Origin of the sequence: Natronorubrum amylolyticum, from assembly GCF_052040145.1 — an archaeon.
Classification (GTDB): domain Archaea; phylum Halobacteriota; class Halobacteria; order Halobacteriales; family Natrialbaceae; genus Natronorubrum.
In genome coordinates this window covers 1-56,475 of record NZ_JBPPFW010000006.1, presented here as the reverse complement: position 1 = coordinate 56,475, position 56,475 = coordinate 1, and the positions used below count along the sequence as shown (strand labels likewise).

Sequence of the window (56,475 nt, the reverse complement as noted above, 5' to 3'; positions counted from 1 at the left end):
AGGCGGTAGGTTTCCATCGCCGGACGTCGCGTTCTCGGCACTGCGGGATAGCGATTCGACGTCCGTTCACCGGAGTCGGAGCGCGACCTTACACCAACTGGTACGCGCCGAGTCGCGTTCCGTCGAGCAGATACGCCTCACCGTCGGCGAGCCCTGCGGGCAAAAACGGCGAGAGGAACGACTGATTCGCCAGGTTCACCCACGTCCCGCCGACGAGGTCGTTGAACGCCGGCACCACGACGACTCGTGGCGGCGTTACGTCTGAATCAGCGAGCCACGGGAGTCCCTCGTACTCGGTGCGGTCTCGAAACGGCGTCGGATCGAGTCGCCCCCGGAGCCACGCCCGTTCGACGCGACTCCCGCCGACCTCGTCCTCGAGGCGAACGCAGGGGTGTTCGTGGCCCAGACAGAGCACGTCACACTCGAGCGCGGCCGGCGCGGGCCAGGTGTGGCCGTGACAGACGCCGAGGGCTCGATCCCCGAGCGCAATCCCGTTCCCGGGGACGACCGTCACGGTGTCGGTGTCGAACTCGAGTGCGGCCGCCTCGCCTGGGGTTTCGGGGGTCAGCCAGCTCTCGATCCCGCCGTCGTGGTTGCCCTTGACGACCGTGACGGCGAGCGTCGGCGGAAACGCCTCGAACAGCACCTCGAGTTCGCCGCGTTCGGCCCCGCCCGGGTCGCCGATGGAGTGCATAAGGTCCCCGAGGACGACGAGTCGATCGGGATCGGAGTCCTCGAGTACGTCGAGCAGTCGCTCGCGGCGCTCGGGGGCCTTGCTCGGCACGTCGACGCCGCGTTCGTACCGCAGGCCGGCCTCGTAGCCCGCGTGGTAGTCGGCGACGAGCAGCGCGCGTTCGGTTCCGACGGTGGCGATTGCAGCCGGTTCGTCGGGAACTGGTTCGACGCGCGCCGCGGCCGGTCGACGGGACTCCTCGGACATCGTGGGCTCGAGGCGTTAGATCGGCTTCAGCGTCTCGTCGTTCGGTTCGTAACACTGGCCGCCCATCAGCGCGTCCTGGATGGCGTCTTCGACCTCGTCTTCGGACGCGCCGGTCTCGTCGGCGACCGTCTCGACGACCGTCGATCGGTCGGCACCGTCGCCGCCGTCGAGATCCGCCATCGTATCGACGACGTAGTCCTCCAGATCCACGTCCTCGGCTGGCTCCTCGTCCGCGTCGCTTTCGGATTCGGCGTCCGATTCGGACGGTGCCGTATCGTCGGTCGCATCGATGTCGTCGGCTTCGACGTCGGTCTCGTCGTCCGCCTCGGAGTCGCCGTCGTCAGTCGCCGCAGCATCGGATTCCGATTCGGTCTCGAGGCCGGACGCCGGCGGTTCACCGAGGTCGTCATCGGGCTCGGCCCCGGTGTCAGCGGAGTCGGCGTCACCGACGGATTCGGCGTCAGCAGCATCCTCGAGTTCGTCGTCGGGTTCGGGAACGTCGATTCCCGCCTCGCCGGGCTCTTCGACCTCGCTTCCGGTCGTAAACTCGGCGCCGAACTCCTCCTCTAGCTGTTCGCGCTCCTCGTCGTCCATCTCGTACATGCCCGAGTCACCCGCGTCGAAGTCGCCGAGGTCGTCCTCGGCTCCCTCGTCCGCCTCCACGACGTCGGTCCCAGCGGAATCGTCGGTGTCGACGGTCTCGTCGACGTCGGACGACTCGTCGAACGACGGGGTCTGCTCGTCGGTCTCGTCGACAATGTCGGCCGCCGTCGCCTCGCTGGTCGCCGTCGTCTCGTCGGTATCAGCTGCTGCCGCCGAGTCGCCGGTATCCGTATCCGTCTCCGTATCGGCGGCCGACTCGGACTCGAGGGCGCTATCAGCCGCCTCGTCAGCCGCCGCGGACGCCGCGTCGGAGGCAGCGTCGGGCTCGCTCCCGGTCGCCGTTCCGGCCGCCGATCCGGCATCGATCGATTCGGAGCCGGTGCCCGCGCTTCCGTCCGTCTCGGCATCGCCGACGCCAGCTGTTGCCGCGGCCGGTTCCGCCGGCTGTGCTTCTGCGTCGGATTCGGCCTCGATGGCCGATTCGAGGCTCGAGAGATCGACGTCAGCGTGCGCCGCGAGCGACGAAAACGTCGCGTCGGCGTCGGACGAGTCGCCCGGCTGGAGCGACAGCGGCGTCACCTGATCGCGCTCGCCGGCGACGACCTCGACCGCCTCGAGAGCGCAGTCACGCAGGGCCTCGAGATACGCTGGGGTGGTCCCGTAGTGATCCAGCGCGAGCGGGATGCCGGCGGCGAGGCCGGATTCGACGCCGGCTTCGCGGAGTGCGTCGGCCAACGCATCGCCGCTCGCGTCGCTCTCGGCTGCGGTGGCGTACGTGCCGATGCGGTCGACGGTCTGTTCGGCCGCGCTAACGACCCAGCGGTCGCGGGTATCGGCGTCGACCGTCGCGATGCTCTCCGGCCGGATCGAGGTGTAGACCTGCTCCGAGTCGTCGGGCTGGAACGTCCGGGCCTTGCCCGTCACCGCGACGAACGCGGGCGGCTCGAGCTGTTCTAAGGTCGCCAACGCGTCGGGCTGATACTGGCCGGCGTAGACGACGAAGGCGCCCGTCGGATCGACCACGCGGGCGCGAACCATCTCCTCGTTGACCGACGTGATCTCCGTCAGGGTACCGACGGCGAAGAGCCGGTTGAGTCGCGCGCCGGTCGGCGAGATGACGTAGTTGGGGGCTCGTTCCTCATCGCTCTCGGCGTAGGAGAACGAGGCGTCGTCGTACTCAGCCGCGAACAGCCGGTAGGCAATCTCTCGAGTGGGAATCTCCTCGCCGTTCTCGTCCGTTGCGCTCATGCATCCACCTCCGTGAGGAAGGCACTCGCACGGGCTTCCGGATCGTCACCGCTCTCCTCGAAGTCCTCGGCGTCGAGGTTCGCGCCGTACTCGTCGACCGAGAGGTGTCCGCGCACGCGGTACTCGCGACCCACGATACGCTCTCGGATCGTGTCCGCGACGACCTCCTGGTCCATGGCCTCGCGGGCCTGTTCGAGGGCGTCCTCGAGCGTCCCGTCGTAGACCTGTTGGGTCAGTTCGTCGTCGAGGACGACTGTGACGGCTCCGGTGCCGTCGTCGAGGATCGCCTTCACGCGAAGGTCGTCGACGCCGTCGACGCTGCCGTGGGTTCGGCACTGGCCCTTCTGAATGACGCGGTAGCACTCGGGACAGCGCTGGATCAGTCCCGAGCCGTCGCGGACGGCGATGACGTTACCGTTGACTTCGACGTCGTAGATGCCGCCCGTGTGGACGGCTTCGCCGACGTCCATCGTCGTCGCGTCGGCGCCGACGTCGATCTCGCGGTCGATCGCGGAGACGGTCGAGAACTCCGAGACGTTGACTTCGGGGACGCCGCGGAACTCCTGGACGAACGCGTTCTCGATGCGAATCGTCCCGCCGTCTTCGATCGCGGGGACCGGATCCCAGTTCGTAAAGGGGAGTCGGCCGCTCTCGTCGCCGAAGACGCCGCTCAGAATTTCGGTCTCGCCGTCACGGCCGTCGATCGTCCGGCGCTCGCAGTCGACGACCGTCACTTCGACGGTGACCGCGCGGTCGCCCGTCTGCAGGTCGGCGAGTTGGGCCTCACCGCCGATCTCGTAGTCGACATCGAACGACTCGTCCTCGAACGACAGCGACGTGCTCTCGCCGAGGTTGAGTTCCGGTTCGCCGTCCCACTCGCGGACGCCCGCGTTGCCCGCCGTAATCGTATCGCCCGGGGAGAGTCCGAAGTCCTCCCAGGAGGTGTAGTCGATCACGCCGGTCTCGTCGGCGAGTCGGCCCTCGACGATTTCGAGGTCGTCGCCCTGATACCGAATCGACCGTTTACCGGCCGTCAGCACGACGCCGGTGACGGTGACGTTGCCGTCCTCCGGTGTGATGTCGCCGATATCCTTGCTCGAGGGAGCCCCACCGCCGCCGCTCGAGCCGTCGCCGTACTTCCGGCGAAGGCTCTGTTTGGCTTCGTCGATGGGGACGCTGTACTCCACGAGGTTCTGCAGGTCCGCTTTGACCTCCTCTTTGTCGACACCGAGGTCGGAGGCAAGATCCTCGGCATGATTGTCGAGTTCCATCACCGGATATTCGCGCGGGGGTGTAAAAAGCGTTCCCGCACCGGGGCGAAAGTGAAAGAAACGAAACCGGACGAGACGAAATGAAACGAAACAGATTGGGACAGTAGCGGGCAGTCATCGATCGACCAACAGTAGGTTCATTTCGGTGGCAATGAACGTAATCGTATGGAGCGTGTTGGCGCAGCAGTCGGTGGATTGGCGTTCGTCGTCGCGATCTTCGGCGGAATCGTCGTCATCAGGATACTCACCCGAGCGCTGTACGTCGCGATCTGGTTCGCCGAAACCGTCGCGACGCTCGCGTTCGCCCTGCTGATCGGCTACGTCGTCTACCGAATCCTGCTGGGCTCGAGCGACGACCCCCGACGGATCGATTGATGGGGTGACAGCCGACACGAACGCTTTTGACGCTCACTGTGAATATCGGACTCACTGTGGTTTCGATCGTCGAAGTCGTCGCGATTGCGGGGCTTGCAGGTGCGGCGACCGGACTCGGTGCGCTACCGATCGTCGTCACCGAGCGCATCAGCCACCGCTTTTACGACGCCGCGCTCGGGCTCGCCGCCGGGATCATGTTCGGCGCGGCCGTCTTCGCGCTCGTCGTCCCGGGACTCGAGTTCGGCTCGCTGTGGGAGGTCGTCGTCGGAATACTCCTCGGCGGCGTGTTTTTGCTCGCCGCGAACCGACTCATCCCGCACGTCCACCTGCTGATCGCGGACGAAGGAGACCGGACCTATCCGCCGACCGCGCAGGCAGAGGAGACGATCAAGGCCGACGAGGTGACGTTGGAAGCCGGTGGCGAGACCGACGATAACGGAGACGATGACAGTGAGGACGCCGACGAGAACCGCCGTCGAGCGCTGCTGGTCGGCAGCGCGATCACCATCCACAACGTCCCGGAGGGGCTGGCGATCGGCATCGCGTTCGCGGGCGGGCTCGAGGGCGTCGGCATCGCGCTCGCCATCGCCATCGCGATCCAGAACGTCCCCGACGGCTTCGCGATGGCCGTCCCGGCGAGTCGAACCGGCCTCTCGAACGCCAAGACGATCCTGTACACGACTCTCTCCGGGGCCGTTCCCGAACCGATCGCGGCGGCGCTCGGATTCGCGCTCGTCGCCCTCGTCACCGGACTCTTCCCCCTCGCCGCGGGGTTCGCCGCCGGGACGATGATCGCCGTTATCTTCCGGGAGATGATCCCGGCCAGCCACGGTCACGGCTACGCCGACGCCGCCACGCTCACGTTCGTCGTCGGCTTCGTCGTGATGGTGATCGTCGACGTTGGACTTGCTGTCTGAGAGGGGTGCGTTCTTGCCCCTCCCCGGCCAATCGACGGTATGGGATTTCACACGTTCCCGGTCGAACGGGCTGACGCCCTCGACGATCCGTCGCGCTATCGCTTCTGTTCGCGAGAGGAACTGCTCGAGTTGCTCGATCCAGAGCCGGACGCCACCGTCGCCGACCTGGGTTCGGGGACCGGATTCTACGCGAAAGACGTCGCCCCGTTCGTCGGGACGCTCCACGCCGTCGACGTGCAAGCAGCAATGCACGATCTGTTTCGGGAACACGGCGTGCCCGCGAACGTCGACCTGGTGACCGCGAACGTTACCTCGCTCCCGTTCGACGAGGACGAACTCGACGGCGCGTTCTCGGTGAACACCCACCACGAGTACGCCGACGAGGAGGCCTTCGCGGAGCTCGCTCGAGCGCTCCGCCCGGGGGGTCGCCTGGTCACGGTCGATTGGTCCGCCGACGGATCGGGTGACGACGGTCCGCCGCTGGACGAACGGTTCGGCTCCGATGCGGTCGTCGCACAGTTCGAGGAGGCAGGGTTCTCGATCGACGCCGTTCGCGATCGCCCCGAAACGTTCGCCGTCGTCGCGCGTCGGTGAGCGGGACTGACGACGAACGAGACCATCGCTGAGTTTCCAGAACCGAACCGGCACACGAGCGGTTCGAAATTCGATCGAGCGGTGTGCCTCTCGAACGTTCGCACGAGGAGTCCGGGGTGTCGGTGACCCGGTTCCAGGACGCGTTTTCCCGGTCTCGTTGTCGGCTCGATTCATCCACTCTCCCACACCCGAAACGCCAGAGTTTGCGTCCATGAGAGTGCCAGCTTGCAGGTTATGCAAACGGAGAAGAGAGGTCAGGACGCAACATGAAAGCCGACAACTCACAGAGCCGACGACGAATTCTCAAGCTGACCGGCGTCGCGGTCCTGCCAGCGGTGCTGGCTGGCTGTGGCGGCGACGAGGGACCCGGTGACGAGGACGAAGAGGAGCCCGCGAACGGGGAGGAAGAGGAACCCGCCAACGGTGAGGAAGAGGAAGAAAACGGCGACGAAGAAGACAACGGTAACGGGGACGCGATCGAGCCCGGCGAGATCGAACTCGGCGGCGAAACGTCGGCCTGGCAGGGCGTCGCACCCGACGAGATCGCCGACGAAGAGAATCCGACGCTCACCCTGCAGGAGGGCGAATCCTACGAAATCACGTGGGAGAACCTAGACGGCGTCGGTCACAACATCGAAATCCGGGACGACAACGACGAAGTCGTCGACGACTACGAGACCGACATCGTCGACGAGGAGGGAGAGACACAGACCCTCGAAATCGACGAGGTCACCGACGAGATGGCCCAGTACGTCTGTGAACCCCACGCCGGAACGATGGTCGGCGACATCGAAGTCGCGTAATCGAACGCAGTCGATCGCGGTTGCGTAGCGAGCACGTTTTCGAGCCGGACGTCCAATCGAGCAAAGCGCGTTTTCCAGCCGAACGGCAGTCCCGTGCCTGCGACGCCTCAGTATCTTCTTTAGGGTCGGCCACACAGCAGGTGTATGCACGTCGTCGTCAACGCAGCGATGAGCGCGGACGGCAAACTCTCCTCGCGCCGTCGCGAGCAGCTCGCGATCAGCGGCGAGGAGGATTTCGCTCGCGTCGATCGACTCCGGGCCGACAGCGACGCCGTCGTCGTCGGTGTCGGCACCGTTCTCGCGGACGATCCCAGTCTCACTGTCAAAGACGAGACGCTCTGTGAACGGCGACTCGAGCGCGGCGAGTCGGCCCAGCCCGCCCGGGTGGTCGTCGACTCGAGGGCGCGAACGCCGGCCGATGCCGCCGTCCTCGACGCGCGGGCGGCGACGTACGTCTGTCTGAGCGAGGCCGCACCGATCGATTCGCGGATGGATCTCGCCGATCACGCCGAGCTCGTGACCGCGGGCGAAAATCGAGTCGACCTCCTGCGCGCGTTCGCGACGCTGCAGGAACAGGGACTCGACCGACTCATGGTCGAGGGCGGCGGCGAACTCATCTTTTCGCTGTTCGAGGCCGGTTTGGTCGACGAGCTCAGCGTCTACGTCGGCGGGAAGATCATCGGCGGCCGCGACGCGCCGACGCTGGCCGACGGCGACGGGTTCGTCGATGAGTTCCCGCTGTTGAGCCTCGAGAGCGTGAAGCGAATCGACGACGGGGCGTTGTTGCGGTGGACGGTGGATAGCTGACCGTTCGCAAGACCCCAACCCAGTACCACGGGTCCGGAAAGATCACCGAAACAGAGGGGGTCCCGGGGTCGTCCAGAAAAACCGGTCGAAGGTGAGGAGGGAAAAACGCGTAGACATAGTTAATCACTAAATCCCACACTACTCACCGCTTTAGATCCGTTCGTTCAGCCAATTCCGGACGCACCCGGGCCCAGTGGTATACCAGTTTAGTCTTTTCTGGACGTACCCGGGTCTTTCGGACATCGTGGTATATGATAGCCACGAAAATCAATGCATACCGGATCGCAGGACGGCTGTGCAATCGGTGTGTAAACCGTTTCAGTTGTTATCACAGTACTCGTCAACTACCCCCGTTTCACGTGGCTCGTCGAGGAGATTCGAGTGCAGATCGAGGCGTAGGGGGTCCACCCGGGGACGTCCAGAAAAGCGGTCGAGAAGGATATGGACAGAAGTCGTGAATAATGCAGGTATAGAAAAGTTCAAAAGAGATTTAGTAGCCCCTTATTTGCGAGAGACACAAAACGACCCGGATACATCGTTCCCTGCTGGTTTTCGATTCTGATCGGTTCCACCACTTCGATAAACTGACCTTCGAACGGTACGTTCTGTCCCATCCTACAGAACCTACCCTCGATATGTCCGATTAATTCCGGACGCCCCCGGGTGGGGGTGTGGTGAGAGTAGTTCAGTCCTCGCTCTGTCGTTCTTTCTGGACATACCCGGGTTTTCCAGACATTACAGTTATATGAGAGAGGTTCGACAGCCCCATTATGGGAGAGTACTTTCAGGACCGATCGACTATCTTTGAACACGAACGTGTCCTTAAAGAGAGCTACACGCCGAACGAACTTCCAGAACGAGAGCAACAGCTTAAGCGGCTCGGATTAGAAGTTCTCTCTCCCGTTCTCAACGACGCTCCGCCACACAATGCGTTCCTATACGGGAAACCGGGACAGGGGAAAACGGCGGCTGCGCGGTTCCTACTCGAGAAACTCGAGACGGAAGTAGAGGGTCGTGGAGTGCAGTTGACGACGCTCTTCCAGACGTGCAAGGGACATCACTCGTCGTATCAGGTTGCGTGTGATCTCGTAGAGAAGTTGAGCGGTGAGAATCCGAACGGACACCCGAAGCGAAAGGTGTTTGATGAGTTGTATGTAGCGCTGCAGGAAATCGGTGGTATCGTCGTAGTCGTACTCGACGAAGTAGATAACATCGGCAAGAAGGATATGCTTCTGTACGAGTTACCACGAGCGCGAGATAACGGTCACATCGAAGACATGGACGTCAGTGTGATCGGAATCAGTAACGACATGACGTTTTACGACGAACTGGACCCACGGGCGAAAGATTCACTCTGTGAGGTAGAGATCCATTTCCCGCCGTACGATGCGAACCAACTGCGGAGTATTCTCGAGCGCCGATCGGAGAAAGCATTCGTCGACGGGGTAGTTACAGACGAAGCGATAGCGTTGTGTGCAGCACTGGCTGCTCAAGACTTGGGATCAGCGCGGCAGGCGATCCGGTATCTGTACAAAGCGGGGGAGTTCGCAGCAATCGATGACGACGAATCGGTTACCGAAGACCACGTGCGGGAGGCAGAAGAGTACGTCGAACGAACGAACGTGGCCCAAAGCATCCGTGACCTAACGATCCAAGATCAACTGACACTGGTTTCGTTGACATCGCTGGCGGCAAACGGTGACACCGCAGCACCGACACCGGAGGTGTACTCGAGATATATGACGATCACAGAGCGAGTAGAGACGAACGCGATCGCGATGCGGCGAGTGCGGAGTCACCTGCACGAACTGGATATGATCGGGATCGTATCCGGGACGAAACGGAGCGGTGGATCTCGGGGCGGTCCAAAGTACTACTGGGAACTGAGTACGGATTTGGAGACGACGATCGATGTGCTGGCAGAGGACAATCGATTCGACGAGATCACGGACGTTATCGCTCGGTCTCAACGGTAGTTCTGGGCGTGCCGAATATTCTAGATCGACCCAGTAACCTGTCCACCACCCGCTGAACGAAGACGAATCGATACGCTCAGCCACCTCAGGAATCGAGTGATCTATAGTAGCCACTGAAAGTCAATGCGCACCCGATCGCAGAACGACGTTGCGATCGGTGTGTAGATCGTTTCAGTTGTTATAATAGTACGAGTGTGACCTTTGTTGCCTACGCGTGAGACAATCGTCCGAAACTCCGAGACTCGATAGTAGGCCGTCTTTGACCTCACCACACCCTTTCAACCAGCTACAGTCGACATCTGGAGGGGTGTCTTGTGCAAAATTACGCAAAACGCTGGTCGATGCTACCGTTCACTCCCCCTCACCGAAGACTACTCGAACTCCGGATCCCGTTTCTCGACAAACGCCTCCATCCCCTCGCGCTGATCCGGCGTACCGAACAGGCTCGCGAAGGCCCGTTTTTCGTACTCGAGCCCGCTCGTCTGTGATCCCTCGTGGCGCTGGTTGAGCGCCTGTTTGGCCGCGCGCATCGCGACGGCCGGCTTCGCCGCGATCCGCTCGGCTAACTCGTCGACGGTAGCCTCGAGGTCCTCGTCAGCTACGACTTCGCCGAAGATACCCGCCTCGGCGGCCGACTGGGCGTCGAGGCGTTCCCCGAGGAAGATCATCCGCCGCGCGGTCTCGTCGCCGACGAGTTCCGGCAGTCGCTGGGTGGCTCCCCAGCCGGGGATGATACCGAGGTCGATCTCCGTGTTGCCGATCACGGCCGACTCGCTCGCGACGCGCAGGTCGCACGCGATGGCCATCTCGCAGCCGCCGCCGAACGCGTAGCCGTTGACGGCGGCGATGGTCGGCGCGGGGAACGCCTCGAGCGCGTCCGCGACGTCGTGGCCGAGTTCGCCCCACGCCTGTCCCTCGGCGGTCGAGAGGTCCTTCATGTACTCGATATCCGCGCCGGCGATGAACGCGTCGTCGCCGGCACCCGTCAGGATCAGCGCGCGGGCGTCCTCGTCGGCCGCTTCCGCGAGCGCCTCGCTCATCGCCTCGAGCGTCGCCACGTTCAGCGCGTTGAGCGCCTCCGGACGGTCGACAGTTAGCGTTGCGACGTCTCCATCCCAATCGAGCTGGACAGTGTCCCAGGACATACCCCGGCGTTCATCGGCCCCCGTGAAATCCCTTGGCACCGCGGCAGCGAGTGCGGACGAAGCCGACGGTGATGAATGAAGCGTCGACCAAACGGCGTCGGTACCCGTCACACCTTTCCTCGAGCGACCCCTACAAACACTCATGGAACGCGCGACGTTCGGCGGCGGCTGTTTCTGGTGTGTCGAGGCGGCGATGGAACAACTCGAGGGCGTCGAGTCGGTCACCTCCGGCTACGCCGGCGGCGACACCGAGGATCCCACCTACCGCGAGGTCTGTTCCGGACGGACCGGCCACGCGGAGGTCGTTCAACTCGAGTACGATCCCGACCGGATCGCCTACGAGGACCTCCTCGAGGTGTTCTTTACGATCCACGACCCGACCCAGCTGAACCGGCAGGGGCCGGACGTCGGGAGTCAGTACCGGTCGGCCGTCTACGCCCACGACGACGAGCAACTCGAGACCGCCGAGGCGTTCGCCGAGGAGCTCGAGAACGAGGGGCTCTACGAGGACGTCGTCACCGAGATCGAGCCCCTCGAGACGTTTTACGAGGCCGAAGAGAAACACCAGAACTACTTCGAAAAGAACCCCAACGACGCCTACTGCACGATGCACGCGGCGCCGAAGATCGAGAAGGTCCGCGAGAAGTTCACCGACAGCGTCGAGAGCGAACAGCCGTCTCCCTGAGACGCGAGTCGACCGCGGGGTTTCGATCGTTCAGTTTTTGACCCGGAATCGAGAAATCGAACCGGCGTGTGGAACAGCCGCTATCGGCACTTTCGTCCGCTACTACCGCTCGTCCGAGAAGGCCATCCGGTAGTGCGCGCGGCAACGTCGTTTCGAAAGTCGATCCGGCAGTCATCGCATGAGGACGATCTCGATCCGAGTACCCGTGCGGTCCAGTCGGGACCCTCTCCGAGTACGACGACTGTGGATTCGTCCTCGAGTCCAACAGTGACGACGATCTCCCGAGCCAAGATTCGACCCGGACGTCCGGATTACGACCGACGCGACCGCGGCGACGGTTTCGACCAGAACCGACCACAAACCAGCCGAATACACATATAATAATTTGACGATAGAATATTTTTGGGGAGTTTTTATGAGTCTTTGACCACAAGTTAGCACCAATAGCAGATGTTGTCCGCACAATAACCTTTATTATTGGACGTGCAGTAACTGTAGATGAGGTGATGAAGATACGAACTCGACACACACCGACCGAAACCCGACCCTAACCATTGTGAATCTGTGACATTACCCCTGTGTGGTTCTGCGAAACCGACACAATGGAATACGTCAATCCCAGATCATCATGCCACGATCCTCGGCGTATGCTTTTCCGACGGCGATAAACGGCTACGAGTAGTCGCTTCCCACGTCGTCAATCCAGAGTACGTTCCAGACGGATAGCGACGGTTCTCGAGACCCGACACATCGATACCCCTCACTCGTGAGGTGAAAGGTACCTCCGTACGGAACCCTTTGCTCTCGTATGAACAGCCAGCCGGACGTCCTCGTCGTCGGCGGCGGCGCGACCGGGACGGGAATCGCGAGGGACCTCGCACTGCGCGGAGTGGACGTTACGCTCGTCGACCGAGACGGGCTCTCGGCCGGTGCAACGGGGCGGTCTCACGGGCTCCTCCATAGCGGCGCTCGCTACGCCGAGAGCGACGCCGAGGGAGCCCTCGAGTGTCTCGAGGAGAGCCGAGTCCTTAGAGAGATCTGCGGAGAATGCGTCCGAGAGACGCGTGGCCTGTTCGTCCAGTTGGCCGGGGACGATCCTGACTACTTCGAGGAGAAACGCGCGGCCTGTGAGGAGATCGGAATCCCGGTCGAGGTGGTGGACGGCGATACCGCTCGCGACGCGGTTCCCGGCCTCGCGGACGCGGTCGAACGCGCGATGTGGGTGCCCGACGGCGTCGTCGTTCCGTCGCGACTGGTCGCCGCGAACGCGGCGGACGCTCGAGACCACGGCGCACGAATCCTCCCCCACGCGCCGGTGACGTCGATGACCGTCGAAGACGGCCGAATCGCTGCGGTTTCGCTCGGCGGCGACGTCGCGGAGACCGTCGAACCGACGTACGTCGTGAACGCGACCGGCGCTCACGCCGGCAAACTGGCCGCCATGGCCGGCGTCGACGTCGAGATGCGGCCGACGCGAGGCGTCATGATTTCGGTCGGCTACGAGGGACTCGAGCCCGTACTCAACCGCTGTCGAGATCCCGCGGACGGCGATATTATCGTCCCCCATGACGGAGAGGTCGTCCTCGGAACGACGAGCGTGCCGGTCGACGACCCCGACGCGTACGAGACCGCCGACTGGGAGGTCGACGAGACGGTGTCGGAGTGTGCGACGATACTCCCCGACGTCGCCGACGCGGAACACGTCCGGACGTGGTGGGGCGTTCGGCCGCTGTACGAACCGGAAGAGGCCGCGCGAGGCGGACGTGGAATCTCCAGAGGATTCCACGTGCTCGACCACGCGTCCGACGGCCGCGTGGACAACTTCGCCAGCGTCGTCGGCGGAAAGCTCACGACGTACCGGCGGATGGCCGAGGTGACGGCCGATCGCGTCTGTGAGAGGCTCGGCGTGGACCGTGCGTGTACCACCGCAACGAACGAACTACCGGGCGCAGCAGAGTCGTCGACGCTGGACAGGTTCGTTCGCGAGTTCGACGGACAGGGACCGACGGACGCGGATCTGGTCGAGGGAACCGACACGAGGTGAGGACTACACTGGTGCGTCTCCGGCGAAACGGCTCGCTCCGGGGAAACCGAGGAAGTTCTCCATCTCGGTCGTCAGCCCGAGCCATCCGCCTGGCTCCGGTCCCTCGAGGACGAGCGGCTCGAGATCCACCCGCGCGGCGTACACCGCCGCCGAGAGCCCGGCGACACCGGAGCCGACGATCACCACGTCGCGGACGCCTCAATCGATTCCGAGTTCCCGCTCATTCGGTGTATCCCTCGATCAGATCTCGGAGCCGGTCCGCCGGCAGTGCGCCGGTGTATCGTTCAGCTTGTTCGCCGTTCGCGAACAGCGCGAGCGTCGGAACGCCGCGGACGCCGGAGGCGCCCGCGAGCTGCTGGTGTTCGTCGACGTCGACTTTCGCGATCACGGCGTCCGTCTCGGCCGCCAGCCCATCGAGGATGGGCTCGAGCATCTGGCACGGGCCACACCACGTCGCGAAGAAGTCCACGAGTACGACGTCGTGCTCGTCGACAATCTCGTCGAGATGACGCTTGCCGTCGATGTGGATTGGTTCGTCGATCGACTGTTCGGGTGAGCCGCCGTATGCATCAACTGTCATCACGTCCTCGTACAGCCCTCGAGTATTTAAGTTCTTTGTGAATATTGCACAATATTGGTTGGGAGAGATAGCCGTCGATGGTTCTCGAAAGTACTGGTCACGTAGCAGTCAGTAAACCAGATTGCGTCGACAGCGGCCGGTTTCGAGGAATACATCGAGATTTGACGCGGTATCGAAGCATACCCCATCTTCCGAACGAATGTTGGGACGAACGCAACACCACAGATGAGTCGAGTGAGGTGTGCGACAGACGTGTATGACTAACACACAACCGCGTGGGAACTCGATCGGGGTCGTGAAATCAGCACGGCTCTGGAGAGAGCCGGGGGCTATCCCTCGACGGGTGTGGGGGTGTCCTCGACGTGTTCGTACTTGTCCTCGAACTCCTGGATGAGCTGACCCATCTTCGCGTACCAGTCGTTGAGCATCCGCTGCATGTCGTTCGAGATCTGAGTGGGATCCGTCGGGTAGTAGACGTGGTAGTAGCCACCCTGATCGTAGTTAACCTGCTCTTTCTGGATGAAGCCGCTCTGGAGCAGGCGCTGGATCGATCGATAGGCGGTCGAGCGCTCGCGATCGACCCGCTCTGCGACTTCGTCGATCGTCAGCGGTTCATCGCTTTCGACCATCGCCCGGAAACACTCCTTGTCGAGCTGTTTGAGACCGTGAATACACTCCAACAGTCCCTCACACTCCATATCCTGCTGGAGTTGTTCTGCCATCGAGTTAGCCATTGTACTGTCCCGAGAGAGGAGCCGCGTCGGTATAAGGGTTGTGTGAATATTGCGCAATTACGCTGTATAAGCGTCTCAACGACCAGCGCTAGGGTTCTACGATTGCTTCGCGATCGAACAGCGAGCGTCGAAGCCAGCAGTCGGACTCGTCGACCCGACTCGAGCGAAAATTCCGAGTTCGACCCGAATACCGACTCACCGGCACGTACAGAACGTCTCAGAGATTTCGGCCAGCGACGTTAGACCCCCGGAATGGGAGCGAGCGTGATTCCGTACATCGCGACGAGCGTGATACCGACCGTTGCAACGATCACCGGCGGCCAGACTCGCGTACTCGAAACCGTTGGCGCGGCGCTTGCACCACCGAGGGACTTCACAGTCGCTTCGATCGCGAACAGGCTCGTCGTCGCCGCGGCGGAGAGCATACAGAACGGACAGATTTCACCGATCACGCCCAGCTGGAGGTAGACGAAGTACGCCGACGCGGCGAGTCCGCCCAGCGTGATCAGGAAGATCCCCCGCTCTAACAGTTCGTGTTTCGTCTCGAGCCAGAGCCCGCCCAGTACGAGCATCGTCACGTAGTAGCCCGCGCCGAGCAACGCAAGCGGGATCGGGCCGATATACGCCCAGGTGCTCGTGATAACGGCCATACTTCCCTCGGGTTCGATCCCGGACGGTAGCGGCAGCGCCCAGAAGTGAACCGCGGTGAGGAAGACGCTGGCTCCCCAGCCGATCACCGCGATTCCCAGGAACGCACCCAGGAGTTTGTTGACGTACTGCTGTGGACCGTGTGATTGCGACGTCGTCGACCCGGTAACGGTTTCAGTCATTACAGGTTGGCGTATGCGCCGCCTCAACTTAACAGTTTTGTATATGGGTTACAATATTGCACAAGTCCAATGAGGGGATTCTGGGGTGCGAAGAAGGCTTATCGATCAGGAAGGCGGGTTAATCGCACGTTCCGTAGATCATATTTCTCACTGGTAGTTCGAGTGTTACAGCAGGGAAGCGTTGTTGTTGTGGTTTTTCTACAATACTAGTGAGCGATCCGTACTGAGAACAGTCCGTAGGCCGCGCCGACCTGTCCGTTACCAAGGATCGAGTCGCTGTCCCGAATTTCCTCGACGGCCTCAGTCGTCGACATCGGGGGCTGCCGACGCGTTCGGTTCGTCCGCACCGACCGACTGCAGGACGTGATAAAGAATCATCGACGCGACGACGAACGACGAACCGACGAGCAAGAGTACGCTCAACAGGTCGAGGGAACCGGTCCCGAGCCAGTTAGCGAGTTCGCTGAGGGCGATCCCCGCGCTGGCGAACATCATCATCAGCCCGAAGTAGACGATCAACTCGTCCTCGTCGACAACCGTGGTCGCCGCCGAGCCGATGCGCGCCCCGAGCGCGCTCCCGACCAGCAACAGCGAGACGACCACGAGGTCGACGCCCCCCGACATCCCGTAGGTGAACGTGCCGAACGCGCCAGAGAAGAGTCCGGCGAACAGACTGGTCCCGACCGCGGCCGTCAGTGGCGTTCCGATGAGGTAGTAAATCGCCGGCATCCGGATGAATCCGCCGCCGACGCCGATCAGTCCCGAGATGAGACCGACGCTGCCGCCGGCGCCCACGATCGTCCACAGCGACGCCCGTCCGCCAGAAGTCAGCGTGATCATTGGCGGAACGGTGTACGACTGAATCCGCCGGGCGACCGGCGGAATCTCGTCGTCGGCGACGTCGTCCTCGCCCCCGTCGCCGTCGTCGAGCGAGTAGGCCCGATGCAGGAACAACAGCCCGATCCCCGCCAGCAAGACCACGTACGCGATGCCCGTGACGAGTTCGGCGATCCCCAGTTCCTCGAGACCGAACACGAGCATACTCCCGAGTTCGATCCCGATCGAGAGAACGACGAACAGCACGGCCCCGAGTTTGTAGTCGACCTGCCCGACGTCGTAGTGTTTCAACACCGCGATCACGGACGTGCCGAAGTAAAACGCCAGGCCGCTGCCGATCGCGACGGATGCAGGGTAATCGAGGATGAGCAGGGTCGGAGTGATCAGGAACGAACCGCCCATTCCGAAGAATCCGAACAGCACACCGACCATGAATCCGAAGCTCACGAACAGCACCACCAGCGCCGGATCGAGTCCCAGCACTTCCATCGATTACGCGCCCGTGATCGCTTCGATCAGTAGTGATGCGACTCGCTCGAGGAGCCCGTAGCCGACGTAGAGGGCGACCGCCTGTAGAAACACGACGCTGACGAGCAACGTTGCCTGTACCGGTGCGGAAAGCGCTGCGACATCGATCACGCGTATCGACCCCCGCTCGTGCCCAGTTGTGTGCAGTTCATGGATTACTACTTACGACCTACTAGCCGGAGTGTGCGTATAATGCTTTTGGGACTACTATACAATATTACTGAGAGGGATGTTACCCTTATCCCACGGGGATATTCTGATACGTTATTCAAATACAGCGGGCTGAACTGATCACTTCATCGCCGCTGGCACGGCGAAGGGCCGCGAGTAAATCCCCGCCAAGAGGAGTGATTGATCACCGCGACAGCAGCGACAAACTGGAGAGGGATCTCACGCGTGCCGTCTGTATTCGAGGTCGGATACTAGTTGAAGCGTGGTGGTCCACCCGTTGAGTAACGATAGGCGAATTCGACCGTCGTGGTGTTTTACCGTCCGAACTCGCCCCAATATTGAATATTCCAAACAATATTATACCGCGCGTCCCTACGCCAGGTATGAAAGCGGTCTGTGCGACAGATCTGTCGGCGGCGAGTGAGGCGACGATCGAGAGCGAAACGTGTCTCGACTGTCTGGGCCGGATTGGTGTCGACGAACTCCACCTGGTGACGGTAATCCCGTCGAACGTCCACGCGGGGATGCCGGGAATCGACTTCGAAACGCGACGCCGACGCGCGCTCGAGCGCTACCGACGCGTCATCGAGGACGCCGGGTTCGACGTCGAAACCCACGTCGTCCGCGGGACGCCACACCGTCGGATCAACGGGGTCGCAGAAACGGTCGGAGCGAGTTTGACGATCGTCGGCTCGCGCGGGAAGAGTCCGCTCGAGAACCGCGTCATCGGCTCGACGGCGCGAAATCTCGCTCGAACGACGGTCGTGCCGCTACTGGTCAACCGGATCGAACGCGAGACCGAGGAGCCATCCGTTCTCCGAGAACACCTGTTTCGGCGAGTGCTCTACGCGACCGATTTCTCCCGAAACGCCGATCAGGCCTTCGAAGCGTTCCAGTACCTCCGCCACGCTACCCAGGAGTCCACACTGGTCCACGTCGAGACACCGAAAGATCCCGGACTCGGGGAGGGGGAGGATTCCGAATCGCGACTGACAGAACTCGCTGGACGGCTCGAGGAGTGGGACATCGAGACCCGAACCGAAATCCGTCAAGGTGATCCCGCAGAGGAAATTCTCGCTGCCGAAGCGGCCCACGAACCGACGGCGATCCTCATCGGCTCGAGGGGCCACAGCCGGCTGCGCCGACTGCTTCTCGGCAGCGTCTCCGAGGACGTCGTGGCTCGAGCGAACGGAAACGTGCTGCTCGTACCGCCAGAACGGACGGCGTAATCGACGGCCGCCGAATCAGAGCAGTGTCGGCGCGTACGATCGGATCAGTCCGCACTCGTCGGCGCGGAGCCGGACGCGGCTCGACGGCTACGCCAGAAACCCTGGACGTACGCGCCGACGAACATGCCGACGAGCGCCCACAGGATAGTGACGTTACCGACGCCGAGACTCGCGTACGCCGCGCCGGGACAGATTCCCGAGAGTCCCCAGCCGACACCGAAGATGCCGCCGCCGATCAGAACGTTTCGGTCAAGCGACTTCAGCCGGCGTCCGTACGTTTCCCCGGAGAGTGGAGAACGGTCGCGCAACTGGGGTATCGACGCGAAAGCGAGACCGGAGACGATCGCCGCGCCGAACATCACGAACAACAGCCCGAAGTCCTCGAACTGGAGAAAGTTCAGCACGACCTCGGGGCGGGCCATATGACTGAAACCGAGACCGAAGCCGAAGAGCACACCGCCGACGAAGATCAGCGGCACGAACAGTGGGTGGCGATCTCGACTCACGTTACGGCGTCACCCCCAGTGCCTGTATCAGCTGGGCCGTGCCGATCGCGACCGCCAGAAACGTCACCACGCCGACGATCGACGTCTTCGAGGCCGAGCCGACGCCGCAGACACCGTGGCCCGACGTACAGCCTTTGCCGACTCGAGTGCCGATCCCGACGAGGATGCCTCCGAGAAGCAGCCGCCAGGGCTGAACGTCCGTCGTCCACGCCTCGCCCTGCCAGATGACGGCGTAGACCGCCGCTCCGAGAACGATTCCGAGCGTGAACACGACGCGCCAATCGCGCGACGCGCGGTACCGCTGAAATCGCGATCGGTCGGAGACGTACGTCAGCGTCGACTCGAGGAACGTGCTCGCACCGGCGGTGATGCCGGTGCCGAGGTAGATGACAGCTACGCCGAGGCCGACGAACAACCCCCCGATGGCGTACCGCGAGATACCCTCGGGAAAGAGCGACTCGTACAGCGTCGGATCGATAAGCTCAGTTGTCATTCGACTGGATACGGGGACGTTCAGTCATCGGCCAGCGAGTCCCGGCTGGCGGCGCAGTTGTTCGGGCCGAGTTCGAGTTCGAACGCCGCCTCGTCGTCCGTCTCCTGCTGGCCGAGGTTGATCCGGATGATCTCCTCGTAGTTGGCCGGTCGGGGCGGCATCTCCGAGAGGATCAGTTCGACGAACGCGTCTTCGTCCATCGTCAGCGCGGCCATCGTTTCTTCGAGCCGGCCGATGGGTGCCGTGTAGGACCCGTCTTCGGCTGGTTCGGCCGCGTCGCTGAAGTGGGAGCCGCCGACGAGCACGTCGTCGGGTAACGAGCGCACGCGTTCCTGGAGCGACTCGTAAAGTTGTCTGGCGGCCTCGGGGGCGCCGTCGTCTCCCTCCTCCAGATCGGGCCGGGCGACACTCTCGACGAAGAGACCGTCGCCGGTTGCGAGCAGCGCCCCGTCGATCAGGTACGACGTCATCCCGGAGGTGTGTCCGGGGGTAGAGATCGCCTCGACAGTGACGTCCCCGACCTGAAACTCGTCACCGTCCGCGGCCAGCGTCATCTCGTCAGCGTCGGTGACGCCGCGATCGACCGATGCCTCCGGAATGACGCCCTCGACACCTTCCTCGACGAGGGTGCGGACGCCCGAGATGTGGTCCGCGTGGATGTGCGTGTCGATGGCGTACTTTAGGTCGACGCCGAGTTCAGCGGCGTCCTGCCGAGTGTGCGAGGCAAGGCTCGAAGAACGGAGTTGTGCGGTGTCCTCGAGATAGCGGTCGGTAAAGGCCCGCAACGGGTCTATCACGGCCGCCTCGCCATCGTGGAAGACGAGGTAGCCGAGACAGCCCGAGGACGGACGCTGGTACTGGAGCAGCGTCCCCAAACCGTCGTAGCCCTCGACCTCGACGGCCTCGTAGATGCGCGCCCAGCCGTTCATCCCCTCCTCGAGGTGGTCGACGTCGTAGCCGCGTTCTGCGAGTCGCCCAGCGACGTATTCGCTGGCACCACCTTTTGCACAGAGAACGGTAATCTCGCGATCGTCGGGTATTTTCTGGAGAACGTGCGCGTCGATATCGTCCTCGAGGAACTCGAAGTAGGGAACGTTGATCGAATCGACGGATTCGCCGTCGATACGCCACGTCTCGTACTCCGATTCCATACGGACGTCGAGAATCGTGCGTTCCGCTCCTGCGTCGATTCGGTTCTTCAGCTCGGCCGGCGTCACGGCTTCAACCTCGACGTTCGGCGTTGGAAGGTCCATCTCGCTCATGTGGGATACTCCCCACTATCGGCCGCGGTCACATAAGGTTTTGTATGGTATTTCCACATTCACACAATATGGAAGGGAGGAGGAATTCACAGTCTGTCGGACAAAGCTCGTTTGAAGGAGTGATAGCCGCTCTTCAGCAATAAATGGCTACAGCGGATGTTCGTGTAGTGTGCAATAACCGATGTTCTTTTATAGCGCCACATAATATTGTGCGTTAGCTCCAATACAGAGCACACAAATAGATCATGAGTTCGGAATACACCGTTTCGGAGACGCTCGACGTGAAAGGACAGTCCTGCCCGATGCCCATTATCAAAACCAAGCAAGCTATCGACGGCCTCGAGGACGGTACGGTGTTGGAAGTCCTCTCGACCGATTCGGGAAGTATGAGCGACATGCAAGGCTGGGCGCAGGGGACCGAGGGCGTCGAGCTACTCGACCAGGTCGAGAACTACGAGCTGTACGTCCACTACGTGAAGAAAACGGCCTAACATGAGTACTGACGATCTCCCGTCGGCGGCCGAAAGCGCTGGGAGCGAGAGCGAGATCGACGTCGCAGAGCTACGGGCGCTCCGCGAGCGCGTCGAGGAACTCGAAGGGGCCCTGGCCGATCTCGAGACCAGCGAGGACCAGCAAAAGCTGACGATCATCGCCACACAGGGGAGTTTCGATATGGCGTATCCGCCGTTGATCCTTGCGAGCACGGCCGCCGCTTTCGGCTGGGACGTCGTCGTCTTCCACACGTTCTGGGGACTCGATATCCTCCACGAAGAGAAATCGAAGAACCTCAAGCTGAGCGCCGTCGGCAATCCCAACATGCCGCTGCCGAACGCGCTCGCCGCGCTCCCGGGGATGGACGCGATGGCCACCAAGATGATGCAGAAGAAAATCGACGAGAACGGGACGGCCACCATCGAGGAACTGATCGACCTTTCGTTGGAAACCGGCGTCGATCTACAGGCCTGTCAGATGACGATCGAGTTGATGGAGTACGCCGAAGACGACTTCTACGACGATGTGACGACAGGCGTGGGCGCAGCGACCGCGCTGCAGCACATGGCCGAATCCGATGTCCAACTCCTCGTGTAGACCGTTTGTATCAATGGTTCGTAACTAAACGGACGCTAACGCAACCCAATGGTTATTGGGCCAGCGCCCCTGTTATGCACAATGAACCTCCTGTCACTCGGGCCCCTGCAACTCGGCGATCCGATGCTGACCGCGGGAGTCGTCGTCCTCCTGCTCGTCGTCATCACCGTCTGGCAGATGGTCGAAATCGTCGACGCCTACGACAGGGGCGCACTGACCGTCTTCGGAGAGTACCGCAAACTGCTCGAACCGGGACTGAATATCGTCCCGCCGTTCGTCTCGCGGGTCTACACCTTCGACATGCGGACCCAGACGATCGACGTCCCGAGTCAGGAAGCGATCACGCGGGACAACTCCCCGGTGACGGCCGACGCCGTCATCTACATCCGGGTGATGGACGCCAAACGCGCGTTCCTCGAGGTCGAGAACTACGAGCGGGCGGTCTCGAATCTCGCTCAGACGACGCTGCGCGCCGTCATCGGTGACATGGAACTCGACGACACGCTCAGCCGCCGAGAGATGATCAACGAGCGGATCCGCCAGGAACTCGACGAGCCCACCGACGAGTGGGGGATCCGCGTCGAGAGCGTCGAGGTCCGCGAGGTGACGCCGTCCCAGGGCGTCAAGGGGGCGATGGAACAGCAGACCTCCGCGGAGCGCAAACGCCGCGCCATGATCCTCGAGGCCCAAGGTGAACGCCGCAGCGCCGTCGAGAAGGCCGAAGGGGCCAAACAGAGCGAGATCATCCGCGCACAGGGTGAAAAGCAGAGCCAGATTCTCGAAGCGCAGGGTGACTCGATCTCGACGGTCCTGCGCGCGAAATCCGCCGAATCGATGGGCGAACGCGCCATCATCGACAAGGGGATGCAAACGCTCGAGGAGATCGGCCAGAGCGAGTCGACGACGTTCGTCATGCCCCAAGAGCTCACCTCGATGGTCGGCCGCTACGGCAAACACCTCTCGGGAAGCGACGTCAGAACGGACGGAACCGACCTCGAGAGTCTCGATTTCGACGAGGAGACGCGCGAGCTAATCGGGCTCGACGACATCGCCGAGATCATCGGCGAGATCGAGCAGACCGAGATGGACGTCGAAGCGATGGAGGCGGAGGCCCAGGCGATCAAGGAAGGTCAAGACATCGGCGGCGAGACCGAGCCGTCCGCGACGGCGACCGAGATTGAACCCGACGTCGACTCCGGCGACGAGTCTCGCTCCGATCGCTAGCTGTCCGAAGCGGCGAGTCGAGAGCGGGACCAGCGATCGACTCAGAACGGAGATTGAGGAGGTAACTGGACGAAGGGATCGATCGAGATCGTTAGAATTTCTCCGTCGCGTTCGACCAGATGCCGAGCGACTGGTCGTTCGATCGGTCGACGTCGACGCGGAGTTCGCGATCCGAGTCGAGGCTGATCGCGATCCGGTCGAAGTTCGCTACGTACCGCGACTTGTGGTGGCGGCCCTGTCGCACGCCGACCGTCTCCTCGACGAGGTCGGCTTCGGTCAGCCGATCGAGTTTGCGGTAGGTCGTCGAGAGCGGCAACTCGGCCTCGTCCGCGATTTCCGGGACTGTCTTCGGCGCCTCGAGCAGCGAGATGATCTCCCGACAGTCAGCGTCGTCCAACACGCCGATGATGCGCTCGAGACCGGGCGTGTCGCCGGACGACGAGAACTCGAGTGGCATAACTGCGACCACGTTAGGAGCGAAGCCTAAAGACACGTTTGGTCGATACCGCCGCCCCCGTTTCGTCCGCCGTCGATCGCCCGACGTCGATCGCCCGATGTGCTTACCTACATATGCGCCCGGGCCGACGGACACCGTATGAGCGACGATCACCCGTCGGAGTCGACGGTCGAAAACACGCCGGGGCGGGGTCGGAGTCCCGAAGCCGAGACCATCGAGCCCGCCGCGCCCGAGGAGTTCGGTCTCGTCCAGATCTGGTGGGGCGACGGAAAGGGAAAGACGACGGCCACGCTCGGCATGGGAATGCGCGCCGCGGGCCACGGCTACCGCGTCCACATGCTCCAGTTCATGAAAGGCGGCGCCTCGAGCGTCGAGGCCGTCCGCGGCGAGTACAACGCGATGGCCGCACTCCCCGGAATCAGCTACGAGAACCTCGGCCACTACGGCTGGCATGGCATGGCCGACGGCAGCGACGAGGCCGATCACGCGGCCCAGGCCCAGGCCGGCCTCGAGCGCGCCCGCGAGTTGCTCGAGGCGGCGGGCGGGGTCGATCTGGGTTCGTCGATCGATCTCGACGGGCCCCCTGAAGACGGAGTCCACATGCTGATTCTGGACGAAGTGCTCTATGCCGCGGATCGGGGCTTGCTCAGCGAAAACGATATCTACGGCCTCATCGACGCGAAGCCGGCCGATCTCGAGCTTGTGCTCTCGGGGAGCCACGCCGAACCGACGTATCTCGAGGAGCGAGCCGACCTGATCACCAACGTTCGGAAGGTGAAACACCCGATCGACGACGGCCAGCGGGCGCGACGCGGCACGGAGTTCTGAGTGAGGGCTCACTCGAGGGCGTGCTCCACGGTCGTCTTCGCTCCCGATCTGTCGGGGAGGTATTTCCACAGTCTGGGACTGTCACCCGTCTTATATATGGCCAGTCGTCGAACCGGTAGCTATGCACCTACTCGTTCCGATGGACGACTCCGAACCGGCGCGCGCGGCGCTCGAACACGCCCTTGAGACGTTTCCCGACGCGACCATCACCGTGTTGCACGTCGTCGATCCGTCGATGGCGATGTACGGGGGCGACACGGCGTACAACGTCGAACGGGCCCTCGAAATCGAGGAGGAGAAAGCCGAGGCGCTGTTCGAGCGCGCGCGGGAGTTCGCTAGTGAGCACGACGTGACGATCACGACCGAAACCATCGGCGGACCGGCCGCTCGAGGCATCGTCGAGTTCGCCGACGAACACGACGTCGACGGGATCATCATCGGGAGCCACGGTCGGTCCGGCGTCTCGCGCGTCCTGCTAGGGAGCGTCGCCGAACGCGTTGTCCGCCGCGCAACGGCCCCGGTGACGGTCGTCAGATGATGCGAAGAGCGGGCAGTCGTCAGCTACGGAGTGAAGTGGGCTGTCGATGCGTCTACCCGCTGAATCGACAACCGTAATGTGTTCTGACAGCGAGAGATAGTATGGTTGTCGAAGGCCTTGGACTCGTACTCGCCGCCGGAATATTCACAGCCGTAGTCTGCGGGTTGGGTACTCTCCCGTTCTTTTTCGTCGACGATATCAGCGATCGGGTGACCGTCGTCCTGTGGGGGCTCGCGGGCGGCATCATGCTGTTCGCCTCGTTGTTCGGGTTCGTCGTCGAGGGGCTCGAGGAGGGCACGCTAACCCAGGTCGGAACCGGCCTCCTCGTCGGCGTCGGACTCGTGATCGTCGCCGATCGACTCATCTCCGACTACGAGTTCCAGCCGCGAGAGATCCCCGACGCTGACTTCCGAAAACTCGTCCTCATCGTCGGCATTCTGACCGTCCACAGCTTCCCGGAGGGGGTCGCTCTCGGGGTGGCGTTCGCCGATCTGGGCGTCGACGGCGACCTCGTCGTCGCGGGACTCGCGGTGCCGGCGCTGGCGGTCTTCATCACGGTGGCGATCTCGATCCAGAACATTCCGGAGGGGCTCGCCGTCGCGATCCCGCTGCATACGTACGGGCTCCCGAACTGGAAGATTTTCGGCTGGGCGGTCTTCTCGAGTATTCCACAGCCGATCGGCGCGGGAGTCGCGTTCGTGTTCGTCAGCGTCGCCCGCGAGTTTCTCCCCTTCGGCTTCGGTTTCGCCGCGGGGGCGATGATCTACCTCGTGCTCCACGACATCTTTCCAGAAGCACTGGATCACGGCGCGGAGCTTCGAGGCGGCGGTCGCCGAGAACTGGTCGTCGGAATCGTCCTCGGCGTCGCGATCATGCTCCCCGTCCTGCTGCTGACGGAGTAACGGCGTCTTCTGACGGGGAACGGCGTCAGTCGATGCGATGCAGTCCAGCGATTCGCTACCGGTCAACGCCCGCAACAGTCGTCGCCAGCACAATTATTATCGGGTACTGTGAACGATCACGCAGCCGATGGGTGTCATACAGGTCGACGGACTGGTGAAATCGTACGGGGATGTCGACGCAGTGGACGGACTGTCGTTCTCCGTCGAGCGGGGCGAGCTGTACGGCTTTCTCGGGCCGAACGGTGCCGGGAAGACGACTACGATCGGCGTCCTGACCGGTCAGCTCCGGCCGGATGCGGGAAGGGTGCAGGTCCTCGAGACCGATCCGACTGTCGAGCCGATCGAGACGCGACACCGGGTCGGGATCTTGCCCGAACAGGGATCGCCGCCGAGCTTTCTGACGCCGCGGGAGTTCCTCGACTTCGTCGGCGATGTCCGCGGGCTCGAGCCCGATCGAGTCGCGACGCAGACCGACGTCTGGGCCGACCGACTCGGCTTCGAGAGCAAGCTCGACACGCTTCATACGGACCTCTCGCGGGGTCAACAGCAGAAAGTGATGATCACACAGGCGTTCGTTCACGAACCCGACGTGGTCTTCATCGACGAGCCGCTGGCGAACCTCGATCCGCTGGTTCAAGAGCAGGTCAAGCGGTTCCTCGTCTCCTACGCCGCCGGTGACAACGCCGTCTTCGTCTCGACGCACAACATCGACGTCGCAGAAGAGATCTGTACCCGCGTCGGCATCGTCGCCGACGGGCAGATCGTGACGGAGCAATCGCTCGACGGCAGTGATGGCGGTGACGGTGGTGACGTCGCTGGCCGCGATGGCCGCGGCGACAGTATCGGCGACGACGAATCGCTGCTCGAGGTGTTCCTCGAGCGCGTCGAGGGCGCCGACGTGCGCGACGCGCCGTCCCTCGAGCGCCTGGAGGCTGAGCCGGAACAATGAGTACGGCCTCGCGCTCACCGCGATCGACGACGTGGCGTCTGTTCGCGCTCCTCCTCCGCGAGGAGTGGCGGCTGCACACGCAGCTGTTCGGCGGCTGGCGATTCGTACTCTTTCCGGTCGTCATCGCCGCCCTCACCGTCGGCGCGACGGTCGCGCTGCTCGAGACCGGAACCGCCGACGGAACGATCGTGACGGGGCTGCACGTCCTCGCACTCGGCTTCGGCCTCTACAGCGGAACGGCCGGCTTCGCCGGGTCGGACATGCTCGAGAACGTCTTCGGTCGACTCTCACTCGTTCTCTCGACGGCGACGACGCTGCCGTTGTCCCGACGCCGGTTGCTGGGCATCTTCCTCGTGAAAGACGCGCTGTTCTACGCGGTCGCGTTCGTGCTCCCGATGGCGCTCGCCAACGCGGTCCTCGTCGGGGAGGCGGCCGCCGCACCGGTTGCCATCGGCACGCTGTGGCTCTCGCTATCGCTGTCGTTCGCGGCCGGCATGGCGCTGACCGTCGCGATGATCGCGGTTCGGACGCGGGGTGTGCCGACGTGGGCAATCGCCGGAACGATCGTCGTCGTCGCGGGCGGATCGTGGCTGACGGGAACCGCTCGAGACGGCTGGACCCTGTTCGTGCCGATCGAGGGCTCGCTCGGCGGTGCGCTCGGGTTGGCCGCCGGGACGGTTCTCGTCGGCGTAGCATCGCTCGCGCTGTACGACCCGACCTACGGCCGACCCTCGCGGACTGCCGGCGACCGGTTCGCACGGCTCAGCGATTCGCTACCGCTGGGGGCGGACAACCGCAGCGCACTCGTCTCGAAGACGCTACTCGATCTGGCGCGCTCGTCGGGCGGCGTCGCGAAGCCGTTCGTCTCCGCGGCGATTTTGTTCGCGCTCGTGGCCGCCCTCGTCGGCGTCGTCGACTCGATCACCGGCATCGCGCCCGCGCCGGGGATCTTCTTCGGCGGCGTGCTCGGGCTGACCGCCTTCACCACGTACAACTGGCTGACGCAGTTCGACTCGCTCGAGGCCTACCTCACCTACCCCGTCTCGATCGAAGACGTCTTCCGCGCGAAACGGATCGCGTTCGTCCTCGTCGGCGCGCCGACGGTCGCGGTGCCGTACCTGGCGGCCGTGATCTGGTTCGAGGCGACGGTGCTGGATGCAGTCGTCGGCGCTCTCTTGCTCGCGGGCTACGCGCTGTACTACTACGGCCTGACCGTCTACATCGCCGGCTTCGATCCCAACGAGTTCCTCTTCGACGCCGTTCGGTTCACGATGTTCACCGTCGGTGTGGGGGTCGCGCTCGTGCCGACGCTCGTCGCCGGATTTGTCGTCGTGCCGCCGTCTGGGACCGTTGCGCTCGTACTCGGCGTTGCGGGGGTCGGGTTCGGTGTGGTCGGGGTGGTGCTCTCGAGTCGCGCCGGGCCGCGGTGGGAACGTCGATTTCGAACGGAGTGACGAAGCGAAGGAGGCGCTTTCCGAGTACGCGCTGAACCGACTCACCTCAATACGAGTACCGGCCAGAGGGGAGAGGGAGGAAACTTGTAATTAGTTTCTATTCAAAGATACAGTTTTGAGTTGCAAGAATCGTTTCGACACTCCCCTGAATGCAGATGGTTAGGACTGACTAGTCAGTTTGAGAGTTATTATGAAACTCATGAAATCGATTGATGGCACGATTCGATCCCTGTTATGCTGTTGCTGATACGCCCGTAATTCGCCCTGAGAGTCTGAGTTCTGACAGTGCTCCGGCGCTGATCCAGAGTCAGGCGAGTGGCTTTTGATACCAGTCGAACAGGCAGGAAAGAGTTGGCATAACTCACATGATGGTCGGTTTTATCCTTATACGCATTCGATCATCGTCTTATAGCCATCAAAAGTCCACATTCACCATCGATAATGTCTCGTTCCAGATACTATCGTGGAATTAATGATATTATTATATTTCATGAATAGCCCCTGAACGGTGCGACTGCGTTCTCGGCATAATATACAACTCAATATTGAAAACTAAGCTTCGTTTATTTCGTTGTTCAGCCCCCTACACAGACCGGTCTTGAGGCGACGGCCTCGAGGATTGTCGGGACAGTCCACCCACACTAGAGTGTGACAGCACATGTGAACACTACATCCGATTCGAACGAGTCACTTGTTCAGATCGGAGAGAATGTTTTTTGACGGCGCGCACTCAGCAGTGTACTGATGAGAGCGATTGTTACCGACGGGAGTAACACCGTCTGGGAGGAAACGCGTGATCGACCCAAACCGGCTGCCGGTGAAGCGCTCGTCCGTATTCGAGCCGTCGGTATCTGCGGGAGCGATATCGGACTGATTCACGGGGAGGGACCACCGTGGACGCGGTATCCGTTGGTCCCGGGTCACGAGGTGTGTGCGGAGGTCGTCGAACTCGGGTCGGGCGTCGACTCGCTCGAGGTCGGAGAGCGCGTCTCCCTCCACGGATTCATCTACTGTGGCGGCTGTACGCCGTGTCGAACGGGTCGGTACTACCAGTGTGACGAACTGAAAGAGATCGGGTTTACCATCGACGGCGGGTATTGCGAGTACGCGTCGTTCCCCGCCGAAACGCTTCGGCCGCTCGAGGACGATATCTCCGACGTCGAAGCGACGCAGATCGACTCTGCCGGCTGTACGCTACACGCCCTGAGCCGAGTCGAAACGACGTTCACCGATACGGCAGCCGTGTTAGGACCGGGATCGCTCGGACTGTTCGGGGTTCAACTCCTCCGCGCACAGGGCGTCGAAGACATCGTACTGACCGGGACGCGGGACGAGCGATTGCGGGTTGGTGAACGGTACGGTGCGACGGAGACGATACACGTTCACGACACCGACCCAGTCGAGGCGCTGCTCGAGTATACCGACGGTGAAGGCGTCGATCTCTGCGTCGAGACCGCCGGTGCTGGCGACGTCGTGAACACGTGTCTGAAAGCGACGAAGAAGCGCGGCTCCGTCGTCCTGACCGGCGTCTTCGACGGCAGTCGCGCGATCGATCCGAACGATATCGTCGCGAAGGAGCTCGAGGTCGTCGGCGGGGTCACTGCCGCACACGCCGTCGACGACGTCGCGGCGTTGTTCCGCCGCGGCGACCTGTCCGTCGACGGAATCGTCACGCACGAGTTCGATCTCGCCGAGTACGAATCCGCACTCGACACGGTGACGAACCGTGACGATGGTGTCATCAAAGCCGTGCTCCGGCCGTAGGTCGCGTCGTGAAATCGACTCCGGCGAACGCGGACGACAGTTCGAACTGTGAGCCCTCGACAGTTCTCGTCCCGTCCGCTCAGAAATAGCTCCGAATCCGCTCGAGGACGTACGTCGCTTCGTTATCAGTCAGACACATCGGATTGATCGTGAACGCGTTTCGATGGAGATCATCGGCGCCAACGTAGATACGCGGGCGCTCTTCGCGAAGACCACGGACGGCGTCGGTAGCTGTCGCATCGGCAATACTCTCGTCAACGGAGACGACGACCTCGGGCGCGACTGACGTTTTTTCTGCAGCGGTGAGCGTCGTTTCGATACCCGCGAGTTCAGCGAGGTCGGCCGCGATCGTCTCGGCGCGACCGCGCCACGCCGACGCGTTCGCGTCGTGATCCTCCTCGAGGAAGGACTCGAGCGCCGTGATCACGCCGACGAGTTCCTCCTTCCCGACTTTCATGCCGCGACCGATCCCCTGTCTGGGGACGCCGCCGAGTTCGTCGACATCGATCAGTTCCGCCGGTGGGGTCCAGACCGCTTCGGCCGCGTGCATGTCGAGGTGTTGCGCTGCGACCGATCGAACGAGATCCGCCCGCCCGGCGAGGATCCCCGTCGTCTGCGGTCCGCGGATCGCCTTTCCGCCGCTGAACGCGACGAGGTCGGCACCGGCATCGACGAACCGTTCGAAGTTGTCGACGGGCGGTACCTCCGCCGCGGCATCGACGATCACCGGGACGTCGTGTTCGTGTGCCACGTCGACGACATCCTCGAGCGGCGGCGTGGTGTACGACTTCTGTACGTAGCCGACGGCGGCAGTCTCGTCCGTAATCGCGCGTTCGATCTCCCAGGGTTCGGTGTTTACCGCCCCCGTGCCGAGATGCGCGTCGTTCGTTCCGACGTCGACGATCGTCGCACCGGCGACGCGGTACGCGTGATCGTATCCGGTCCGATGTGTGCGGGGAATCACGATTTCGTCCGCGAGTCCGTTGGTTTCCGGGAGGTGTGCCATCGCGTCGAGATCGGTGCCCGCGATCGTCGCGGCTGCAGACAGCGTGAGACACGCACTGGCGCCCGAGCAGACGTAGCCGGCTTCAGCACCCGTAACGTCCTGGATGAGCTCCGAGGCGCGTGTCTGCAGATCCGAGATCCGGGCGAAGCCGGCCGCGGCTTCGCGCATCGCCTCGGCCGCCTCCGGTCTGATTCGGCTGCCGCCGATCCGCGTTTTCGTCCCCGTCGCGTTGATCACAGTCGGTACGCCGATCTCGTCGTAGACCGAATCCGTCATGCCGGAACCGTACGGGTACCCGATAGATAAGAATAGGGGCGACGGGCGATCGACTGGCCAGCCGAGCGGACCGTCCGGATTTAATAGCGATGAGTGAATTGTGAACAGTATGCGTGTACTCGCGTTAGTGGCACATCCCGACGATGCCGACATCTTCTGTGGCGGAACGCTCGCCAAGCACGCCGACCGAGGCGATACCGTGACGATCGCCCACCTGACGGCCGGCGAGTACGGCGGCTTCGATACCACGGAAGCGGAAATCGCAGCCGTCCGACGAGCGGAAGCGACGCGGTCAGCCGAAGCGCTCGGCTGTGATTGTACGTTCCTCGGATTCGAAGACGGCCGCATCGAGAACACCCTCGAGAACCGACTCGAGATCGTCGATACGATCCGCGAGTACGAACCGGAGCTGATCGTCACGCACCACGACGACGATATGCATCCCGATCATCGCGAGACGTCGCTGCTCGTAACGGACGCGTACTACATGGCGTCGCTCCCGATGGTCGAGACGGAACACTCCGCTCACGACCCGGAGAACGTCTACTTCTTCGGAAAGGCAACTGCCGAGTTCGAACCGGACTTGTATATCGATACCACCGACTATCAGGAGCAAAAAGAGGACGCGATCAGCCACCACGAGTCGCAGGTCGAATTCCTCGAGGAACACGGCGGGATCGACGCCGAGTTCGACAATCTGATCGAGAGCGTTCGGGCGCAGGCACAGGTGCTCGGAACGAAAGCGGGCGTCGCGTTCGCCGAAGGGTTTCGCCGCCACCACGAGGTCGCCGAGGAAACCCTGCAGTAACGCGCGTGAACGCCACCGAAAGTTCGTCGAGTCGTCCGTAACTGGGCTGAGACGGCGGTCGATATTTTATTGGGGATGATGGCTTCGACCACAAGGTGGGCGTACGAAACACCGTCTATCGCCTCGAATTCCCGTTACTCCGTTCGAACGTGCTCGGCCACCGCACGGAGGATCGACTCGAGTTCGACGCCGAGCCGGTCGAAGAGTTCGCGTCCTTTCTCCGCGGTTGCGAGGTCCGGGTCGCCGATCGAACCCGACGACGAGTACGCCTCGAACGGGCGGTACACCGAGAGCGGACCGGGTTCAATCAGGTCGTCGTCGCCGTGCTCGTAGGGCTCGTCGAGTGGCGTCGCTTCACTCCGCCCGTCCTCGCGGACCAGTTCGGGATAGCAGTGAAGCATCAACGACGTCTCGAACTCGCCGCCGTGAGCCATCCCGCCCGCGTCGCTGTCGCGAACGTCGTCGACGAACGGCTCCGCCAGCGAAAAGTACGTGATTCCGGTGGCTTCGACGTCGGGATGGGCAGCCCCGATTTCGCTGACGGCCGCGCCGACGAGCGGGCCGTTGCCGCCGTGGCCGTTGACCAGGAGGACCGAATCGAAGCCGTTTTCGAGAGCACTCGAGACGATATCGGTGACGGCGGCGAGCGCGGTCTCGAACGACAGCGTGAGCGTGCCGCCGAAGTGGAGGTGGTGTGGCGAGTAGCCGCTCCAGATCGGGGGGACGACGACGACCGGGAGATCGGACACGAGCGAGGCACCCCGCATCGCGACCGCCGAGGCCAGCAACGTATCGGTGCCGACGGGGAGGTGAGTCCCGTGCTGTTCGACGCTTCCGATCGGGACGAGCAGGATCGATCCGTCGGCGTCACCGATTTCGCGAATCTCTTCGGCCGTCTTACTAAACCACGAACTCGGGTGTGTGAGCTGATCACCAATCACGACCGGTGACTCTCGGTACATCTACAAAAGCGTTCGTGAAACGGGCTGGCCGTCCCTGCGGTCGGGGCGAGAGATCGTCAGGTCCGGCGACTCACGCCGACGCGACGACTTCGATCTCGACGCCGATGTCGATCGGCAGATCCTCGACCTGCACGGCGCTGCGGGCCGGGTACGGCTCGCTCACGTAGCTCCCGTACACCTCGTTGATCGCGTCATAATCATTCATATCTTGGACGAACACGGTGACTTTGACCGCGTCGTCGATCGACGCGTCCGCCGCTCGAAGGACCGCCTCGATGTTCTCGAGTGTTCGCTCAGTCTGTGCCGCGATATCGCCGTCGATGATCTCACCGGTGTCGGGATCGACCGGACCCTGGCCCGAGACGTAAATTCGATCCCCGTCTCGGATCCCCTGCGAGAACGGGCCGATGCTCTCCGGTGCGTCGTCCGTCGTTATCGGTTGCATCCGTGAGCGGTGTTCACGGAGACGGCTAATAAATATACGCCGTCGAACTCGACGCCCCGAGCGGCCGTTCGGGTTTCACAGCGTCCGTCCGAACCGCTCCGAGTCGATTCGTACTCGTCCTATTCGTCTACGTTCCCCTTCGCCTCCCAGATCGACTGTATCATGTCCGCGAAGACGGCGGTCCGGACCGGCACACCGTCCTCGGTCGTGGCCGACAATTCGCAGTCGGCGATCTGTTCGACGAACTCCTTCCGAAACGTCAGCTCCGAGAGCGTCTCCCGAACGTCCACCGTCAACACCCCCTCGTCGTCCGTCTCGAGCCACGGACTCGCCCGTTCCTTCTCGGAGTACTCGATGGAGTAGGTCTCCCCGAGCAACTCGAGGAGCGCCTCCTCCGTTCCGACTTCGATCCAATCGTCGCCCGTCTCGAGGAAGAAGGTTCCGTCCGAGAACGTCGTTTCGTACCGTCGCATACCCGAACTGTGCAGCCGAATCGGCATAAACGTCGGGATCGTGCCACGATCCCACACACCGAGTAGAGCGACGGCCGACCGACTGACGTCCGTCTGTGGAAAAGAGTTTTATTTGTTGCCAGACAAGTGTCTTCAATGACTGGTTTGTGGACCTATCCATGGAGTTTCGCGGATTCGGATCGCGAAACTGCGGTGGATGCGCTAGCAGCGGCCGGCATCGATCACCTCAAGGTCGCTGCACACTATCACTCAGTCCGTACGTTCGATCCGAAAGACGACGCCCTCGGATTCTACACGTTTCCCGGTGGCTGCCTGTTCGACCCCGAGGAGCGCTACTTCGAACAGACGACGATCGAACCACCACCGAACGAGATTCACCGCCGCCCCGACGCCTTTGGAAATCTCGTGACGACGGCGCGCGATCACGGAATCGCCGTCGACGCGTGGCTCGTCTGTTACCACGGGACCAGATTAGCGAGCGAGTGGCCCGCCTACCGCATCGAAGACGCGTTCGGGGACGCACACGACCACGCGCTCTGTCCGTCCAATCCGAACGTCAGGCGCTACTTCGCCGGACTGGTTCGTAACCTGGCACAGTACGATATCGACCGGATCGACCTCGAATCGCTCGGATTTCCGAGCGTCGTTCACGGACACGGAACCGCGTACGGTCACCACAAAGACAACGTCATCACGGACCGCGCAGCCGAGTTTCTCGCCTCGCAGTGTTTCTGCGACGCCTGTCAGCACGAGGCGCAAACGCGTGATATCGTCGACCTCGAGGCGGCCGAAGCGGCGGTCGCCGACTGCTGTGATCGATATCTTACGACCGCCGCCGAGATGCCGCCGTTGTCGCAACTGGTCTCGGACGAACCCGTCCTCGCGGATCTGTTCGCGTTCCGCGAAGCCGTCGTCGGGGCGCAACTCGAGGCCCTCGCCGTCGCCAGCGGCGACGTTCGACTGTCGTACTACCTCGCGGACGGCGGCGGCTACACGCCGTCGACGCTCTGGCCGAGCGGCGTCACCCCCGAACTGCTCGACGCGTACGTCGACGACGTGACGGTCCTCTGCTATACGGACGATCTCGACGAGATCGATGCGCGCCTGACGGCCTGTGACGAGTCGCTCGAGCACTCGGTCGACGCAGGGCTGACACTCGATCCGGCGATCGTCGACGGGCGCGAGCAGTGGGATCGGCTCTTCGATCGCGTGGATTCGCGAATCGATGGTGACGTGTTCGTCTACAACCACGCGCTCTTGACGGAGACCCAACTCGACTGGATCGCGCCACACGGAACGACGACGGTCACGTGAGAAGGCGGGCGCGGACGGACGGCAACGCACGGACGAAAATGGTGTGAGCGGAGCCGGCACGTTCGGTTTTGAGCGGAGATCGGTCGATCGCAGGAAGGTTTTAGTATGGTCCGGTGAACTTGTGAATACGTACCAATGGAGTGGCACTACAACGTCGCAGGTTGCTTTCGCTCTCCCGGGGACGATCTCGAACTGGCCGAATACGCGGCAGACGCGGGCTTCGACGGGATCTGGATCGGCGATCACTTCGTTCCCTGGCTCGACAACCGACCGTACACACACCACGTCCTGCCGTGGCTCGGTTCCCTCGCCGAGCGGGTGCCGGACGTCACTATCGGAACGTGCGTGAGCTGTCCGACGATCAGATACGAGCCGCCGGTGTTGGCACAGGCACTGGCCACCATCGACAACGCCTACCCAGGTCGCTTGGAGTTCGGCGCCGGAACCGGCGAAGCGCTCAACGAGGCGCGATTCTACGACGACGACTGGCCCGACTGGGGAACGCTCGCGGGAATGCTCATCGAGTCCCTGGATCTGATGGAGACGCTCTGGGACAGCAACGAGTACGTCTCCCACGAGGGTACCCACTACCAGTACGACGATATGAAACTGTACACGAAGCCCCGGTCGAACATCCCCCTTCACTGGGCCGCCTGGGGGCCCCAATCCGCGACGTGTGCCGGGAGGTACGCCGGCAATCTCATCACGGCGGGCGACGCCGACCTGATCGAGGAGACGCTGAAACCGGCGTTCGACGCTGGTATGTCTGAACGCGAGGGCGACGACGCCGGCGGCGGAACGATTTCCGTCCAGCTGTCTGCACACGTCGGCGACCCTGCCGCCCTCGTCGACGAACTCAGATCGAAGGGCGAGTACACGCCGCACGAAGAGCTCGGGACCGCGGATCCGCGGGAGATTCAGACGATCGCACGAGACCACCTGTCCGACGTCTCCGATGCGGAGTTGCGCGAGCTGAACAACGTCACGGACGACGCGACCGAGCTGATTCCGACGATCGAACGGCTCCATGCCGCCGGCGTCGACCGCGTGATTCTCGTCTCGAAGGTCGGCGATCCACGGCGAACGATCGACGCCATCGCGAACGACGTGATGCCACGCATCGGGTGAGAGACCGGGTCAGGAATTGGCAGCCACCCACATATTTATAATCTCGCCCTCGGTAACCGAGACTATGGTTCGCGTGGGCATCGAGACGTTAGTAGAGACAGACCTAGAAGCGGTCGAGGGAGACCGAATCGGCCTCATCACGAATCCGTCCGGGGTCGATTCGGCCCTCGTTCCAACGATTGATACACTCTATAACCACGACAGCGTCGAACTCGTCCGGCTGTTCGGGCCGGAACACGGCATTCGTGGAAACGAGCAGGCCGGCGTCAAAGTCGCCGATAGCGTCGACGAACGGACGGGAATTCCCGTTACGAGCCTGTACGGAGACAACCGGCGGCTCGATCCCGACATGGTCGCCGATCTCGACACGGTCATCTACGATATGCAGGATATCGGCTGCCGATTTTACACGCTGATCTACACGCTCGCATACGCGCTTGCGGGTGTCAGCGAGACTGACACCTCGTTCGTCGTCCTCGATCGACCGAACCCGATCGCCCCCCTCGGCATCGACGGAAATCGAGTTCCGACGGAGCACGAATCGTTCGTCGGCGGCCGCCGTCTACCGATCACGCACGGCCTGACCGTCGGCGAGTTAGCTCGGTACTTCAACGGCGAATTCGGACTCGAGGCCGACCTGGAGGTCGTCGAACTCGACGGCTGGACGCGAGACACCTGGTACGACGAAATCGAGCACGCCTGGGTTCCGCCGTCGCCGAACATGCCGACCCTCGATACCGCGACGATCTATCCCGGAACCTGTCTGTTCGAGGGGACGACGCTGTCCGAGGGGCGCGGGACGACGAAGCCGTTCGAGTTGCTCGGCGCGACTTGGGTCGATGCCGAAGAGTGGGCCGCCACCCTCAACGATCTCGAGATCGCTGGCGGGGCGTTCCGGCCCGCCTACTTTACCCCGATGTTCTCGAAACACGAACGCCAGGACGTCGAAGGCGTCCAGGTTCACGTGATGGACCGAAACGAGATCTCGCCCGTCGAAATCGGAATGAAGATGCTGATTACGGCGTTTCAACTGTATCCCGAGACTGACTGGGTCGAGTCGAACGGGGACTACTTCATCGACAAACTCGGCGGCGGACCGTCGCTTCGGGAGACGATCACCGACGTGGACCCCGCGGAGAACGCCGACGACGTGTACGACCGGCTCGACCGGCAGTGGGCCGAAGACCGGGCGGCGTTCGCCGACGTCACCGACGAGTACGTGCTGTACCAATGATCGGGGTGGACTCGCTCTCGCTCGAGCAGAAAGTCGGACAGCTGTTTCACGTCGGTTTTCCGGGACCGGAGCCGACGGCCGAACTCGAGTCGCTGATACGGGAGTACCACGTCGGCGGCGTCATCTACTTTTCGCGCAATCTCGAGACGCCCGAACAGACGCGGACGCTCTCTCGGTCGCTGCAGCGAAGCGCACTCGAGGGCGGCGCCGAGATTCCCCTGTTTCTCTCCGTCGATCAGGAAGGGGGGACGGTCCGCCGGCTCCCCTACTACACCGACGTACCCGGACAGATGGCGGTCGGGGCGACCGGAGAGCCGTCCGCGGCGGCGACCGTCGCGAAAATTACGGCGCGTCAACTCCGAAGCGTCGGGATCAACTTCAACCTCGCGCCGGTCCTCGACGTGAACAACAATCCGGCGAACCCGGTGATCGGCGTTCGCTCGTACGGCGAGGATCCGGACACGGTAGCCGCGTTCGGCAGCCGGTACCTCGAGGCGTTACAGTCCGAGTCCGTCGTCGCCTGCGGGAAACACTTTCCGGGACACGGCGACACCGCGACGGACTCTCACGTCGAACTTCCGATCGTGGACGCGGACGAAGACCGATTAGCGCGGGTCGAGTTTCGACCGTTCGTCCGGGCGATCGAGTCGGGTATCGATTCGATCATGACCGCACACGTGGCGTTCCCGGCGATCACCGGCTCGGAGACGAAGCCCGCGACGCTGTCACCGGCCGTTCTCACCGACCTCTTGCGAGACCGGCTCGGATTTTCGGGCGTGCTCATCACCGACTGCATGGAGATGAACGCGATTACCGAGACGGTCGGGACCGAACGAGGGGCCGTCGAAGCCATCAGAGCCGGTGCCGACGTCGTGCTGGTCTCGCACTCGGCCGACCGACAGCGCAGTGCGATCGACGCCGTGATCGAGGCCGTCGAAAGCGGAGCGCTCTCCGAAACACGGATCGACGACTCGGTCAACCGGATTCTCGAACTCAAAGACCGACGCGACCTTCGACCGGCAGACGCAGCCAGTAGTGGTGATTGCTCACCACTCTCGGAGCGCGAGCTATCTGCAGTTCGTGATATCTCGCACGCGTCGGTGACGCTGCTTCGGGGTCGGCTCGACGAGCGGCAGATCGACGCCGACGAACAGTTGTACGTCGTCGCTCCGCGGACAACTGGCGGCTCGCCAGCGGCCGAAACCCAGTCGGCGTCGGCCGTTCTCCGATCGACGCTCGAGGAACGCGGACTCGAGGTCACGCTGCTCGAGATCGGCGACGCCTCGGCTGTCGATGGAACGGCTATTCCGGCAGGGGCCCAGGTGCTGTGCTGTACCGCAGACGTCGCGCGGAACCCGGAACAGCGAGACGCCGTCGAAACCGTGATCGAAGCCGGCCACTCGCCCGTCGTCGTGTCGCTCACGAATCCGTACGATAGCCACCACGTGCCGACCGCCGAGACGTTCCTGACGACGTACGATCCGTCGCCCGGAAATCTGAGCGCACTCGTCGACGTGCTCCTCGGCGACCGGTCCCCACGCGGCAGCCCGCCGACGAGTCTCCGATAAGCGTCGCAGACGCGTCGATTCGTCCAGTATCGTTTTGACACTGCTCTTCGTTAACGCAGACGTGACTTCGTATCGAACCATCGGACTGATGTCCGGTACGTCCCTCGACGGGGTGGACGCGGCCCTCTGTCGAATCGAGCTTCCGGATCCGGACGCACCGCTCACGGAAGCGACGATCGAGACGGAAGCGGCGATCACCGACGAGTACGAGCCACGGTTCCGTTCGTACCTCGAGACGGTCTGTGCCGAGACGACGACGATCGACGAGCTGGCTCGAGCCGACATCGCCGTGGGTCGGCGGTTCGCCCGGGCGGTGAAGACGCTCCTCTCGAAAGCGAACACTACCCCGGAAACCGTGGATCTGATCGGGAGCCACGGCCAGACGGTGTGGCACGCACCCGAGCTGGCGGCGCTCCCCGGGAAACTCGGCACCACGCGAACGACGCTTCAGATCGGCGACGAGAGCGTGATCGCAACCGAGACGGGAATCGCTACCGTCGCCGATTTTCGTCGTGCGGATATCGCGGCCGGCGGCCACGGCGCACCGCTCTCGCCGCTCCTCGATTGGATCCAGTTCGGCGACGAATCGGAGGGGCGAATCGTTCAGAACATCGGCGGGATCGGGAACTGCACCGTCCTGCCGGGCGGAGGAACGCGAGAGGCGGTGACGGCCTTCGACACCGGACCCGGGAACATGGTCATCGACGCAGTGGTCGAATCGGTCACGGACGGCGATCGGCGCTTCGACGAAGGCGGACAGCTGGCAGCAGCCGGCGACGTCGACGGCGAACTGCTCGCATCGTTGCTCGACGATCCGTTTTTCGAGCGCGACCCGCCGAAATCAACCGGGAGGGAACGGTACGGAAACGCGTACGCCGACGAGGTGCTCGAGCGGGCGCGACGCCGAGACCTCGCGGAACGCGACCTCGTTGCGACGGTCACCGCGCTGACGAGCGATTCGATCGCGGACGCGTACGAACGCCACGTCGAGTTCGACCCCGAACGCGTGATCGTTTCCGGCGGCGGCGCGTGGAACGAGACGCTTTGCTCGCGGCTCGGCAGTCGGCTGCCGTGTCCCGTCGAGACGAGCCGAGCGCACGGAATCGATCCCGACTTCCGCGAAGCCGTCCTGTTCGGCCTGCTCGCGGCACTGTTCCGAACCGAACGGGCCGGATCGCTGCCCTCGGTCACGGGTGCGAACGAACCGGCCGTCCTCGGAACGCTCTCGAAGCCACCGTAAGGAGTCTCAGGGTGTCAGGACAGGGGAGAGTCGAGGTTCGGTCTCACATATCGGTTGTGCGCTACATCATCCCCTGAAGCGTGAACTCGACGTCGGTGACCGAGCCGGTCTCGATCGAGACGTTCGCCACGCGACGACCACGCGTTTCACCGGCCGGAAGTTCGATCCGGTAGCGTCCCGGCTCGAGGTCGACGACGCCGAACCAGCCGTTCCCCGTCGTGGTCGTCGTCGCGACGGTCTCGTTGCGCTGGTTTACGGTGACCTCGAGTCCGTCGACCGGTCCGTCGTCGCGCACGGAGACGCTACCGCTAACGTGGCCCGTCTCCGGCTCCGTCTTCCACGTTCGTTCGGGAACGCTCGCCGCGTCGGCGAAGACCGGGTCGCCGCCGTCCGGACTCTCCTCGGTCAGTGCGTGCGCGAGGTCCTCGCGGGCCTCGTCGGCCCCGCGTTCGCCCTCGAACGTCGAAAGGTCCGGCGTCGCGTAGGAGTATCCCGTCCAGCCGACGACCCGGTTTCCGTCGTCCGTCTCCGTCAGCGCGGCGCGGATCTGATCGACCGTGTTCTCGATCTCGTTGAGGTAGACGGCGGAGCCGACGACGGCGTGGCGATCGTACTGGTGGTCAGCGGTGAACTCGTTCCACTGGCGGTACATCGTCGCCTGATCGTCGTCCCAGTCGCGCTTGTAGTTCATCGGCACGTTGAGGTCGACGATGCCCTCTTCCATCCACGCGCGCCAGTCCTGCAGGACCTCCGCGTAGGTCCGGGTCGATTCCCAACCACCCTGTGCTTCCGGACCGTATCCGTAGGTGATCGTATTCGCGCTGAGACAGATCTCGGGATCGGTGGCGTACGTCTCGACGTAGATTCGGCGCACGAGGTTCGTCACCTGATCGCGCCGCCACTGCGCCCACTCCTCGTCGTCCGCGTCGGGCACGTCGTCGCGGCCGGTTTCGGCCCGGAACCGGTCGAGCGCGACCTCGTTGTACCCCCACGACGGGGTACCGATCTCGATGTTGTGATCCGGATACCGAACGTAATCGAGGTTGATCCCGTCGATATCGTAGTGCTCGACCAAACTACAGGCCGTGTCGACGAGATAGTCCGCGACGGCCGGGTGGCCCGGGTCGAAGAAGTAGTTGTGACCGACGTGTTCTTCGCCGTCCTCGCGCACGCTGTGCCACGGGTTGTCGCTTCCCGGCCCGTTCGTGTTGAACGGGTGGTCGTCCGCCTCCGGCGGCGTCTCCTGGTTCCACATCGTGTTGACGTTCATCCAGGCGTGGACCTCGAGTCCGGCCTCGTGGGCCTCCTCGACGAGCGACTCGAGCGGATCGAAGTCGTCGGCGATGGGCGCATCGGTTCGCGGCGGGAGCGCGTCGTCGCAGAAACAGTCGCCTCGACGGACGACCTGGGCGATAATTGCGTTGTGATTCGCGTCGCTCGCGGCCGCGACGAGGCTACGAACCTCGTCCGCATCGTAGAGTCCCTCGTTGAAGCCGTCCACCCAGTAGGCGCGAAATTGCGCCACGTCAGCGGTCTCCTCGGCGCCGGTCGCCGTTCCGGGAACGCCGAGACCGACGAGTGCGGCCGCCCCGCCGCTCGCTTTGAGAACAGTTCGTCTGTCGATATCCGGTAGGTCGTGTCGTGTCATTGTAACGCATCGTCTTCGGTTCGATGTCCGTCTGTTATGCCTCGATTCGCGTCGCTCACCGGCCGAGCCGTGTTCAGTGCTCTCACCTCGTAGTTGAGTAAAAGAACGTTCTAGGTTATAACTATTTCTCCGAAGAGTGACGTATCGAGGCCGCAACGGCGCGAGAGTCTTACGCGAGCCGTTCGATAACCGCGGGGATATCGTTCAGTGATCGGATGATCGCGTCGGGACGAACCGCCGCAGACGTCGAGTCGGCCTCGGTTCGACGGAGGTAAACCGCCGTGAGATCCGCTCGGTGGGCAGCCTGAATATCGGTCACCCGATCGCCGACGTACAATCCCGTTTCGCCGCCGAGATCGGCCAGCGCCTGCTCGATGTAGTATGGATCCGGCTTCCGGCGCTCGAAGCCGTCCCACGTCGGCTCGCGACCGTACGCCGTCTCGACGACGGACTCGAGTCCGAAGTGGTCGACGGCGAAGTCGATCGTCGCCTGCTGGTTGTTACTGACGAATCCGATCGGGTGTGAGGCGGCTAACTCCGAAAGGACGTCGACGTCGTCGAACAACGTTCGCTCCCCGTTTCTGCACAACTCCCGTTGATGCTCGGAGACGTGCCGTTCCCGAACCGGCCACACGTCGGGTAGTTCGAGACCGTGGCGACGGCAGATCTCCCGCATTCGATCGGCGGAGACGTCTCCGACGAACGATCGGTGCTCCGCGTCGGTCGTGCTGACGTCGAACTCGGCGAACGCGTCGCCGATCGCTGACTCGTAGACCGACGGTCCAGACCGGTGGTGGCGGAGGATCACGCCGTCGACGTCGAACAGAAGCGGGAGGTTAGCCATCGAACCACAGCCAACGAGCGGGCAACGCACCTGTGAGACGGTTGGTGACGTTCATATCGTGGGGAGTGTGAGCGCGGGTGATAACTGTACCGGCTCTCTGGTCGAAACCTGCCACGGGGGACCTCGTTTCCGCCTACGAGTACGTAATCTGCAGTTCGATTACGTTCTTCGTATTGATCACGGCCTCGAGGACGGGACCCCGGAGTCGCTCGAGCGTCAGCCGGCTCGTCGGGCCCGTCACGCCGACGGCTCCGACGGCGATACCGCTCTCGTTTCGCACGGCAGTCGCGACCGATCTAACACCGCGCAAGCGCTCTTCGTCGCCGACCGCGTGACCGTTCGAACGGACGGACGCGAGCTCTTCCAGTAACGCCGAGCGGTCGGTTATCGTGTTCGACGTACACGCTGCGAGCCCGTGTCGGTCGATCGTGGTCTCGATGTCCTCGTCGGGTCGATCGGCCAGCAGTACCTTGCCGAACGCGGTCGCGTGGAGCGGCACGCGCTTCCCGAGATACAAGTCGAGCGGAAGGTCCGTGTTGCCGGGCTCGTGTGCGATGAAGTATCCGAGTCCCGATTCTGCGACGCACATGCTCGCCGACTCCGACGTCTCCGAGGCCAGGTGCCGGAGTTCGTTCCGCGCGGCGTCGGTGATCTTGTACTGACTTCGGGCGAACTCGCCGTAGGTTAGAAACTGGAGACTCAGGCGGTACACGCCGTCGTTTCTCGTCACGAACCCGCCCTCGACGAGCGTGCTGAGGTGATTGTGTACCGTGCTGTCGGGCAACTCGAGTCGTTCGGCGAGCTCCGTGAGGCGAGCGGTCCCGAGCTCGTACAGCATCTCGAGGACGGCCAGAGAGCGCTGAGTCGCTTTCACCGGATTTTTCGCCTCGCGTGTCATTCGTTATCGGTTTCGATGGAACCCGTGAACATTAGTCTACCGCCGTAAGGCTGATCCGTCGGCCGCGAGTAGAGAGCGACGGTCGGCAGGGATCTTCAGCGATACTGAAACGGACTCTCGATCCGAACGGGGAATGGTTCCAATTAGCACGAAACACTGTCTCGAGGGAGTACGCTCGTGTCAGTAGCCGAGAAAGCCACTGAGCCGATACCAATCCATTTACAGACGTACATCTGTAATATTCGGCACGAATTCCAATTTTGTATAAGTGAAGTACCACGTCTCTCGTCTTCTTCGAGACGAGACCGTTCAGGACACTACCGACGGCGGAAACGATGCACGATAACAGAGCACACGATGTAGCTTCGATCTATCGCCGTCGTTAGCCGACGCTCGTTTTCGTCATTCGGAATCCGAACGGTCGGTTCGTCGGGCCCGAACACGCCACGGAACGACCCAAGAGCCGGTGACGCATCGTGCCCACTACTCGCCGTTCACTGTCAAACCGTCGGCAGATTTATAATGTTGGTATTGATAATCATAGTATGTATGCAGGAGAATAACACAGGTGGGGCCAGTACGGACTGGTCCCGCCGAAGGTGGTTGAAAACGGTCGCGGTCGGTGGCGCGGTCGGATCGATCGCGGGCTGTCTCGGCGTCGAGGACGATGGCGACGACGACTACTTCGTCCTTCCAGCGGTCGGGAACCTCGAACAAGCACACTTCAACGTCTGGAGTCTCGACAACCAGCTCTTCTTCGAGACCGGACTGCTGTGGGAGGAGCTCGCGTACTTCTCCGCCGACGAGGCCGACTGGTACCCGCAGTTCGCGGAGGACTGGACCTTCGACATGGATGCCGGAACCGTGACGTTCGACCTCCGGGACAACCTGGAGTGGCACGACGGAACGACCGTCACGGCGGACCACGCCGTCGATCACTTCCGACTGGCGGAGGTCTGGGGCGATTCGGTCTGGGACTTCGCGACCGACGTACACGCACCCGAAGAACACACGCTCGAGTTCGAGGTCGATAGCGTCGCCCAAAGCCTGATCGAGCACGTCTTCCTCGGCGATATGTTCAGCCGGTGGCTCTACACGCACCCGGAGCTACACCGAGACTTCATCGAGCGCGCGGAAGACGCGACGACGGACGAGGAGTTACAGGACATCAACGAGGACCTCGCGAACTTCTCGATCAGCGGCGAGGAGGCGATCGACGCCGGTCTCGGAAACGGGCCGGTCGAACTGGTCGACGTAACGGACTCGAGAATCGTCCTGGAGCCGTACGACAACTATCCGATCGGTTGGGAGGGCGACAACGACATGAACTGGTCCGGCTTCGAGATCGTCGATTTCGGGGACAGCGAGTCCGACTTCCATCAGGCGGCGATCGCCGACAACATCCACGGGTTCACCGGGGACACGCCCGACGAGGTCCGTGGCTCGATGGGAGACCACTGGGAGATCATGACCGGTCCGCAGGAGGGATTCCAGACGATTCAGTTCAGCCCCGAATCGGACTGGGGCGAAGACAGCGACGAGAGTCGTGCACTTCGGCAGGCAATCGCCTACATGTACGATCCAACGGAGTTCGTCGACATCTTCGGCGAGGAGATCATGGACTATCCGGACCCGAACAACGTCACCGGACTGAACTCGCCGATGGACGAGGAGTGGCTGGGCGACGTCGTCGGCGACTTCACGAGCTACGGCAACAGCGACGACGGGTGGGTGCAGGAAGACCTCGCCGAAGAACGGATGGAAGCCGCCGGCTACGAACGAGACGGTGACGAGTGGGTCGATTCGGAGACGGGCGACGTACTCGAGGTCGAAGTCCTCTACCCGGTCGACTTCGCCGCCAACGTACCGTCGTACGAGAACGTCGTCGAGCAGTTCAATCGCTTCGGCATCGAAGCCGAAGGCGTCGGAGAGGACTTCACGACGCTCCAGACGCAACTGATGCCCGAACACGACTTCGAAGTGGCAGTGTACACGTCGGGGCCCGCAGCACCGCATGCAGTCAGCTCCTATCGGAATACGATGGGCGACGTTTCCGCCCCCGACACCGACCGGTGGAACAACCAGCTCTCGGAGGTCGACGTTCCCTGGCCGCCGGGTGACGAGGATAACGATATCGAGACAGTCAACATCGACGATCGGATCGAGGGGCTGAACAACGCACAGGACGAAGACGAAGTGATCGAGTACGTCGAAGAGCTCGGATGGATCTACAATCAGTGGGTCCACGGCATCCAGACGTGTACGGAGTTCCGCCTCAACTACGTGGCGACGGACGAATGGGACTGGGGCGTCGAGATGGACGATCCGAAAATCCGTTCGGAGCAGCCGTGGATGTATCTCACCCGAACGGGAGACCTGCAGGCGAGATCAGAGTAAGTATCATCGGAACTGTGCATCCTCGTCGGTTTTCGGGCGTATCGTTCGCTTTCGACACCGTCGAGTCACGACGATTCGGCCCACGCCGGCGATTCTGCCCCGCGTCACGTTCGAACGGAAAGTGTGGTAATCGGTACCTATTTGAGTGTGGAGATATCGCATACAATGTAGCATGCATTGGGTACTGAAGCGGGCAGCCAGAGCGGGGTTCACCGTCTTTCTCGTCGTTCACTTCACGTTCCTGTTGATTCACTTCCTCCCTGGCAGCCCGATGGACTACCTCCAAGCCCAGCTATCGCGACAGCAGGGTCTCAGCGAGGGTGAAATCGAAGCGATGGCCGAGGTGTATCTCAACATGCACCCGGAGGCGTCGCTCGGGGAACAGTACGTCAACTACATGTCCTCGCTGCTCACCGGGGATCTCGGCACCTCGATCTACTTCAACGAGTCGGTAGCCAGCTTACTCGCCACGGCGATCCCGTGGACCGTCTTTCTGATGTTGAACGCGATCGCGATCTCGTTCGTGATCGGTATCTCGCTCGGCGCACTGATGGCGTACCTGGAGGGGAGTCGCTTCGACAACGCGGCGACGATATTCGCGATCGTCAGCAACTCGATTCCGTACTACATCATCGCGATCCTGCTGGTGTACGTACTCGGCCACCAACTGGATCTGTTCCCGGTTACAGGCCGCTACGACGACCGGACGACCCCCGGGGTGAATATTCCGTTCATGTCCAGCGTGATCTATCACGCGACGCTTCCGGCGCTCTCCTGGGCCTTCGCCGGTCTCGGCGGCTGGGCGTTAGCCATGCGGGCGAACAGCATCAGCATCCTCGGCGAGGATTACCTCCGCGTCGGCCAGCTCAGAGGGTTGACGACGCGGCGGCTGACGCTGCGGTACGTCGCGCGAAACGCCGTCCTGCCGCTGTACACGAACATGATGGTGGTCATCGGATACGCGTTCGGTGGCGCCGTCGTCCTCGAAACGATCTTCGTCTACCGGGGTGTCGGCTACTACCTCTTCCGGGGGATCGAAGCGCGAGACTTCCCGCTGATGATGGGGGCGTTTATCGTGATCACCATCGCCGTCGTGACGGCGCTGTTCCTGGCCGAACTGACGTACGGGAAACTGGATCCGCGAGCACAGGAGGGAGGGATCGATGAGTCATTCTGACGAAGCCTCGAGCGGCGGCGAGTTCCCGTTCCAGACGCCGACGACGGGCGAAACGACGCGGAAAGAGCGCTGGTCGCGCACGGTCGATCGAACGGTACTGGCACCGGCGCGGATCATCCTGAGCGATTGGCGCGGAAAAGTCGGGGTGACGATCATCGCGCTCTACCTGTTTATGGGTCTCGCCGGCCCGTACCTGATCTCACCGCCTGAGACGGACACAGCCAACATGCTGGTCGGCCCCTTCGAGATGTGGCAGTACCCGCTGGGAACCGATAGCTCCGGTCGCAGCATTCTCGCCGACGTCGTCCACGCCACACCGCCGATGCTCAAGATGGTGGCCGCCGGCGGCGTTTTCGCCGTGACCGTCGGCTCGATCGTCGGCATGGTTGCGGGATACAAAGGCGGGCGCACCGATCAGGCGCTGATGGTCGTTACGGACACGCTCATGGCGATTCCGGGACTGCCGCTGATCATCGTCCTGGCGTTCCTGTTCGAGCCCAGAAACCCCTACGTCGTCGGGATCATCCTGGCTATTCCCGCCTGGTCGGTCCTCGCCCGTTCGATTCGCTCGCAGATGCTTCCGCTACGGAACGTCGAGTACGTCGAGGCGAACCGACTCATGGGTATTTCGACGTGGAAGATCATTCTGAAAGACATCGCACCGAACCTGATGCCCTACATCCTCGTGAGTTTCGTCGGCGCCTCCCGCGGGATCGTCTTCGACTCGGTTGCGCTGTACTTCCTCGGCGTCCTTCCGACGACGGATCCGAACTGGGGTGTCACCATGGACACGGCGTACTCGAGCGGCGGGGCGCTGTACTCATGGGGGGCAGCCCACTGGCTGCTCGCCCCGATGCTCGCCGTCGTGTTGCTCTCGCTCGGCCTAATCCTGATTGCACAGGCCGCGGACAAACTATTCAACCCGCGAATCCGCGCCCGTCACCAGAAAACGACAGCGAGCGATGCGGACGACGTCGACCACGACCCGAAGACGCCGGCGGAGACGACCGCTCGGTGATCGGACACGTCAGAGAGTAGTTTCGGCCCGAACCCGCCCCGCGAACGGTTACCGACACTTGTACCGGAAGAGCAGGATCAACCCGATGAACACCGTGATAACGATTAGATTGTACGATGCGATCGCGTACTCCGCCGTTCCCTGCTCGAGATACGGGAACGAGAGAAGCGTGAGAATCCCCAGCGTGAATACCAGAATGCTGAGGATTCGAGCGGCGAACTCGTACTTACAGAGCCGGTCCCAGCCTGTTTCGGTCATTAGCACACAGGTTCCGACGGAGAGCGTATAATAATTGTGGACAGCGAGACCAGAGTCGGATCTCGTCCGGGCTGAGAACGGGCGGACGCGTTCGGGTAGCGATTCGTTCCCACGGCACAAATTTCAAGTAACTGGACGACCCACGTCGTCGCATGCACTCGGTATATAGACGTATCGTCACCGAATCACGACCGCAACCGAGACCGGGTCGTGCCGAACGGCGGTGGGCGTAATGGCGACGCGGGAACGAACTCGGACCGAGACTCGGCTTGACGACGTGATCATGAGCGTCGACGACGTGACGGTTCGATTCGATATGGACCGAGGAGAGTCACGGGTTCTGGACTCGGTGAGTATGGATATCCGTCGAAACGAGATCCTCGGAATCGTCGGCGAGTCCGGCTCCGGGAAGTCGATGTTCGCGGACGCCCTCCTCGACGCAGTCGTCGACCCCGGCCAGGTGAACGGCTCGATCACCTACTACGACGACAACGGCACCCCGGTCGACGTGTTGAACCTCGACCAGGAGTCGCTCAGGAGGTTCCGCTGGGAACGCGTCTCGATGGTGTTTCAGGGTGCGATGAACTCGTTCAACCCGACGATGGACATCCGGGGACACTTCGAGGAGACGCTCGCTGCACACGAGTACGACGTCGGATCCGGAATGGAACACGCTCGAGAGCTCCTCGAAGCGCTCTATCTCGATCCGGATCGCGTCCTCGATTCCTACCCGCACGAGTTGAGCGGCGGCATGTCCCAGCGAGCGCTCATCGCGCTGAGTCTCGTCCTGGAACCCGACGTTCTCGTCATGGACGAGCCGACGGCCGCACTCGATCTGCTCATGCAGCGATCGATCCTGAGCCTGCTCGAGACGGTCAAAGACCAGTACGATCTCACGATCGTCTTCATCACGCACGACCTCCCGCTGGTGACCGGGCTGGCCGATCGACTGGCCGTGTTGTACGCCTTCGATTTCGTCGAGGTCGGCGTCGCCGAGGACATCTTCGAAAATCCGTCCCATCCGTACACGCGATCGTTACTAAAGGCCGTGCCGACGCTCGACACGCCGCTCGAGGAGATCACCCCGATCGAGGGGGCGAGTCCCGACCCGGTGGCCCTACCGAGTGGCTGTACGTATCATCCGCGGTGTTCGCTCGCGGACGATCAGTGTGAGGTCGAAGAGCCGCAATTCCACGAGGTCACGGCCGACGAGAACCACCGGACTGCCTGTTTCCACTGGGAGGACGCAGCGGACGAAATTCCGCTCTCGAAGGCGACGGGGCCGACCGCGCCGACCGAGATCGACGGCGAGCAGTCTAGCGAACCCATCCTCTCGCTGTCGGACGTCGAGGTTCACTTCGAGCAGCAGGTCGGGCTCCTCGAGAGTCTGTTCAACGATCCGAGCCCGGTCCGGGCGGTCGACGGCGTTTCGCTCGATATCTACGAGAACGACGTCGTCGCACTGGTCGGCGAGAGCGGCTGCGGAAAGACGACGCTCGGAAAAACGATCGTCGCGGCACAGCGCCCGACGAGCGGCGAGATCACGTACGACGGACAAGAGATCTGGGCCGCGAAAGACGGCGACGGACCGGTCGAAATTCCGTACGACGAGATCAGAAAGTCGCTGCAGATTATCCACCAGGACCCGGGAAGTTCGCTCAACCCGAATCGGACGGTGATGGCGAATCTCGAGGTTCCGTTGAAACAGTGGCATTCCGAGATGGACTACAGCGACAGGGAGAAGCGAATCCTCGCGATGCTCGAACACGTCGGCATGTCGCCGCCGCAGGATTACGCCCATCGGTACCCGCACCAACTGAGCGGTGGCGAACAACAACGCGTCGCGCTGATTCGTGCACTCTCGATGAATCCGGGAGTCATCTTCGCCGACGAAGCGGTCTCCGCGCTGGACGTCTCGCTCCGCGTGGAGATGATGGATCTCATGCTCGAGCTACAGGAGGTGTTCGACACCTCCTATCTCTTTACCTCGCACAACCTCTCGAACGCGCGCTACCTGTCCGCGAGCGTCGACGGGCGAATCGCCGTCATGTACCTCGGAAAGATCGTCGAAATCGGTCCCGGCGAATCGGTGATCTCGAACCCGAAACACCCGTACACGAAGATTCTCAAGTGGTCGACCGAGGACATCGATACGGACGGAGACGTGACGGAATCGCCCCTCCGCGAGATCGATATTCCGGATCCGATCGACCCGCCCAGCGGCTGTTCGTTCCACACCCGCTGTCCGGACGCGCGCGAAGCCTGCACCACCGACGACCCGCTGTTGAGCCACGACGATCACACCGACCACCACGCGGCGTGTTTCAGGGAGTATCCCGAGGATCACCCCTACTGGGAGAGTGAGCCGATCGAGGACGAAGCGGCGGGCGTCGAACGCGAACCCAACAACTGAGGCGCGAGCACCACCGACGAATCACTGCCCCGGGCGCCGTCGATTCGATTCGCAGCTACTCTCTGATCGCAAACGGAAGACAAAAGAACGGCCACGGCTGTTGCTGTAGACGATCCATCACTCCACTCGATACCGTTCGACCGCCGTTTCGTCGACAGTCACGCCAAGCCCGGGACCGTCGGGAACGGGTATCGATCCGTCCTCGACGGCGAGGGGATCTTCGAGCACGTGATCCGCCCAGCCGTAGTACACCGAGTCGGGCGGGAGGTTCAGCGCCGGTGTGCTCGCATAGAGGTGCAGGACGGCAGCCTGTTTGATTCCCAGATCGAATCCGTTGTGATGCGTGACGGACAGTCCCGCCTTATCCGCGAGGGCGATCTGCTCGCGGACGGCGAGCAATCCGCCCGCCGGAACGAGATCGACGGCGGCGACGTCGACGGCGGCCCGCTCACAGAGGTGGTAGAGATTGCGAGGGAAGTACGTATCCTCGTTGGCGGCGATCGGCTGTCTGAGTCGCTGTCGCAGTCGTTCGTACGTTCCGTAGGTGTCGATCCGACACGGTTGTTCCAGATACTGGAGATAGATTCCCGCATCCTCCAGCGCAGCACCAGCGCGGACCGCCTCGTCGAACGTCCAGCCCTGATTCGGATCGAGACGGAACTCAAGGGCCCCGTCCGTCGCGTCGTGCATCGCACGAACGCGCTCGACGTCCGCCTTCCAGTCCGGTCCGGCCTTCGTTTTGAGGACGTCGAAGCCCTGCTCGAGTGCCCGCGTCGCGTACGTCCGTGACTCCGCTTCCGAGAGCATGCCGAGACAGTAGGCGACGTCGACGGTGTCGCGAACGCCGCCGCCGAGCAGTTCGGAAACCGGGGCGCCTCGGGCTTTTCCGAGGGCGTCCCAGAGGGCGGTTTCGACGGCTCCGAGAAACGGTCTCGTCTTGACGTACGGGTAGTAGAACGAGTCGACGAATCCACGGATCTCGTCGAGTTCGCGACCGATGAGTTCCGGAGCGATCACGTCGTCGATGACGGCGGCCGTCACCGCCGGTGACTGCATCGCGGTCAGCATTTCACCCCAGCCGGTGACGCCGTCGTCCGTCTCGAGACGAACCAGCGTTCGGCCGACCGTTTCGACGTCGTCGTGATTGCTACTGTACGGTGCGAGTCCGCCGTCCTCGAGCGGCTTGACCGGGACCGCTATGGGAATGGTCTCGAGACCTACAACTGCCATACCTACCGCACTTTCCGGGATAACTAAAAACCTCGTGCCGGAACGGCGTCAGCGGTGAGAACGCGCGAAACCGGTGGACCGATTTCGTGGATCGACCTGGCACTTCGCTAGCCGAAAACACCCAGTAAACACAGTTACGCTCCGAGTTGTCTATTTGACATACAGGATAATAATAGTACATGTCAGATGATAGTGCGCTAGAATCGTCTCTGGTCAGTACACGGATACGATACAGAGTCCACCGACGGAATGGCACCGACCCGCACGACGATCGACGAAGACACGAGAGCGACCGCCAATTTCAGTACCGGTTTAGGCCGTTATCACTATCTTGAGGAAATAACACTCTGTACGGGTACGTTCCGACCGAATCGATCGTTCCGATCGGTCTTTGTTCGATATCCGGACGAAATACCCGATGGGTCTGTCGCTCGAGAAATAGAGAGAGGGTTTCAAGAGAGACGACACACGAGCAGCTTACGGAAACGTGTGTCTCGTCGATAGGGAACATCATCAGCCACCAGTTCACCGATGGGAGACCGAATGCCGATTCGAAAAACACAGGGTTTGGACAGTATCTGGAATATAATTTTATTGGTAATTTTATAAAAGTACCTTATTTAATACATATCATTGTACGACACTATCGATCGGAATGTGTGCTCGAATGAGCTTCCGTTCGACGCGGTGAAAGAAGCCCGATTAGGTACGGCAGTGGGCCGCTCCCGGATCGAGGCAGAACGGGACGAAATTGGCACTCGAGTAAAGACCACCAGGGCAGCTGCATCTGCCGCAGATTCGGTAAATCGTGATCCGAAGCGAACCAGAACGGATCACCCATCGTGAAAGTGACTTTCGTCTGCAAGGAGTATCGGGAACGGGAACTGTGTTGATGAGTCTGCCATGAAAGTCGTCTACAAACCCGGTAACGCCTACGAGGAGATCAACTGCTTCGACTTCCGCGAGTACGAACACGGGATCGTCCTCAACGACGAGGAGGGCTACAACATCGGCTACGTCCCCCACGAGATTCTGAGCCACATCGAACCGCACGAGGGTGAGATGGTCGAGTTCGAAGGCGGCCAGCCGCCGGAACCCGGCTACGACGACGAATAGCGAGCGGACCACCTCGAGCGAGACTCACTCGAGTCCCGTCACACCGCTCACTCGAGCCCTTGCAGACCGAACCGATAGGACGATACTCCACGGCGTGCGAGTAGCGCCAACGCGGATGACACGAACGCTTCTCGTTGCGGGAACGGCAAGCCACGTCGGCAAGTCGACGGTCGCCGCCGGACTCTGCCGGCTGCTCGCCGACCGTGGCGTTTCGGTCGCCCCGTTCAAGGGACAGAACATGAGTAACAACGCTCGCGTCGTCGTGCGAGCGGAGGACGCTGATAATAATCCCACCAACAGCCCAGACGACGCCACGAACGCCGACCAGTGGGGAGAGATCGGTGTCTCTCAGTTCGTCCAGGCTCGAGCGGCCCGCACGACGCCGACCACCGACTGCAACCCGGTCCTGCTCAAACCCCGCGGCGACGGGGAGAGCCAACTCGTGCTCCAGGGGGAAGCCCACGAGCACGTCCCGGCCGGGGCCTACTACGAGGAGTACTGGGACGAAGCCCGCGCCGCGGCCGAAGAATCCTTCCGACGTCTCGCGGCCGATCACGACGTGATCGTCGCGGAGGGTGCGGGGAGCATCGGGGAGATCAACCTCCACGATCGGGACCTCGCGAACGTCGAGACGGCCGCGTTCGCGGACGCCGATATCCTCCTGCTGGTCGATATCGAACGCGGCGGGGCGTTCGCCAGCCTCTACGGCACCGTCGAACTGCTTCCCGACTCGTTGCGCGAGCGCGTCGTCGGCGCAGCCATCACCAAGTTCCGGGGCGACCCAACGTTGCTCGAGCCCGGTATCGAGGAAATCGAGGCGAAGACCGACGTCCCGATTCTGGGCGTGCTCCCCTACGACGATCCGGGACTACCCGAAGAGGACAGCGTCGGCCTGCCGGCGACGACCGAACGCGGCGTGCTGGGTGACGACGACGGCGTGCCCGCCGACCAGCGGCTGCGGATCGCCGTCCCCCGACTCCCCAGAATCTCGAACGCAACGGACCTCGAGGCGCTGGCGGCCGAACCCGGCGTTTCGGTTGTCTTCGTTCCGGTCGAGAGCGAGAGCGGACCGACCCACGAAGGCGGAGACGCAGCGGCGGACGTAGCGGCGGCGCTCGAAGGCATCGACCCCCACGCGGTCGTCCTGCCGGGAACGAAGAACACGGTGGACGATCTGCTGGCGCTCCACCGGGCTGGCTTCGGCGACGCGCTCGCGAACTTCGACGGGCCGACCGTGGGCATCTGTGGCGGCTACCAGCTACTGGGCGAGCGGATCACGAACGCCTCGCTCGAGGGAACGGGCGAGGCGGACGTGATCGATGGCCTCGGCTTGCTGCCGGTCGAAACCGAGTTCGAGGGCAGCAAACGGCTCGAACAGACGTCGGTTCCGGTCGACGGGACCGCGACGCCGTTGCTCGCGGGCGCCGAGGGGTCGGCGTCGGGGTACGAGATCCACGCCGGACGAACGCGGGCGCTCGAGGACGTCGCTCGGCCGCTTGGGGACTCGAGCGCGGCCCGCGGACGGGTGCTTGGAACGTACCTCCACGGGCTGTTCGACAACGAACCGGTGCGGTCGGCGTTTCTCGCACACGTCGCCGCCGACGCCGGAATCGAGTGGCCGCCGCTAGGTAGCGACTCAGCTACAGTAGCTGACGAAGAGACGGCAGCCAGCACGACGCCCTACGACCGCGCCGCGACACTGGTTCGGGACAATCTCGATCTCGAGGCGCTCGGAGAGCCGTTCGACGAGGGGATCGGGAAGTCGGTCAACGAGGCGCTCGACCCGTGACGCTGCAGCGCGGCGTCGAGTTGGGTTAGGCCGACTGATTTCTGTACGTGCCGAGCAGCTCCTCGAGAATAATACACTCCTGATCGGTCGAGTCGTAGTGGGTGTCGATGAAGCGTTCCGCGGCCTCGTAGTCGCCGCGAAGACCGTGTTTTCGGACGTTGATCACGGCGTCGAGGAAGAACGTGCCGCCGTCCGTGCCCAGCACGGCCGCGTGATCCTGCTCGCTGATGTCGAGTTCGGACTTGATCTCGTCGAAGTTGAACGTCTCCACCTCGTGGTCGGAGTTGATCAGCGTCAGTACGTACTCCGCGGAGAAGCGATAGAACTCGGATTTGCTCTCGAACATACCGTCGTCGACGAGTTCGTCGATCGCCTCGACGACCTCGTCCGGGTATCTGACGGTATCTTTCGCCATATCGACACAGTGCACACTCCTGGCTCATTACTGTTTCGAACAGCTGTAGATTTTGAGACAGGAAGACGGGGAGGGAGGGAACTCGGGCAAATCCGACGGACACTCGAGGCTCGTATCGAGTCTCGAAACGGAACGAACGTTAAAGCGAACGGGAGGGGTTGGCCCACACAGATAGGTGTAATCGACGTGTCTCTCGGCCTCTTCGTCAGTTCCCTCCCCTGGTGGTTGGCAGCGCCGCTGCTCCAAATCGCGGTGCTCGTGGTCGGGATGGCACTGGACGAAACCTACGTCAATCGGACGACGATCCTGACCGGCGCCATCGCCACGCACATGCACATCTTCGTCGCCGGCGACGTCGGGTTTCTGGTCGCGCTGTACGCCGACGTCGGTCTCGTGATCGGTGCGTACGGGCTGTACGCTTACGTGACCGACGGCTACGTCGGGGCCTGGTTCCGGCTGCTCGCGTACTTCGTCTACTCGCCGCTGGCGGTCTTTCTCGTCATCCTGACCGCCGGGCCGACGCTGTTCGGGGTCGAGCCGCTGGTCGTTCCCGCGATCGTGCTCGCAGGCTACGCCAACCACCAGCTTCGAGAGTACCTCAGCCCCAGAGAACCGTACTACTTCGGCCCCGATTCACCGGACACGTTCGAAGCAAGCCTCGAGACCGGAGCGACTGCCGAATCACCGATCGACGCACCGACGGCCGAGACCGGCGACTCAGCGGCCGAGTCGGCCACAACAGCGTCCGAAGACGAGCCGACAGCAGCGGTGACATCCGACGAAGCGACTGCGCGTTCCGGCGGTAGGCCGGAATCCGACCGCGCGGAGGCGAATTCGTTCGACGAGTCCGGCGTGCGTGAGGACGGCACCGAGTTCGACCATCCCGGAGCCGAACCGGCAGCCACCGCGGACTCGACCGGAGCCGAACCGGCAGCCACCGCGGACTCGACCGGAGCCGAACCGGCAGCCACCGCGGACTCGACCGGAGCCGAACCGGCAGCCGCCGCGGACTCGAGCGAACGGGGGATCCTCCCG

General features: G+C 62.7%; 54 protein-coding genes and 1 pseudogene. 31 read left to right on the top strand and 24 right to left on the bottom strand.

All coding sequences use genetic code 11. The annotated features are described in order from the left end of the window. Positions 1-88 precede the first annotated feature (88 nt). Genes ACSFDB_RS19630 through ACSFDB_RS19620 form a run of 3 tightly spaced genes read right to left on the bottom strand, consistent with a single transcriptional unit; the run spans position 89 to position 4,062 of the window. On the bottom strand, positions 89-940 hold the full coding sequence (locus ACSFDB_RS19630) for a metallophosphoesterase (RefSeq protein WP_440772594.1): 852 nt from the start codon (positions 938-940) through the stop codon (positions 89-91). Between the two features lie 15 nt (positions 941-955). Next, entirely contained in the window at positions 956-2,791 is a 1,836-nt protein-coding gene (locus tag ACSFDB_RS19625; RefSeq protein ID WP_440772593.1) for an RPA family protein, read from the bottom strand. Further along, a complete protein-coding gene (locus ACSFDB_RS19620) occupies positions 2,788-4,062 on the bottom strand; it encodes a Single-stranded DNA binding protein (RefSeq protein WP_440772592.1) in 1,275 nt (424 codons plus the stop codon). The genes ACSFDB_RS19625 and ACSFDB_RS19620 overlap by 4 nt, the downstream gene beginning before the upstream one ends. Before the next feature lie 165 nt (positions 4,063-4,227). Here ACSFDB_RS19620 and ACSFDB_RS19615 point away from each other — a divergent pair, with 165 nt between their 5' ends. The 6 genes from ACSFDB_RS19615 to ACSFDB_RS19590 all read left to right on the top strand — a co-directional run bounded on the left by ACSFDB_RS19615 (position 4,228) and on the right by ACSFDB_RS19590 (position 9,534). After that, positions 4,228-4,437 carry a hypothetical protein gene (locus ACSFDB_RS19615; protein ID WP_090311597.1) on the top strand — a complete coding sequence of 70 codons (210 nt, stop codon included), beginning with the start codon at positions 4,228-4,230 and terminating at the stop codon, positions 4,435-4,437. 56 nt (positions 4,438-4,493) lie between these two features. Beyond that, a complete protein-coding gene (locus tag ACSFDB_RS19610) occupies positions 4,494-5,354 on the top strand; it encodes a ZIP family metal transporter (protein ID WP_440772591.1) in 861 nt (286 codons plus the stop codon). A 39-nt stretch (positions 5,355-5,393) separates the two neighbouring features. After that, the gene (locus tag ACSFDB_RS19605) at positions 5,394-5,948 is read left to right on the top strand and encodes a class I SAM-dependent methyltransferase (protein WP_440772590.1); all 555 of its coding nucleotides are present in this window, start codon (positions 5,394-5,396) and stop codon (positions 5,946-5,948) included. Positions 5,949-6,214: 266 nt separating this feature from the next. Continuing rightward, positions 6,215-6,751 carry a cupredoxin domain-containing protein gene (locus ACSFDB_RS19600; RefSeq protein ID WP_440772589.1) on the top strand — a complete coding sequence of 179 codons (537 nt, stop codon included), beginning with the start codon at positions 6,215-6,217 and terminating at the stop codon, positions 6,749-6,751. A gap of 144 nt (positions 6,752-6,895) precedes the next feature. Continuing rightward, on the top strand, positions 6,896-7,558 hold the full coding sequence (locus tag ACSFDB_RS19595) for a 2,5-diamino-6-(ribosylamino)-4(3H)-pyrimidinone 5'-phosphate reductase (RefSeq protein WP_440772588.1): 663 nt from the start codon (positions 6,896-6,898) through the stop codon (positions 7,556-7,558). A 770-nt stretch (positions 7,559-8,328) separates the two neighbouring features. Continuing rightward, positions 8,329-9,534, top strand: a complete 1,206-nt coding sequence (locus tag ACSFDB_RS19590) for a Cdc6/Cdc18 family protein (RefSeq protein ID WP_440772587.1) — start codon at positions 8,329-8,331, stop codon at positions 9,532-9,534. 371 nt (positions 9,535-9,905) lie between these two features. Here the strand turns inward: ACSFDB_RS19590 and ACSFDB_RS19585 are convergent, their stop codons facing one another. After that, on the bottom strand, positions 9,906-10,679 hold the full coding sequence (locus tag ACSFDB_RS19585) for an enoyl-CoA hydratase/isomerase family protein (RefSeq protein WP_440772586.1): 774 nt from the start codon (positions 10,677-10,679) through the stop codon (positions 9,906-9,908). A 142-nt stretch (positions 10,680-10,821) separates the two neighbouring features. Between ACSFDB_RS19585 and msrA the strand changes: the two genes are divergently transcribed. Together msrA and ACSFDB_RS19575 are read left to right on the top strand one after the other, a co-directional pair. After that, positions 10,822-11,364 (top strand): peptide-methionine (S)-S-oxide reductase MsrA, encoded by a 543-nt coding sequence (gene msrA / locus ACSFDB_RS19580; RefSeq protein ID WP_440772585.1) that lies wholly within the window; start codon positions 10,822-10,824, stop codon positions 11,362-11,364. An 808-nt stretch (positions 11,365-12,172) separates the two neighbouring features. Then, positions 12,173-13,408 (top strand): FAD-dependent oxidoreductase, encoded by a 1,236-nt coding sequence (locus tag ACSFDB_RS19575; RefSeq protein ID WP_440772584.1) that lies wholly within the window; start codon positions 12,173-12,175, stop codon positions 13,406-13,408. A 39-nt stretch (positions 13,409-13,447) separates the two neighbouring features. Here the strand turns inward: ACSFDB_RS19575 and ACSFDB_RS19570 are convergent. The 6 genes and pseudogenes from ACSFDB_RS19570 to ACSFDB_RS19545 form a co-directional block, all read right to left on the bottom strand. After that, positions 13,448-13,594, bottom strand: a pseudogene (locus ACSFDB_RS19570) (NAD(P)-binding protein); the annotation flags it as partial. 34 nt (positions 13,595-13,628) lie between these two features. After that, on the bottom strand, positions 13,629-13,988 hold the full coding sequence (gene trxA, locus ACSFDB_RS19565; RefSeq protein ID WP_440772583.1) for a thioredoxin: 360 nt from the start codon (positions 13,986-13,988) through the stop codon (positions 13,629-13,631). 329 nt (positions 13,989-14,317) lie between these two features. After that, positions 14,318-14,722, bottom strand: a complete 405-nt coding sequence (locus ACSFDB_RS19560; protein WP_440772582.1) for a helix-turn-helix domain-containing protein — start codon at positions 14,720-14,722, stop codon at positions 14,318-14,320. Positions 14,723-14,961: 239 nt separating this feature from the next. Continuing rightward, positions 14,962-15,552 carry a vitamin K epoxide reductase family protein gene (locus tag ACSFDB_RS19555; RefSeq protein ID WP_440772581.1) on the bottom strand — a complete coding sequence of 197 codons (591 nt, stop codon included), beginning with the start codon at positions 15,550-15,552 and terminating at the stop codon, positions 14,962-14,964. 300 nt (positions 15,553-15,852) lie between these two features. Then, positions 15,853-16,878, bottom strand: a complete 1,026-nt coding sequence (locus ACSFDB_RS19550; protein WP_440772580.1) for a sulfite exporter TauE/SafE family protein — start codon at positions 16,876-16,878, stop codon at positions 15,853-15,855. 3 nt (positions 16,879-16,881) lie between these two features. Beyond that, positions 16,882-17,028, bottom strand: a complete 147-nt coding sequence (locus tag ACSFDB_RS19545; protein ID WP_440772579.1) for a DUF7512 family protein — start codon at positions 17,026-17,028, stop codon at positions 16,882-16,884. Positions 17,029-17,471: 443 nt separating this feature from the next. On the opposite strand from ACSFDB_RS19545, the gene ACSFDB_RS19540 reads away from it, so the two are divergent. Continuing rightward, entirely contained in the window at positions 17,472-18,317 is an 846-nt protein-coding gene (locus tag ACSFDB_RS19540; RefSeq protein WP_440772578.1) for a universal stress protein, read from the top strand. 44 nt (positions 18,318-18,361) lie between these two features. Here the strand turns inward: ACSFDB_RS19540 and ACSFDB_RS19535 are convergent, their stop codons facing one another. Genes ACSFDB_RS19535 through ACSFDB_RS19525 form a run of 3 tightly spaced genes read right to left on the bottom strand, consistent with a single transcriptional unit; the run spans position 18,362 to position 20,578 of the window. Then, complete coding sequence (locus ACSFDB_RS19535; protein ID WP_440772577.1) at positions 18,362-18,823, bottom strand: DUF6691 family protein; 462 nt, start codon at positions 18,821-18,823, stop codon at positions 18,362-18,364. 1 nt (position 18,824) lies between these two features. After that, on the bottom strand, positions 18,825-19,316 hold the full coding sequence (locus tag ACSFDB_RS19530) for a YeeE/YedE family protein (RefSeq protein WP_440772576.1): 492 nt from the start codon (positions 19,314-19,316) through the stop codon (positions 18,825-18,827). 20 nt (positions 19,317-19,336) lie between these two features. Continuing rightward, complete coding sequence (locus tag ACSFDB_RS19525) at positions 19,337-20,578, bottom strand: MBL fold metallo-hydrolase (protein ID WP_440772575.1); 1,242 nt, start codon at positions 20,576-20,578, stop codon at positions 19,337-19,339. A 245-nt stretch (positions 20,579-20,823) separates the two neighbouring features. On the opposite strand from ACSFDB_RS19525, the gene ACSFDB_RS19520 reads away from it, so the two are divergent. The 3 genes from ACSFDB_RS19520 (at position 20,824) to ACSFDB_RS19510 (ending at position 22,891) form a co-directional block, all read left to right on the top strand. Further along, positions 20,824-21,069: a sulfurtransferase TusA family protein gene (locus ACSFDB_RS19520; RefSeq protein ID WP_440772574.1), complete on the top strand. Its 246-nt coding sequence runs from the start codon at positions 20,824-20,826 to the stop codon at positions 21,067-21,069. A 1-nt stretch (position 21,070) separates the two neighbouring features. After that, positions 21,071-21,667, top strand: coding sequence for a DsrE/DsrF/DrsH-like family protein (locus ACSFDB_RS19515; protein ID WP_440772573.1), 597 nt, complete (start codon positions 21,071-21,073; stop codon positions 21,665-21,667). 81 nt (positions 21,668-21,748) lie between these two features. Next, positions 21,749-22,891, top strand: coding sequence for an SPFH domain-containing protein (locus tag ACSFDB_RS19510; protein ID WP_440772572.1), 1,143 nt, complete (start codon positions 21,749-21,751; stop codon positions 22,889-22,891). Between the two features lie 91 nt (positions 22,892-22,982). Here ACSFDB_RS19510 and ACSFDB_RS19505 read toward each other — a convergent pair whose 3' ends face one another. Next, positions 22,983-23,348, bottom strand: a complete 366-nt coding sequence (locus ACSFDB_RS19505; RefSeq protein WP_090311675.1) for a winged helix-turn-helix domain-containing protein — start codon at positions 23,346-23,348, stop codon at positions 22,983-22,985. A gap of 138 nt (positions 23,349-23,486) precedes the next feature. Between ACSFDB_RS19505 and ACSFDB_RS19500 the strand changes: the two genes are divergently transcribed. The 6 genes from ACSFDB_RS19500 to ACSFDB_RS19475 all read left to right on the top strand — a co-directional run bounded on the left by ACSFDB_RS19500 (position 23,487) and on the right by ACSFDB_RS19475 (position 29,783). Next, the gene (locus tag ACSFDB_RS19500) at positions 23,487-24,176 is read left to right on the top strand and encodes a cob(I)yrinic acid a,c-diamide adenosyltransferase (RefSeq protein WP_440772571.1); all 690 of its coding nucleotides are present in this window, start codon (positions 23,487-23,489) and stop codon (positions 24,174-24,176) included. Positions 24,177-24,297: 121 nt separating this feature from the next. Next, positions 24,298-24,714 (top strand): universal stress protein, encoded by a 417-nt coding sequence (locus ACSFDB_RS19495; protein ID WP_440772570.1) that lies wholly within the window; start codon positions 24,298-24,300, stop codon positions 24,712-24,714. Positions 24,715-24,815: 101 nt separating this feature from the next. Further along, the gene (locus ACSFDB_RS19490; RefSeq protein ID WP_440772569.1) at positions 24,816-25,616 is read left to right on the top strand and encodes a ZIP family metal transporter; all 801 of its coding nucleotides are present in this window, start codon (positions 24,816-24,818) and stop codon (positions 25,614-25,616) included. A 127-nt stretch (positions 25,617-25,743) separates the two neighbouring features. Continuing rightward, a complete protein-coding gene (locus ACSFDB_RS19485) occupies positions 25,744-26,565 on the top strand; it encodes an ABC transporter ATP-binding protein (protein WP_440772568.1) in 822 nt (273 codons plus the stop codon). Then, positions 26,562-28,019 (top strand): hypothetical protein, encoded by a 1,458-nt coding sequence (locus ACSFDB_RS19480; RefSeq protein WP_440772567.1) that lies wholly within the window; start codon positions 26,562-26,564, stop codon positions 28,017-28,019. Before ACSFDB_RS19485 ends, ACSFDB_RS19480 begins: the two co-directional genes overlap by 4 nt. A gap of 744 nt (positions 28,020-28,763) precedes the next feature. Continuing rightward, complete coding sequence (locus ACSFDB_RS19475; protein WP_440772566.1) at positions 28,764-29,783, top strand: zinc-dependent alcohol dehydrogenase; 1,020 nt, start codon at positions 28,764-28,766, stop codon at positions 29,781-29,783. A gap of 79 nt (positions 29,784-29,862) precedes the next feature. Here ACSFDB_RS19475 and ACSFDB_RS19470 read toward each other — a convergent pair whose 3' ends face one another. Continuing rightward, complete coding sequence (locus ACSFDB_RS19470) at positions 29,863-31,065, bottom strand: aminotransferase class V-fold PLP-dependent enzyme (protein ID WP_440772565.1); 1,203 nt, start codon at positions 31,063-31,065, stop codon at positions 29,863-29,865. Between the two features lie 109 nt (positions 31,066-31,174). Here ACSFDB_RS19470 and ACSFDB_RS19465 point away from each other — a divergent pair, with 109 nt between their 5' ends. Next, positions 31,175-31,873 (top strand): PIG-L deacetylase family protein, encoded by a 699-nt coding sequence (locus ACSFDB_RS19465; RefSeq protein WP_440772564.1) that lies wholly within the window; start codon positions 31,175-31,177, stop codon positions 31,871-31,873. 134 nt (positions 31,874-32,007) lie between these two features. Here ACSFDB_RS19465 and ACSFDB_RS19460 read toward each other — a convergent pair whose 3' ends face one another. From ACSFDB_RS19460 to ACSFDB_RS19450, 3 genes are all read right to left on the bottom strand, one after another. Then, positions 32,008-32,811, bottom strand: coding sequence for a creatininase family protein (locus ACSFDB_RS19460; RefSeq protein WP_440772723.1), 804 nt, complete (start codon positions 32,809-32,811; stop codon positions 32,008-32,010). 94 nt (positions 32,812-32,905) lie between these two features. Further along, positions 32,906-33,280 carry a Rid family detoxifying hydrolase gene (locus ACSFDB_RS19455; protein WP_440772563.1) on the bottom strand — a complete coding sequence of 125 codons (375 nt, stop codon included), beginning with the start codon at positions 33,278-33,280 and terminating at the stop codon, positions 32,906-32,908. 119 nt (positions 33,281-33,399) lie between these two features. Further along, on the bottom strand, positions 33,400-33,753 hold the full coding sequence (locus ACSFDB_RS19450) for a hypothetical protein (protein WP_440772562.1): 354 nt from the start codon (positions 33,751-33,753) through the stop codon (positions 33,400-33,402). Between the two features lie 135 nt (positions 33,754-33,888). Between ACSFDB_RS19450 and ACSFDB_RS19445 the strand changes: the two genes are divergently transcribed. The 5 genes from ACSFDB_RS19445 to ACSFDB_RS19425 all read left to right on the top strand — a co-directional run bounded on the left by ACSFDB_RS19445 (position 33,889) and on the right by ACSFDB_RS19425 (position 40,237). After that, a complete protein-coding gene (locus ACSFDB_RS19445; protein ID WP_440772561.1) occupies positions 33,889-35,067 on the top strand; it encodes a hypothetical protein in 1,179 nt (392 codons plus the stop codon). A gap of 135 nt (positions 35,068-35,202) precedes the next feature. Next, a complete protein-coding gene (locus ACSFDB_RS19440) occupies positions 35,203-36,195 on the top strand; it encodes an LLM class flavin-dependent oxidoreductase (protein WP_440772560.1) in 993 nt (330 codons plus the stop codon). A gap of 64 nt (positions 36,196-36,259) precedes the next feature. Beyond that, complete coding sequence (locus ACSFDB_RS19435; RefSeq protein WP_440772559.1) at positions 36,260-37,429, top strand: exo-beta-N-acetylmuramidase NamZ family protein; 1,170 nt, start codon at positions 36,260-36,262, stop codon at positions 37,427-37,429. Beyond that, positions 37,426-38,997: a beta-N-acetylhexosaminidase gene (gene nagZ, locus ACSFDB_RS19430; protein ID WP_440772558.1), complete on the top strand. Its 1,572-nt coding sequence runs from the start codon at positions 37,426-37,428 to the stop codon at positions 38,995-38,997. The genes ACSFDB_RS19435 and nagZ overlap by 4 nt, the downstream gene beginning before the upstream one ends. Positions 38,998-39,058: 61 nt before the next feature. Then, the gene (locus ACSFDB_RS19425) at positions 39,059-40,237 is read left to right on the top strand and encodes an anhydro-N-acetylmuramic acid kinase (protein WP_440772557.1); all 1,179 of its coding nucleotides are present in this window, start codon (positions 39,059-39,061) and stop codon (positions 40,235-40,237) included. Between the two features lie 61 nt (positions 40,238-40,298). Here ACSFDB_RS19425 and ACSFDB_RS19420 read toward each other — a convergent pair whose 3' ends face one another. From ACSFDB_RS19420 to ACSFDB_RS19410, 3 genes are all read right to left on the bottom strand, one after another. Further along, positions 40,299-41,885, bottom strand: a complete 1,587-nt coding sequence (locus ACSFDB_RS19420; protein WP_440772556.1) for a family 10 glycosylhydrolase — start codon at positions 41,883-41,885, stop codon at positions 40,299-40,301. A gap of 169 nt (positions 41,886-42,054) precedes the next feature. Continuing rightward, a complete protein-coding gene (locus tag ACSFDB_RS19415) occupies positions 42,055-42,729 on the bottom strand; it encodes an HAD family hydrolase (protein WP_440772555.1) in 675 nt (224 codons plus the stop codon). Between the two features lie 133 nt (positions 42,730-42,862). Beyond that, positions 42,863-43,627 carry an IclR family transcriptional regulator gene (locus tag ACSFDB_RS19410; protein ID WP_440772554.1) on the bottom strand — a complete coding sequence of 255 codons (765 nt, stop codon included), beginning with the start codon at positions 43,625-43,627 and terminating at the stop codon, positions 42,863-42,865. 549 nt (positions 43,628-44,176) lie between these two features. Here ACSFDB_RS19410 and ACSFDB_RS19405 point away from each other — a divergent pair. The 3 genes from ACSFDB_RS19405 to ACSFDB_RS19395 all read left to right on the top strand — a co-directional run bounded on the left by ACSFDB_RS19405 (position 44,177) and on the right by ACSFDB_RS19395 (position 48,219). After that, positions 44,177-46,024, top strand: coding sequence for an ABC transporter substrate-binding protein (locus ACSFDB_RS19405; RefSeq protein WP_440772553.1), 1,848 nt, complete (start codon positions 44,177-44,179; stop codon positions 46,022-46,024). Between the two features lie 172 nt (positions 46,025-46,196). Continuing rightward, a complete protein-coding gene (locus ACSFDB_RS19400) occupies positions 46,197-47,201 on the top strand; it encodes an ABC transporter permease (RefSeq protein ID WP_440772552.1) in 1,005 nt (334 codons plus the stop codon). Continuing rightward, positions 47,188-48,219, top strand: coding sequence for an ABC transporter permease (locus tag ACSFDB_RS19395; RefSeq protein WP_440772551.1), 1,032 nt, complete (start codon positions 47,188-47,190; stop codon positions 48,217-48,219). The genes ACSFDB_RS19400 and ACSFDB_RS19395 overlap by 14 nt, the downstream gene beginning before the upstream one ends. A gap of 48 nt (positions 48,220-48,267) precedes the next feature. Here the strand turns inward: ACSFDB_RS19395 and ACSFDB_RS19390 are convergent, their stop codons facing one another. After that, complete coding sequence (locus tag ACSFDB_RS19390) at positions 48,268-48,477, bottom strand: hypothetical protein (RefSeq protein ID WP_440772550.1); 210 nt, start codon at positions 48,475-48,477, stop codon at positions 48,268-48,270. Between the two features lie 232 nt (positions 48,478-48,709). On the opposite strand from ACSFDB_RS19390, the gene ACSFDB_RS19385 reads away from it, so the two are divergent. Next, complete coding sequence (locus ACSFDB_RS19385) at positions 48,710-50,890, top strand: ABC transporter ATP-binding protein (protein ID WP_440772549.1); 2,181 nt, start codon at positions 48,710-48,712, stop codon at positions 50,888-50,890. A gap of 117 nt (positions 50,891-51,007) precedes the next feature. Here ACSFDB_RS19385 and ACSFDB_RS19380 read toward each other — a convergent pair whose 3' ends face one another. Further along, on the bottom strand, positions 51,008-52,120 hold the full coding sequence (locus ACSFDB_RS19380) for a mandelate racemase/muconate lactonizing enzyme family protein (RefSeq protein ID WP_440772548.1): 1,113 nt from the start codon (positions 52,118-52,120) through the stop codon (positions 51,008-51,010). A gap of 903 nt (positions 52,121-53,023) precedes the next feature. Between ACSFDB_RS19380 and ACSFDB_RS19375 the strand changes: the two genes are divergently transcribed. Both ACSFDB_RS19375 and ACSFDB_RS19370 read left to right on the top strand, forming a co-directional pair. Further along, complete coding sequence (locus ACSFDB_RS19375; protein ID WP_440772547.1) at positions 53,024-53,236, top strand: hypothetical protein; 213 nt, start codon at positions 53,024-53,026, stop codon at positions 53,234-53,236. Between the two features lie 115 nt (positions 53,237-53,351). After that, positions 53,352-55,025, top strand: coding sequence for a cobyric acid synthase (locus ACSFDB_RS19370; RefSeq protein WP_440772546.1), 1,674 nt, complete (start codon positions 53,352-53,354; stop codon positions 55,023-55,025). Between the two features lie 25 nt (positions 55,026-55,050). Here ACSFDB_RS19370 and ACSFDB_RS19365 read toward each other — a convergent pair whose 3' ends face one another. Further along, positions 55,051-55,440 carry a CopG family transcriptional regulator gene (locus ACSFDB_RS19365; RefSeq protein ID WP_090311696.1) on the bottom strand — a complete coding sequence of 130 codons (390 nt, stop codon included), beginning with the start codon at positions 55,438-55,440 and terminating at the stop codon, positions 55,051-55,053. A gap of 186 nt (positions 55,441-55,626) precedes the next feature. Here ACSFDB_RS19365 and ACSFDB_RS19360 point away from each other — a divergent pair. After that, positions 55,627-56,475 (top strand): ICP22 family protein (locus ACSFDB_RS19360; protein WP_440772545.1); only part of this gene is annotated, 849 nt, incomplete at its 3' end.

Bases quoted from the DNA above. Each gene is read 5' to 3' on its own strand.
- ACSFDB_RS19375 (WP_440772547.1), top strand. From the start codon at position 53,024: ATGAAAGTCGTCTACAAACCCGGTAACGCCTACGAGGAGATCAACTGC.
- ACSFDB_RS19465 (WP_440772564.1), top strand. From the start codon at position 31,175: ATGCGTGTACTCGCGTTAGTGGCACATCCCGACGATGCCGACATCTTC.
- ACSFDB_RS19515 (WP_440772573.1), top strand. From the start codon at position 21,071: ATGAGTACTGACGATCTCCCGTCGGCGGCCGAAAGCGCTGGGAGCGAG.
- ACSFDB_RS19525 (WP_440772575.1), bottom strand. From the start codon at position 20,578: ATGAGCGAGATGGACCTTCCAACGCCGAACGTCGAGGTTGAAGCCGTG.
- ACSFDB_RS19385 (WP_440772549.1), top strand. From the start codon at position 48,710: ATGGCGACGCGGGAACGAACTCGGACCGAGACTCGGCTTGACGACGTG.
- ACSFDB_RS19445 (WP_440772561.1), top strand. From the start codon at position 33,889: ATGACTGGTTTGTGGACCTATCCATGGAGTTTCGCGGATTCGGATCGC.
- ACSFDB_RS19380 (WP_440772548.1), bottom strand. From the start codon at position 52,120: ATGGCAGTTGTAGGTCTCGAGACCATTCCCATAGCGGTCCCGGTCAAG.
- ACSFDB_RS19470 (WP_440772565.1), bottom strand. From the start codon at position 31,065: ATGACGGATTCGGTCTACGACGAGATCGGCGTACCGACTGTGATCAAC.
- ACSFDB_RS19595 (WP_440772588.1), top strand. From the start codon at position 6,896: ATGCACGTCGTCGTCAACGCAGCGATGAGCGCGGACGGCAAACTCTCC.
- ACSFDB_RS19500 (WP_440772571.1), top strand. From the start codon at position 23,487: ATGAGCGACGATCACCCGTCGGAGTCGACGGTCGAAAACACGCCGGGG.
- ACSFDB_RS19390 (WP_440772550.1), bottom strand. From the start codon at position 48,477: ATGACCGAAACAGGCTGGGACCGGCTCTGTAAGTACGAGTTCGCCGCT.
- ACSFDB_RS19480 (WP_440772567.1), top strand. From the start codon at position 26,562: ATGAGTACGGCCTCGCGCTCACCGCGATCGACGACGTGGCGTCTGTTC.
- ACSFDB_RS19370 (WP_440772546.1), top strand. From the start codon at position 53,352: ATGACACGAACGCTTCTCGTTGCGGGAACGGCAAGCCACGTCGGCAAG.
- ACSFDB_RS19495 (WP_440772570.1), top strand. From the start codon at position 24,298: ATGCACCTACTCGTTCCGATGGACGACTCCGAACCGGCGCGCGCGGCG.
- ACSFDB_RS19530 (WP_440772576.1), bottom strand. From the start codon at position 19,316: ATGACAACTGAGCTTATCGATCCGACGCTGTACGAGTCGCTCTTTCCC.
- ACSFDB_RS19365 (WP_090311696.1), bottom strand. From the start codon at position 55,440: ATGGCGAAAGATACCGTCAGATACCCGGACGAGGTCGTCGAGGCGATC.
- ACSFDB_RS19605 (WP_440772590.1), top strand. From the start codon at position 5,394: ATGGGATTTCACACGTTCCCGGTCGAACGGGCTGACGCCCTCGACGAT.
- ACSFDB_RS19450 (WP_440772562.1), bottom strand. From the start codon at position 33,753: ATGCGACGGTACGAAACGACGTTCTCGGACGGAACCTTCTTCCTCGAG.
- ACSFDB_RS19485 (WP_440772568.1), top strand. From the start codon at position 25,744: ATGGGTGTCATACAGGTCGACGGACTGGTGAAATCGTACGGGGATGTC.
- ACSFDB_RS19615 (WP_090311597.1), top strand. From the start codon at position 4,228: ATGGAGCGTGTTGGCGCAGCAGTCGGTGGATTGGCGTTCGTCGTCGCG.
- ACSFDB_RS19410 (WP_440772554.1), bottom strand. From the start codon at position 43,627: ATGACACGCGAGGCGAAAAATCCGGTGAAAGCGACTCAGCGCTCTCTG.
- ACSFDB_RS19420 (WP_440772556.1), bottom strand. From the start codon at position 41,885: ATGACACGACACGACCTACCGGATATCGACAGACGAACTGTTCTCAAA.
- ACSFDB_RS19475 (WP_440772566.1), top strand. From the start codon at position 28,764: ATGAGAGCGATTGTTACCGACGGGAGTAACACCGTCTGGGAGGAAACG.
- ACSFDB_RS19415 (WP_440772555.1), bottom strand. From the start codon at position 42,729: ATGGCTAACCTCCCGCTTCTGTTCGACGTCGACGGCGTGATCCTCCGC.
- ACSFDB_RS19540 (WP_440772578.1), top strand. From the start codon at position 17,472: ATGAAAGCGGTCTGTGCGACAGATCTGTCGGCGGCGAGTGAGGCGACG.
- ACSFDB_RS19440 (WP_440772560.1), top strand. From the start codon at position 35,203: ATGGAGTGGCACTACAACGTCGCAGGTTGCTTTCGCTCTCCCGGGGAC.
- ACSFDB_RS19585 (WP_440772586.1), bottom strand. From the start codon at position 10,679: ATGTCCTGGGACACTGTCCAGCTCGATTGGGATGGAGACGTCGCAACG.
- ACSFDB_RS19455 (WP_440772563.1), bottom strand. From the start codon at position 33,280: ATGCAACCGATAACGACGGACGACGCACCGGAGAGCATCGGCCCGTTC.
- ACSFDB_RS19510 (WP_440772572.1), top strand. From the start codon at position 21,749: ATGAACCTCCTGTCACTCGGGCCCCTGCAACTCGGCGATCCGATGCTG.
- ACSFDB_RS19435 (WP_440772559.1), top strand. From the start codon at position 36,260: ATGGTTCGCGTGGGCATCGAGACGTTAGTAGAGACAGACCTAGAAGCG.
- ACSFDB_RS19625 (WP_440772593.1), bottom strand. From the start codon at position 2,791: ATGAGCGCAACGGACGAGAACGGCGAGGAGATTCCCACTCGAGAGATT.
- ACSFDB_RS19550 (WP_440772580.1), bottom strand. From the start codon at position 16,878: ATGGAAGTGCTGGGACTCGATCCGGCGCTGGTGGTGCTGTTCGTGAGC.
- ACSFDB_RS19505 (WP_090311675.1), bottom strand. From the start codon at position 23,348: ATGCCACTCGAGTTCTCGTCGTCCGGCGACACGCCCGGTCTCGAGCGC.
- ACSFDB_RS19590 (WP_440772587.1), top strand. From the start codon at position 8,329: ATGGGAGAGTACTTTCAGGACCGATCGACTATCTTTGAACACGAACGT.
- ACSFDB_RS19560 (WP_440772582.1), bottom strand. From the start codon at position 14,722: ATGGCTAACTCGATGGCAGAACAACTCCAGCAGGATATGGAGTGTGAG.
- ACSFDB_RS19555 (WP_440772581.1), bottom strand. From the start codon at position 15,552: ATGACTGAAACCGTTACCGGGTCGACGACGTCGCAATCACACGGTCCA.
- ACSFDB_RS19490 (WP_440772569.1), top strand. From the start codon at position 24,816: ATGGTTGTCGAAGGCCTTGGACTCGTACTCGCCGCCGGAATATTCACA.
- ACSFDB_RS19400 (WP_440772552.1), top strand. From the start codon at position 46,197: ATGCATTGGGTACTGAAGCGGGCAGCCAGAGCGGGGTTCACCGTCTTT.
- ACSFDB_RS19620 (WP_440772592.1), bottom strand. From the start codon at position 4,062: ATGGAACTCGACAATCATGCCGAGGATCTTGCCTCCGACCTCGGTGTC.
- nagZ (WP_440772558.1), top strand. From the start codon at position 37,426: ATGATCGGGGTGGACTCGCTCTCGCTCGAGCAGAAAGTCGGACAGCTG.
- ACSFDB_RS19520 (WP_440772574.1), top strand. From the start codon at position 20,824: ATGAGTTCGGAATACACCGTTTCGGAGACGCTCGACGTGAAAGGACAG.
- msrA (WP_440772585.1), top strand. From the start codon at position 10,822: ATGGAACGCGCGACGTTCGGCGGCGGCTGTTTCTGGTGTGTCGAGGCG.
- ACSFDB_RS19630 (WP_440772594.1), bottom strand. From the start codon at position 940: ATGTCCGAGGAGTCCCGTCGACCGGCCGCGGCGCGCGTCGAACCAGTT.
- ACSFDB_RS19405 (WP_440772553.1), top strand. From the start codon at position 44,177: ATGCAGGAGAATAACACAGGTGGGGCCAGTACGGACTGGTCCCGCCGA.
- trxA (WP_440772583.1), bottom strand. From the start codon at position 13,988: ATGACAGTTGATGCATACGGCGGCTCACCCGAACAGTCGATCGACGAA.
- ACSFDB_RS19600 (WP_440772589.1), top strand. From the start codon at position 6,215: ATGAAAGCCGACAACTCACAGAGCCGACGACGAATTCTCAAGCTGACC.
- ACSFDB_RS19395 (WP_440772551.1), top strand. From the start codon at position 47,188: ATGAGTCATTCTGACGAAGCCTCGAGCGGCGGCGAGTTCCCGTTCCAG.
- ACSFDB_RS19575 (WP_440772584.1), top strand. From the start codon at position 12,173: ATGAACAGCCAGCCGGACGTCCTCGTCGTCGGCGGCGGCGCGACCGGG.